The sequence below is a fragment of the Corynebacterium sp. KPL2830 genome (assembly GCF_040225635.1).
Lineage (GTDB): Bacteria > Actinomycetota > Actinomycetes > Mycobacteriales > Mycobacteriaceae > Corynebacterium.
Genome location: NZ_JBEHFR010000002.1, coordinates 114,221 through 155,991, shown reverse-complemented (window position 1 = coordinate 155,991; position 41,771 = coordinate 114,221). Strand labels below are relative to the sequence as shown.

At 58.7% G+C, this 41,771-nt stretch carries 39 protein-coding genes (1 of these 39 cut by a window edge); 11 read left to right on the top strand and 28 right to left on the bottom strand.

Annotated features, from left to right (window positions below; translation table 11 throughout):
- Positions 1–333: 333 nt before the first annotated feature.
- Positions 334–1,620, bottom strand: coding sequence for a tyrosine--tRNA ligase (tyrS, locus tag ABRP87_RS01625; protein WP_349867314.1), 1,287 nt, complete (start codon positions 1,618–1,620; stop codon positions 334–336).
- A gap of 54 nt (positions 1,621–1,674) precedes the next feature.
- Entirely contained in the window at positions 1,675–1,842 is a 168-nt protein-coding gene (locus ABRP87_RS01620) for a Trm112 family protein (RefSeq protein ID WP_349867312.1), read from the bottom strand.
- Positions 1,843–2,086: 244 nt separating this feature from the next.
- On the opposite strand from ABRP87_RS01620, the gene thiC reads away from it, so the two are divergent.
- From thiC to ABRP87_RS01590, 6 genes are read left to right on the top strand one after another with little or no spacing between them, the layout of a single operon-like run.
- The gene (thiC, locus tag ABRP87_RS01615) at positions 2,087–4,018 is read left to right on the top strand and encodes a phosphomethylpyrimidine synthase ThiC (RefSeq protein WP_349867310.1); all 1,932 of its coding nucleotides are present in this window, start codon (positions 2,087–2,089) and stop codon (positions 4,016–4,018) included.
- On the top strand, positions 4,008–4,682 hold the full coding sequence (locus tag ABRP87_RS01610; protein ID WP_284628460.1) for a thiamine phosphate synthase: 675 nt from the start codon (positions 4,008–4,010) through the stop codon (positions 4,680–4,682). The genes thiC and ABRP87_RS01610 overlap by 11 nt, the downstream gene beginning before the upstream one ends.
- Complete coding sequence (gene thiO / locus ABRP87_RS01605) at positions 4,675–5,796, top strand: glycine oxidase ThiO (protein WP_349867308.1); 1,122 nt, start codon at positions 4,675–4,677, stop codon at positions 5,794–5,796. The genes ABRP87_RS01610 and thiO overlap by 8 nt, the downstream gene beginning before the upstream one ends.
- Before the next feature lie 24 nt (positions 5,797–5,820).
- On the top strand, positions 5,821–6,024 hold the full coding sequence (thiS, locus tag ABRP87_RS01600; RefSeq protein ID WP_302521509.1) for a sulfur carrier protein ThiS: 204 nt from the start codon (positions 5,821–5,823) through the stop codon (positions 6,022–6,024).
- Between the two features lie 9 nt (positions 6,025–6,033).
- Complete coding sequence (locus tag ABRP87_RS01595; RefSeq protein WP_349867306.1) at positions 6,034–6,816, top strand: thiazole synthase; 783 nt, start codon at positions 6,034–6,036, stop codon at positions 6,814–6,816.
- Entirely contained in the window at positions 6,816–7,970 is a 1,155-nt protein-coding gene (locus ABRP87_RS01590) for a ThiF family adenylyltransferase (protein ID WP_349867304.1), read from the top strand. The genes ABRP87_RS01595 and ABRP87_RS01590 overlap by 1 nt, the downstream gene beginning before the upstream one ends.
- A 110-nt stretch (positions 7,971–8,080) precedes the next feature.
- Here ABRP87_RS01590 and argH read toward each other — a convergent pair whose 3' ends face one another.
- The 17 genes from argH to uvrA form a co-directional block, all read right to left on the bottom strand.
- Positions 8,081–9,520 (bottom strand): argininosuccinate lyase, encoded by a 1,440-nt coding sequence (argH, locus tag ABRP87_RS01585; protein ID WP_349867302.1) that lies wholly within the window; start codon positions 9,518–9,520, stop codon positions 8,081–8,083.
- Between the two features lie 6 nt (positions 9,521–9,526).
- On the bottom strand, positions 9,527–10,747 hold the full coding sequence (locus ABRP87_RS01580) for an argininosuccinate synthase (RefSeq protein WP_349867300.1): 1,221 nt from the start codon (positions 10,745–10,747) through the stop codon (positions 9,527–9,529).
- Positions 10,748–10,825: 78 nt separating this feature from the next.
- Positions 10,826–11,308, bottom strand: coding sequence for an arginine repressor (locus ABRP87_RS01575; RefSeq protein WP_349867298.1), 483 nt, complete (start codon positions 11,306–11,308; stop codon positions 10,826–10,828).
- 2 nt (positions 11,309–11,310) lie between these two features.
- Positions 11,311–12,231: an ornithine carbamoyltransferase gene (argF, locus tag ABRP87_RS01570; protein WP_349867296.1), complete on the bottom strand. Its 921-nt coding sequence runs from the start codon at positions 12,229–12,231 to the stop codon at positions 11,311–11,313.
- Positions 12,228–13,406, bottom strand: a complete 1,179-nt coding sequence (locus tag ABRP87_RS01565; protein ID WP_349867294.1) for an acetylornithine transaminase — start codon at positions 13,404–13,406, stop codon at positions 12,228–12,230. Before ABRP87_RS01565 ends, argF begins: the two co-directional genes overlap by 4 nt.
- Entirely contained in the window at positions 13,403–14,338 is a 936-nt protein-coding gene (gene argB / locus ABRP87_RS01560; RefSeq protein ID WP_349867292.1) for an acetylglutamate kinase, read from the bottom strand. Before argB ends, ABRP87_RS01565 begins: the two co-directional genes overlap by 4 nt.
- Before the next feature lie 8 nt (positions 14,339–14,346).
- Positions 14,347–15,516 carry a bifunctional glutamate N-acetyltransferase/amino-acid acetyltransferase ArgJ gene (gene argJ, locus ABRP87_RS01555; RefSeq protein ID WP_349867290.1) on the bottom strand — a complete coding sequence of 390 codons (1,170 nt, stop codon included), beginning with the start codon at positions 15,514–15,516 and terminating at the stop codon, positions 14,347–14,349.
- Positions 15,517–15,544: 28 nt separating this feature from the next.
- Positions 15,545–16,588, bottom strand: a complete 1,044-nt coding sequence (gene argC, locus ABRP87_RS01550; RefSeq protein WP_349867288.1) for an N-acetyl-gamma-glutamyl-phosphate reductase — start codon at positions 16,586–16,588, stop codon at positions 15,545–15,547.
- Positions 16,589–16,790: 202 nt separating this feature from the next.
- Positions 16,791–19,307, bottom strand: a complete 2,517-nt coding sequence (gene pheT / locus ABRP87_RS01545; protein WP_349867286.1) for a phenylalanine--tRNA ligase subunit beta — start codon at positions 19,305–19,307, stop codon at positions 16,791–16,793.
- A gap of 23 nt (positions 19,308–19,330) precedes the next feature.
- Positions 19,331–20,377 (bottom strand): phenylalanine--tRNA ligase subunit alpha, encoded by a 1,047-nt coding sequence (gene pheS / locus ABRP87_RS01540; RefSeq protein ID WP_349867284.1) that lies wholly within the window; start codon positions 20,375–20,377, stop codon positions 19,331–19,333.
- A 120-nt stretch (positions 20,378–20,497) separates the two neighbouring features.
- Entirely contained in the window at positions 20,498–21,304 is an 807-nt protein-coding gene (locus ABRP87_RS01535) for a TrmH family RNA methyltransferase (RefSeq protein WP_349867282.1), read from the bottom strand.
- A 95-nt stretch (positions 21,305–21,399) separates the two neighbouring features.
- Complete coding sequence (locus ABRP87_RS01530; protein ID WP_349867280.1) at positions 21,400–21,822, bottom strand: TM2 domain-containing protein; 423 nt, start codon at positions 21,820–21,822, stop codon at positions 21,400–21,402.
- 162 nt (positions 21,823–21,984) lie between these two features.
- A complete protein-coding gene (gene rplT / locus ABRP87_RS01525) occupies positions 21,985–22,368 on the bottom strand; it encodes a 50S ribosomal protein L20 (protein ID WP_023017886.1) in 384 nt (127 codons plus the stop codon).
- A 56-nt stretch (positions 22,369–22,424) separates the two neighbouring features.
- Positions 22,425–22,619: a 50S ribosomal protein L35 gene (rpmI, locus tag ABRP87_RS01520; protein WP_005280326.1), complete on the bottom strand. Its 195-nt coding sequence runs from the start codon at positions 22,617–22,619 to the stop codon at positions 22,425–22,427.
- Positions 22,620–22,655: 36 nt separating this feature from the next.
- Complete coding sequence (gene infC / locus ABRP87_RS01515; RefSeq protein ID WP_081443661.1) at positions 22,656–23,177, bottom strand: translation initiation factor IF-3; 522 nt, start codon at positions 23,175–23,177, stop codon at positions 22,656–22,658.
- Between the two features lie 270 nt (positions 23,178–23,447).
- Entirely contained in the window at positions 23,448–24,302 is an 855-nt protein-coding gene (locus ABRP87_RS01510) for a serine hydrolase (protein ID WP_349867278.1), read from the bottom strand.
- 65 nt (positions 24,303–24,367) lie between these two features.
- On the bottom strand, positions 24,368–27,208 hold the full coding sequence (gene uvrA / locus ABRP87_RS01505; RefSeq protein WP_349867276.1) for an excinuclease ABC subunit UvrA: 2,841 nt from the start codon (positions 27,206–27,208) through the stop codon (positions 24,368–24,370).
- 64 nt (positions 27,209–27,272) lie between these two features.
- Here uvrA and ABRP87_RS01500 point away from each other — a divergent pair, with 64 nt between their 5' ends.
- The 3 genes from ABRP87_RS01500 to ABRP87_RS01490 all read left to right on the top strand — a co-directional run bounded on the left by ABRP87_RS01500 (position 27,273) and on the right by ABRP87_RS01490 (position 31,371).
- Positions 27,273–27,875, top strand: coding sequence for an MBL fold metallo-hydrolase (locus tag ABRP87_RS01500; RefSeq protein WP_349867274.1), 603 nt, complete (start codon positions 27,273–27,275; stop codon positions 27,873–27,875).
- A gap of 77 nt (positions 27,876–27,952) precedes the next feature.
- Positions 27,953–28,969 (top strand): DoxX family protein, encoded by a 1,017-nt coding sequence (locus ABRP87_RS01495; protein ID WP_239269869.1) that lies wholly within the window; start codon positions 27,953–27,955, stop codon positions 28,967–28,969.
- 143 nt (positions 28,970–29,112) lie between these two features.
- Complete coding sequence (locus tag ABRP87_RS01490; RefSeq protein ID WP_502879270.1) at positions 29,113–31,371, top strand: HelD family protein; 2,259 nt, start codon at positions 29,113–29,115, stop codon at positions 31,369–31,371.
- 89 nt (positions 31,372–31,460) lie between these two features.
- On the opposite strand, the gene ABRP87_RS01485 is transcribed toward ABRP87_RS01490, so the two are convergent.
- The 7 genes from ABRP87_RS01485 to rpsA form a co-directional block, all read right to left on the bottom strand.
- Positions 31,461–31,901 carry a universal stress protein gene (locus ABRP87_RS01485; RefSeq protein WP_005282685.1) on the bottom strand — a complete coding sequence of 147 codons (441 nt, stop codon included), beginning with the start codon at positions 31,899–31,901 and terminating at the stop codon, positions 31,461–31,463.
- An 83-nt stretch (positions 31,902–31,984) separates the two neighbouring features.
- Positions 31,985–32,437 (bottom strand): universal stress protein, encoded by a 453-nt coding sequence (locus tag ABRP87_RS01480; RefSeq protein WP_005280318.1) that lies wholly within the window; start codon positions 32,435–32,437, stop codon positions 31,985–31,987.
- 149 nt (positions 32,438–32,586) lie between these two features.
- On the bottom strand, positions 32,587–34,680 hold the full coding sequence (gene uvrB / locus ABRP87_RS01475; RefSeq protein WP_349867273.1) for an excinuclease ABC subunit UvrB: 2,094 nt from the start codon (positions 34,678–34,680) through the stop codon (positions 32,587–32,589).
- Positions 34,681–34,719: 39 nt separating this feature from the next.
- Positions 34,720–35,082 (bottom strand): DUF4259 domain-containing protein, encoded by a 363-nt coding sequence (locus tag ABRP87_RS01470; RefSeq protein WP_084539229.1) that lies wholly within the window; start codon positions 35,080–35,082, stop codon positions 34,720–34,722.
- 75 nt (positions 35,083–35,157) lie between these two features.
- Complete coding sequence (coaE, locus tag ABRP87_RS01465) at positions 35,158–35,760, bottom strand: dephospho-CoA kinase (protein WP_349867272.1); 603 nt, start codon at positions 35,758–35,760, stop codon at positions 35,158–35,160.
- Between the two features lie 74 nt (positions 35,761–35,834).
- Positions 35,835–37,883, bottom strand: a complete 2,049-nt coding sequence (locus tag ABRP87_RS01460) for a glucose PTS transporter subunit IIA (protein ID WP_349867270.1) — start codon at positions 37,881–37,883, stop codon at positions 35,835–35,837.
- A 314-nt stretch (positions 37,884–38,197) separates the two neighbouring features.
- The gene (rpsA, locus tag ABRP87_RS01455) at positions 38,198–39,661 is read right to left on the bottom strand and encodes a 30S ribosomal protein S1 (RefSeq protein ID WP_005280312.1); all 1,464 of its coding nucleotides are present in this window, start codon (positions 39,659–39,661) and stop codon (positions 38,198–38,200) included.
- 249 nt (positions 39,662–39,910) lie between these two features.
- Here rpsA and ABRP87_RS01450 point away from each other — a divergent pair, with 249 nt between their 5' ends.
- Together ABRP87_RS01450 and ABRP87_RS01445 are read left to right on the top strand one after the other, a co-directional pair.
- Positions 39,911–40,642 carry a class I SAM-dependent methyltransferase gene (locus ABRP87_RS01450; RefSeq protein ID WP_349867268.1) on the top strand — a complete coding sequence of 244 codons (732 nt, stop codon included), beginning with the start codon at positions 39,911–39,913 and terminating at the stop codon, positions 40,640–40,642.
- Positions 40,643–40,652: 10 nt separating this feature from the next.
- A complete protein-coding gene (locus ABRP87_RS01445; protein WP_237792053.1) occupies positions 40,653–41,120 on the top strand; it encodes an RDD family protein in 468 nt (155 codons plus the stop codon).
- On the opposite strand, the gene ABRP87_RS01440 is transcribed toward ABRP87_RS01445, so the two are convergent.
- Together ABRP87_RS01440 and ABRP87_RS01435 are read right to left on the bottom strand one after the other, a co-directional pair.
- Positions 41,084–41,455, bottom strand: a complete 372-nt coding sequence (locus ABRP87_RS01440; protein ID WP_005280309.1) for a hypothetical protein — start codon at positions 41,453–41,455, stop codon at positions 41,084–41,086. The genes ABRP87_RS01445 and ABRP87_RS01440 overlap by 37 nt on opposite strands.
- A 38-nt stretch (positions 41,456–41,493) precedes the next feature.
- On the bottom strand, positions 41,494–41,771 hold the 3' end of the coding sequence (locus ABRP87_RS01435) for a DNA glycosylase AlkZ-like family protein (RefSeq protein WP_349867266.1). 661 nt of this gene lie beyond the right edge of the window; 278 of the gene's 939 nt are visible here — the last part of the coding sequence; the start codon falls outside the window, past its right edge — the gene reads right to left on this strand; the stop codon is at positions 41,494–41,496.

Here is a 41,771-nt window from a genome sequence, read left to right as displayed (position 1 = left end):
GGCCAACAGACCAATCAACACACAACCATGCACACAAAAATAAAAAATAAGTACATTGGCACACTATTGAGTTCTCAAACAACATCCACACACCACAAGAAAATTAACCAAACGTTAACTTCTCGTTGGCGGCTCGTACCAACTTACCCAACAACCTGAACCAAGTCAAATCCTTGAGCCAAGTCAGTACAAAAAGTCACTCACAAGTAACCAACCGGCTACCCCTCGGCGACTTCGATAAAGTTACACCCCACTCCAGAAAACACACAAATCCCCTGGTAAACACGCAAAACGCGATTACCAAGGGATCAGTTAACAGCTAAGGTGACGCTCTTAGGAAGGATCCACGACCCGTGCCCCGGCGAAGCGCTTCTTGCCCTTACGCAGCACCAGCCACGAACCGTGCAGCAGATCGTTGGAATTCGGCGACCACTCGATGTCCTCGATGCGCTGGTTATTCACGTAGGCGCCACCCTCGCCCACGGTGCGGCGCGCAGCACCCTTTGATTTTTCCAGTCCCGCCTCAACCAACAGATCCAGAATCGTGGCCGCTGGGCCGACCTCGGCAATCTCGGTTTCCTGCAATGCAGAAGACAACGTGGCCTCGTCCAAATCCTGCAGCTCTGCCTTACCGAATAACGCCTGGGAAGCCAGCTCCACTGCGTCGGTGGCCTGCTCGCCGTGCACCAGGGTGGTCATCTCCCGCGCCAATACGCGTTGCGCCTCACGTTTGTGGGGTTCCTCCTCTACCTTGCGCGCCAGCTCTGCGATCTCCTCCTGGGTGAGGAAGGTAAACCAACGCAGGTAATCGATAACCACCGCGTCGCCAGCATTGATGAAGTACTGGTACCAGGAGTACGGGCTGGTCAGCTGAGGATCCAGCCACAGTTTGCCGCCGCCGGTGGACTTGCCAAACTTATTGCCCTCGGCATCTGTCACCAACGGCACCGTCAGGCCGTGGACCTTCGCACCATTCACGCGACGGTTCAGGTCGACGCCGGAAACGATGTTTCCCCACTGGTCGCCACCGCCAATTTGCAGCACACAGTCGTACTCTTTATGCAGGTGCACAAAGTCGTTTGCCTGCAGCAGCATGTAGGAAAACTCGGTGTAGGAAATACCGTCGGATTCCAGGCGGCGCTTGACCGTATCGCGGTCCAGCATGGTATTCAGCGAAAAGTTCTTACCGATATCGCGTAGGTACTCGATGACGTTGATCTGGCTAGTCCAGTCCGCGTTGTTCACCATCACCGCCGGGATTGCGGACTCGCCCGCCTCAGTGAAGTCCACGAAGGCCTCAAGTTGGTCCTTGATTGCCTGCATATTCTCTGCGATCTGCTCTTCCGAGAGCATGGATCGCTCTCCGACATCGCGCGGGTCACCGATCATTCCCGTCGCGCCACCGGCCAGCGCGATAGGACGGTGACCGAATTGTTGGAAGCGCTTCAGCATAATCAGCGGCACGAGGTGGCCAGCGTGCAGCGAGCTTCCCGTCGGGTCGAAACCGCAGTACAAGCTGATCGGGCTCTCTGCGGCTTCCTTCAATGCCTCCAGGTCTGTGGACTGGTTGATCAGCCCGCGCCATTGCAGTTCGTCGATGATGTTCGTGGTGTTGCTCATACGTAGGTGTTCCCTTGCTGCCTATTACGTGTTGTCTTTCCAGAGCGCGGCGCTCTACTTAATGGGCCAGTCCACGGCCTCGTCGACCAGCATGACCGGAATATCATCCTGCACCGGATAGGCCTTGTTCAGCCTTGGGTTCACCAAATAGTCGCCGTGATCCTCCAGCGGCTGCTTGTCGATGGGGCACACGAGGATCTCTAGGAGCTTCTGATCGATCATGCTGCTTAGTCTAACCCGTACCCCAGACAAGCTATTTAGTGACTCCCTGATGTTGCTTACCGATGCTCCCCTCAGGCAACCGACTGCCCCGAAGTTCACCCTCGCGTGGTGTGCGTTACAGTGGAAGACGCAACCGAACACGGGCGCTCGAGGTATCGAGCTGAGATCGCGCTGTATCCCTGCGTGAGTACCGCTAGAACCTGCCTGGTTAGAACCAGCGAAGGAAGAATGAGGAGAGTCAACTATGACGGATACGTCTACCCAGCACACCCGTACCACCATCCCGAACGACGAGTACGGTGCGGAAATCCACCCGAAGCACAGCTTCGCCCCCATCGAAAAGCAGGTGGAGTCCTTCGGCAAGACCTTCACCCTTGAGGTGCCGGAGACCGAGGTTCAGCTGGATGATTCCCCGACCGGCCCGAACGCACCGCAGAAGCTCTACCGCACACGCGGCCCGTGGGCAGAGCCGACCGAGGGGCTAGAAGCTCTGCGCAGCGAGTGGATCGAAGCTCGCGGCGATGTGGAGGCCTACGAGGGGCGACGCCGCAACTTACTGGACGACGGTAACCGCGCCCTCAAGCGTGGCGAGGCCAGCGATGAGTGGAAGGGTATAAGCCGCGAGACGCTGCGGGCCAAAGACGGCAAGCGCGTAACCCAGATGCACTACGCCCGCCAGGGCGTTATCACCCCGGAGATGGAATACGTCGCACTGCGCGAGCACTGCGATGTAGAAAAGGTGCGCGAGCAGGTTGCCTCCGGTAAGGCGATCATCCCGAATAATATCAACCACCCGGAGTCCGAGCCGATGATCATCGGCAATGCCTTCAACACGAAGATCAACGCCAATATCGGCAACTCCGCAGTGACCTCCTCTATCCGCGAAGAGGTGGACAAGCTGCGTTGGGCTACGCGCTGGGGCGCAGATACCGTGATGGATCTATCCACCGGTAATGACATTCACACCACCCGTGAGTGGATCATGCGAAACTCTCCGGTGCCGATCGGTACCGTGCCGATCTACCAGGCCCTTGAGAAGGTCGACGGCGTGGCCGAGGACCTGACCTGGGAAATCTTCCGCGATACTGTGATCGAGCAGTGCGAGCAGGGCGTGGACTACATGACGATCCACGCCGGCGTACGCCTGCCCTTCGTGCCGCTAACCACCAAGCGCGTGACCGGCATTGTCTCTCGCGGCGGTTCCATCATGGCCGGCTGGTGCCTGGCCCACCACAAGGAATCCTTCCTGTACGAGAACTTCGACGAGCTGTGCGAGATCTTCGCCAAGTACGACGTCGCGTTCTCGCTTGGCGATGGCCTGCGCCCCGGCTCCATCGCCGATGCCAACGACGCAGCCCAGTTCGCCGAGCTAAAGACCATCGGTGAGCTAACCCACCGTGCCTGGGAGTACGACGTTCAAGTCATGGTCGAAGGCCCAGGCCACGTGCCGCTCAACATGGTGCAGGTCAACAACGAAAAGGAGCAGGAATGGTGCGGCGGCGCACCGTTTTACACCCTAGGACCACTGGTCACCGACATTGCTCCCGGTTATGACCACATCACCTCCGCCATCGGTGCGGCCAATATCGCGATGGGTGGTACCGCAATGCTGTGCTACGTTACCCCGAAGGAACACCTCGGTCTACCGAATAAGGACGACGTGAAGACCGGCGTGATTACCTACAAGGTCTCGGCTCACGCGGCGGACGTCGCAAAGGGCCACCCTGGTGCCCACGAGTGGGACGATGCAATGAGCAAGGCGCGCTTCGAATTCCGTTGGCACGACCAGTTCGCCCTGTCCCTGGACCCGGATACCGCCCAGTCCTACCACGACGAAACCCTGCCCGCGGAGCCGGCGAAGACCGCCCATTTCTGCTCGATGTGCGGACCGAAGTTCTGCTCCATGCGCATCAGCCAGGATATCCGCGACGCATTCGGCGAGAAGATCGATGAGGCGCTGGACACCGACCAAGAGCAATCGCTAGTCGAGGACCTCGGCTTGCCTGGCTTCGGCCGCCAGAGCGTGGACGAAGAGGGTGTCACAAATGCCGAAGGCGAAGAAGAAATGGCCGAGGAGTTCCGTCGTGCGGGCTCCAAGCTGTACCTAAACCGGGACGAGGCCAAGGAAGTTTCCGAGGACCTGCAGAAGGAAGCAGCGGCGTACAGTGAGCGCTAACCAGCTGGACCTGCGGTGCTACCACGTGACGGGTGTACCGCAGGAGAAGGTCGTACAGGTTGCCGCGGCGGCAGCAGCCGGTGGCGCGGGCGTGATTCAAGTTCGCAGCAAACCCATTAGCGTGCGCGATCTGACCGCGCTTGCTATCGACGTGGCGGCGGCGGTAGAAGAGGCCAATCCGGCAACGCGAGTACTTATCGATGACCGAGTCGACGTGGCCGCCGCGCTGATGGGTAAGCACAATATCCACGGCGTGCACATTGGCCAGGACGACCTGGATCCGCGCCTGGCACGGCAGGTTCTTGGCGAGGATGCGATCATCGGGTTGACCACCGGCACCCTCGAGCTCGTGCAGGGTGCCAACGAGTACGCCGATGTGATCGACTACATCGGTGCCGGGCCGTTCCGCCCCACGCCCACGAAAGACTCCGGCCGCATCCCGCTGGGGTTGGAAGGCTATCCCCCGCTCGTCGCGGCTTCGGCCGTTCCGGTGGTGGCGATTGGAGACGTGCAAGCCACCGACGCCGAAGCGCTGGCCGAAACCGGTGTGGCTGGTGTCGCGATTGTGCGCGCCTTCATGGACTCCGATGATCCAGCTGCGCTGGCAACCACGGTTGTCGAAGCGTTCGACCACGCGAATGCAGCCACAGGTTCACATGCATAATGCCGAGCACGCCATAATCGGCGCGGGAATCATCGGGCTTAGCACCGCATTCGAGCTGATAGATGCGGGTGTCGACCCACAGGAAATCGTGGTGATCGATCCCCACCCCATTAGCGGTGCCACTTTCGTGGCCGGTGGCATGCTGGCGCCGGTGGCGGAGGTGCAATACCGGCAAGAGCCGTTGTACCCGCTGATGGTTGCTTCGGGCGAGATGTTCCCTGATCTTCTGGCCAGGTTGAGTGCGAAAACCACCGCACCGAACGGGCATCGCAGCGAATCCACCCTGGTGGTGGGCGCCGACCGCGCCGATGGCGTGCACATCCGCGAGCTGCTAGCGCTACAGCAGAAACACGGCATGGATGCCCACGCGCTGCCACTTCGGCAAGCACGAAAGCTAGAGCCTGGGCTCAGCCCCCAGCTGGCCGCCGCAGTGGAAATCCCGGGCGACCATCAAATCAACCCGCGCATGTTCAGCGCGTGCCTGCTGGAATACCTGCAGCATGCCGGGGTTCGCTTTCTGTCCACGGCAGCAACGCGCATCGACGGCCAAAATGTGCTGCTTGCCGATGCCCAGGTTCTCACCGCAGACATGATCTACCTCTGCAACGGGCTGGGCGCCAAGAACGTGGATGGCTGGTTCGAGGGTGCCAATCCCCTAGCGCTACGGCCGGTGTTGGGTGACATGCTGCGGCTGCGGGTACCAGAGGAGCTAGCGCCAATCACCCGAGTGGTGCGGGCATTCGTGGAGGATCGGCCGGTGTATGTTATTCCCCGCACCGATGGCACCATCGCTATCGGTGCCACCAGCCGCGAAGACAACCGCAAGGGCCCATCTGTGGACGGTGTGCACACGCTCCTTCGCGATGCCATCCGCGTGGTTCCGGGACTGGAGGACTGCGAGTTCATCGAGGCTATCGTTGGAGCCCGGCCAGGCACCCCCGATGACCTGCCCTACCTGGGCAAAGTACGCGACGGGCTAGTGATCTCCACCGGGTACTTCCGCCACGGAATCCTCCTGTCCGCCCTGGGGGCGAAGGTGAGTGCGCAGTTGGGATTGGGCACGTCCCCGGGGATGGACATCTCGGCCTGCGATCCGCTACGCCACGCCCGATAACCACACAAGAAAGGAATAAGTACCATGGACTACACACTTAATGGCGAGCCCCGCAATAGCGATGGGCCGATCACCGTGGGTGCCATCGTAGAAGCAGAGACTGGCGATGCCTCGCCAAAGGGCGTGGCCGTGGCCATTAATGGCGACGTGATCCCCGCCAGCGACTGGTCTCATGAGGTCACCGACGGCGACCAATTGGATATCCTCATCGCCGTACAGGGCGGTTAGGAATCTCCTATGCTTACTATTGCAAATAAACAATTCGATTCGCATCTAGTAATGGGAACCGGCGGGGCCAGCAGCCAGGACATGCTGGAGCAATCCCTGGTTGCCAGCGGTACGCAGCTCACCACCGTCGCCATGCGTCGGCACAGCGCTAAGAGCCCCGGTGGCGAGTCCATCTTCGAGCTCTTACAGCGGTTAAGCATTGACGTGCTACCCAACACTGCGGGGTGCCGCACCGCCCGCGATGCCGTGACCACCGCCAAGTTAGCCCGCGAGGCGCTGGGCACCAATTGGGTGAAGGTAGAGGTGATCGCGGATGATCGCACGCTTCTACCGGACGTGGTGGAGCTCGTGGATGCTTGCGAGATGCTGGTTGCTGAAGGATTCGTGGTGCTGGCATACACGAGTGACGATCCGGTCATCGCCAAGCGGCTAGAAGACGTGGGCGTGGATGCGGTGATGCCTTTGGGCTCGCCGATTGGTACGGGTCTGGGCATCCTGAACCCGCACAATATCGAGCTGCTCTGTTCGCGCACCCAGGTTCCCGTGCTGCTGGATGCCGGTGTGGGCACGGCCTCCGATGCTGCAATGGCCATGGAACTGGGCTGCGATGGCGTGCTTTTAGCCAGTGCTATCAACCGCTGCCAAGATCCCCTGGCGATGGCGACTGCAATGAAATACGCCGTGGAAGGCGGCCGGTTAGCAGGCCAAGCTGGGCGCATTCCGAAAAGGCAGCACGCCGTGGCGTCATCATCGTTTGAAGGGTTAGCGAGCTGGGAAGATAAGGTCCTGTAATGAGCCAACTGCCCCGCGAAGAGCTGCACAGAGTGGCCCGTCAAACCCTGCTGCCCGGCTTTGGCATCGCCCAGCAGGAAGCGCTGCACGGCACCCACGTATTCGTCATCGGCGCTGGCGGATTGGGATGCCCCCTGATGCAGCAACTGGCTGCCGCCGGTGTGGGCGAGATTTCTGTGATCGACGACGACACGGTGGATCTCACCAATATCCACCGCCAGATCCTATTCGGCGCCCAGGATGTGGGTAAATCCAAGGTGGACGTCGCCGCCGAAAAGCTTGAGCAGCTGCAGCCCGGCATCGTGGTGCATGCGATTCGCGACCGCCTTACCGCCGACAACGCCGTGGAGTATCTCCGTGGAGTGGACATCCTGGTGGATGGTTCCGATACGTTTGCCACCAAGTTCTTGGCCGCTGATGCTGCGGAGCTCACGGGTACCCCGCTGGTATGGGGCTCGGTGCTGCGATTTCGCGGCGACTGCGCAGTGTGGTGGTCTGGACCCGGTGCCGAATCGGGCGTAGGCATGCGGGACCTCTATCCCCTGCAACCCGATCCCGATTCCGTGCCGGATTGCGCCACCGCCGGCGTGCTGGGCGTGACCACAAGCGTGGTCGCGGGCCTGATGTCGACCGAGCTAATCCAGTTCGCCACCGGCATGAACCGCGACCGGGTAGGTCTGTTGAGCATCTACGATGCCTTGGCTTCCTCCATCACTCACTTCCGCGTGCCCCACGACCCAGCACGTGAGCTAACCACACAGCTGCAGGACAACTACGGTGGCGCTGCCTGTGCCGTGCTGGGGACCGAAGATGCCGCGGCGATGTTCGACGAACTGCGCGCCGGCGCCGTGGCCATCGATGTACGCGAAGCCGGGGAAGCTGCCATCGATGATTTCTTTTTTGACGCCACCGCGAAGCATTACCACTTACCGACCACCGTGTGGCAGGAAGATCCAGGCATAGCGCGCTCCCTGCTCGATTCCCTGCAGGGCGCGGGGCTTAGCGACGCCTGGGTGTACTGCGCCTCCGGCAAGCGATCGGCCAGCTTCATCTCGGCCTTCGCTGAGGAAGCCGAACAGCGTAACATTACGTTGCACAACGTTGCAGGTGGCATAAAGAGCCAGCCCGCCACATTCCACGGCATACCGGGATAATAGGTACTGTCCAGCATTAAGTAGGCCACTTCACAGCGCGGCCTACCGGCATGATTGGAATGCCGTCCTCATCTTCCAGATGAGCCAGAGGACCCCTGTCGGTCGCCCCTCTAGTTCTGCGTGCGCACCGGGTCGGTAGCCCACTTGCGCGCCGCGGCGGCATGTTCGCGGACGGTTTCGCGCTGTTCAGCAACGCGGACGCCGGCGGTTCCGCCTTTTGTTTTGCGGGAGGCAACCGCACCGTCGATGGTGAGGACCTCGCGCACCTCTGGGGTCAGCCGCTTGTCGACGCCCATGAGTTCCTCATCAGTAAGATCCACCAGGTCCACTCCCCGCTCTTCGGCGATGCGTACGCAGGCGCCGGAAGCTTCGTGTGCTTCGCGGAAGGGCACGCCTTGGCGAACCATCCACTCTGCTAGGTCGGTGGCCAAGGTGAATCCGCGTGGCGCCAACTCGCGCATCCTGTCCTCATTAAAGGACAAGGTGGACAGGAGCCCGGTCATCGATGGCAACAATAGGTTGAGCTGCGCCACCGAGTCCACGATGGGTTCTTTGTCCTCTTGCAGGTCGCGGTTATAAGCCAGCGGCTGTGCCTTGAGCGTCGATAGCAGCCCAGTGAGGTTGCCAATCAGGCGACCAGTCTTGCCGCGGGTAAGTTCCGGGATATCCGGGTTCTTCTTTTGCGGCATGATGGATGAGCCCGTGGACCATGCGTCGTCCAAGGTGACGTAGCCGTATTCCGGGGTACACCAGTAGATGATCTCTTCTGCCAACCGGGACATGTCCACGGCGATCTGTGCTAAGACAAAGGCCGTCTCCGAAGCGAAATCGCGTGAAGCGGTGCCATCCAGGGAGTTTTCCGCTGCGGAATCGAATCCGAGCTCTGCGGCGATGGCTTCTGGGTCAAGCTGCAAGGAGGAACCTGCGAGTGCGCCCGAGCCGTAGGGAGATACGGCTAGCCGCTTATCCAAGTCCTGCAGGCGCTGAATATCGCGCAGCAGCGGTTGGGCGTGACCCAATAATTCGTGCGCTAGCAGGATGGGCTGCGCGGCCTGGGAGTGAGTTTTACCCGGCATGATGGCCTCAGGGTGCGCTGCGGCTTGATCCGCTAGGGCATCGACAAGCTCAGAGACCTGCAGGGCCGTATCGCGGATGGCATCGCGCACCCACATGCGAAAGAGCGTGGCGACCTGGTCGTTGCGGGAACGTCCCGCGCGCAGGCGACCGCCTACTTCGGGCCCGACGATGTCGATGAGGCCACGCTCCATAGCGCCGTGCACGTCTTCATCGGTGGGTGCTGGGACAAATTCGCCCGAGGCTACCCTCTCCCCGAGCTCAGTGAGGCCGGAAAGCATGGTGTCGAGGTCGGCATCGGAAAGCAGCCCTGCCTTGTGCAGCACCTTGGCATGCGCCTTCGAGGCAAGCACGTCGTAAGGGGCAAGCACCCAGTCAAAATGGGTGGAAACCGAGAGGGCGAACATCGCCTCGGAAGGGCCGCCGGAGAATCGGCCGCCCCAAAGCGCGCCTTCGTTAGTCTTGTGTGGTTCCATCGGTGCCTATTTCTCTGCGCTGGTGGGGAAACCACCCTCGCGGTCACGCTGGTTGGAAATCTGGGTGGACAAGCCGTGCAACTGGACAAAGCCCTTTGCAGCGGTCTGGTCGAAGGTATCGCCAGTGTCGTAGGTAGCCAAATCGAAGGAGTACAGCGACTGCCCGGAGCGGCGACCGGTGACGGTCGCGGTACCTGCGTGCAGGCTCAGGCGGATATCGCCAGTGACGTTCTCCTGGGACTCCTCGATGAAGGCATCCAGGGAACGCTTCAGCGGCGAGTGCCACAGGCCGTCGTAAACCTCCTCGGACCACCGTGCATCCGTCAGGCGCTTGTAGCGTGCCAGCTCGCGCTCCACGGTGACATCCTCCAGCGCCTCGTGGGCCTGGATGAGCACCATTGCACCCGGTGCCTCGTAGACCTCGCGGGACTTAATGCCCACCAACCGGTCCTCTACCATGTCCAGGCGGCCGATTCCCTGGGCACCAGCGCGGCGGTTGACCTCTTCGATGACCTGCAGCGGGGTCAGCTTCTTGCCGTCGACTGCAACTGGAACACCCTTCTCAAAGGAAATGATAATCTCATCCGGAGCATTGCCCAGGCCCGGGTCTTCCGTATATGCGTAGAGGTCCTTTGTCGGCGGGTTCCACAGATCCTCCAGGAAGCCGGTTTCTACCGCACGGCCCCACAGGTTCTGGTCGATGGAAAATGGCGAGGCCGCCGATTGCTCAATGGGCAGGTTAATCTCTTCTGCAAAATCGATGGCCTTATCGCGGGTCCATGCATAATCGCGCGCTGGGGCGACGATCTCTAGCGATGGATCCTGGGCGCGGAAGGACACCTCAAAGCGCACCTGGTCATTGCCCTTACCGGTACAACCGTGGGAAACGTGCGTTCCGCCGTACTCCTGGGCGGCTTTTACCAGGTGCTTGGTAATCAGCGGGCGGGAAATGGCAGATACCAGCGGGTACTGCTTCATATACATGCCATTCGCCTTAATGGTGGGCACGCAGTATTGCTCCGCAAACTCATCTTTGGCGTCGATAACAATGGACTCCACCGCACCGCAATCGAGCGCGCGCTGGCGTACGGATTCCATATCCTCGCCGCCTTGGCCCAAGTCAAGGGAGACGGCAACGACATCGCCGCCGGTCATCTTTGCCAGGTATGGAATGGCTACCGAGGTATCGAGGCCACCGGAATAGGCTAAGACTACGCGTGCAGACATGCTAAGACTCCTTCATTAATTGAAAAAAATTCGGTTAGTTAAATAATATACGAGCGGGTGCGAGAATGCCACTATTGTTTAAATCTTCTGCGCCTTCAGCCGTTCTGCCAATTCCGCACCGGTAACCCCCTCGCGCGCCAGCACAAAGATGGTGTCATCACCGGCGATGCACCCCACCACATCGTGCAGACCCACGCGATCGATAAAGCTGGCGAGGTACTGCGCTGCGCCCGCCGGTGTGCGCAACATCGCGATATTCATCGAAGAATCGTGGGAGACCACCAATTCATCCAACATGCGCCGCAGTTTCTCGCGCGGTCCGCCTACCTGATCTTCGAATTGTTCCAGCTCACCCGCGACCATGTAGTACGAGCGTCCACCGTCTAGCTTGACCTTCTTCGCTCCCAGCTCATCAAGATCCCGCGACAGCGTGGCCTGCGTGATATCGATGCCTTCTGCCAACAAGAGCTCCGATAATTGCACCTGGCTCGTGACGCGGTTGCGATCCAAGATTTCTAAAATCTTTGCTTGCCGGGCATTTCGAGTGCTCGGGGTGCTCATCGTTAACTGTTCTCCTTATTGATATCGAGCAGCCACACCAGCAGTGCCTTTTGGGCATGCAAACGGTTTTCCGCCTCATCGAATACTCGGGACTGCGGCCCGTCGATAACCCCTGCTGTCACCTCATTGCCACGATAGGCCGGCAGGCAGTGCAAGAAAATCGCGTCCTTCTTAGCCTTCGCCATCACGTCTTCGGAGACCTGATAAGGCAAAAAGGGAGTGCGCCTATCCTGCCCATCGTTTTCCTGGCCCATAGATACCCAAGTATCCGTTATGACTACATCGGCGCCGGCTACTTCCGCCACGTCATCAGTAACCGTGACGTTGCCGCGCTGCCGTGCACGCTCGACGAATTCGGGACGAGGCAGGAACCCTTCCGGCGAAATGATGGAAATATCCATGCCAGCGGTAGAAAAGCCAATCATATAAGAATTGGCCATATTATTATTGCCATCCCCAAGATAGACCGCCTTGCGGCCAGCAAGATCGCCAAAGTTCTCCCGGCAGGTTAGAAGATCAGCCAGGATTTGGCAGGGATGCAGGTCATCGGAAAGAGCATTGACCAACGGAACCGTCGATGTCTCCGCCATCTGTTCCAGGTTGTCGTGGGCATAGGTACGCCAGACGATGGCCTCCACGTAACGGGACAGGACCGCGGCCGTATCCTGGTAGGACTCGCCCTTGCCCATCTGCGTGCCCGAAGAATCAACGGTAATGGCGCTGCCGCCCATGTGCGCGATTCCGGTTTCAAAAGAAAAGCGGGTGCGCGTAGACGTCTTATCAAAAAGGACGGCTACCGTCTTTGGGCCTTCCAACGGGCGACGCGCGAACGGATCGGCCTTGAGTTTAACCGCGAGATCGAGGACTTCTTTTTGTTCCTCTGGGCTAAGGTCATCATCGGCTAAGAAATGGCGCAAGCTCATACTAATTCCTCCACAACGGTGCGTAGCTTTTCCAAGGCAGTATCGATTTCCTGCTGGGAAATGACCAGTGGCGGGGTAAGGCGCAGGATCTTCTCGCTCGGGGCGTTGAGAATAATCCCCTGCTCGAATCCGCGCTTGACGGCCTCGCGAGCAACCGGTGCATTTAATACAACACCGAGCATTAGGCCGCGCCCGCGTACCTCGCTGACCCCGGGAATCTTCTTGACTTGCTGCGCCAAGTACTCGCCCTTGGAGGAGACCTCATCCAAGAACTCCTGATCCAGGGCGTCGAGTACAACATTGGCCGCAGCGCACGCCACGGGGTTTCCGCCAAAGGTGGTCCCATGGGAACCTGGCTGGAATAGGTCCTTTGCGCGCCCGCGGGTGATGGTGGCGCCGATGGGCAGTCCGGCCCCGAGCCCCTTGGCCATGGTGATGACATCGGGGGAAATTCCCTCAAGCTCGTGGGCAAAGAACTGCCCCGTGCGCCCCGCCCCAGCCTGCACCTCATCGACGATGAGCAAAATGCCGTGTTCATCGCATAAATCAGAAACGGCGCGCATAAAACCGGCGGGAGCTGGGATGACCCCGGTCTCGCCCTGAATTGGCTCGAAGATGATGGCGGCGGTATCCGCGGCATCTTGCTCCACCAACTGGCGCAGGTAGTCGATATCGCCGTAGGGGTAAAATTCCACGCCACTAGGCAGTGGGCGGAATGCCTTTTGCTTATCAGGCTGCCCAGTCATGGCCAAAGAGCCCATCGTGCGGCCGTGAAAACCATGGTGCGCAGCAAGGATGCGCCGCCTACCGGTCAGCCGCGCGAGCTTGAATGCCGCCTCGTTTGCCTCCGATCCGGAGTTGCAGAAAAATACGCGCGCCTCACTATCGCCCACCCGTTCAATCAGCTTTGCCCCGGCGTCTAGCACGGGTTGGGTGGCAAAAAGATTGGAGGTATGCACAAGGGTGCGGCTTTGCTTGGCAACAGCATCTGCTACCTCCGCATTGCCATAGCCCATGGAATTCACGGCGATACCGGCCAGCAGGTCAATGTAGTTCTTCCCGTTTTCATCAGTAAGGGTGGCCCCTTCCCCGGAGACTAGGCCGAGTGGCGGCTGGCCATAAGTATTGGCCAGCGTTTCTGACCACCGGCCGGTTAATGTTTCTTGCGTGCTCATGCGATATCGTCCTTCCTGAACACTGTGCCTTCGGGATAATCGTGCTTTTCGTAATCATCGGGCAGGACCATCGTTCCAATGCCACCCGGGGTTAAAAGCTCAAGGAGTACGGAATGGCCTATTCGGCCGTCGATGACGTGCGCCGCGGATACCCCGCCCTGCACGGCATTGAGGCAGGATTCCATTTTGGGAATCATGCCGGAGCTCAGGCCGGGAAGCAGCCCGGTAAGCTCATCGCTTTCGATTTTGGAGACTAGCGAATCTTTATTTGGCCAGTCGGTATAAAGGCCTTCCACGTTGGTCAGAATGACCAGGCGCTCTGCTCCCAGCGCGCTCGCTAGCGCACCCGCGGCGCTATCGGCGTTGATGTTATACACCTCGCCATCTGCTCCTGGCGCGATGGTTGAGACCACCGGGATGCGGCCGGCCTCGATGATGTCATTAACCGCTGCCGGATTGACCTCCACGATATCGCCCACCATGCCGATATCGGTTGCCTCTCCTTCTACATCCACAAACCGCTTGGCGGCGCGGAAAAGCCCAGCGTCTTCACCGCTTGTGCCCACGGCGTAGGGGCCATGCGAGTTGATGAGGTTCACCAGTCCGCGGCCGACTTGGCCAAATAGCACCATGCGCACCACGTCCATGATTTCGGGCGAGGTGACGCGGAAACCGCCCTTAAACTCGCCTTCGATGCCGAGCTTATCCAGCATGAAATTAATCTGCGGGCCACCACCGTGGACGACGACGGGCTTTGCCCCGATGGTGCGCAGAAACACCATATCCGCCGCAAAGGCTTCCTTTAGTTCCTCATCCACCATGGCGTTGCCGCCATACTTGACGACGACGATTTTATCGCGGAAGTGCTGCAGCCATGGCAGGGCTTCAGCCAGCACCGTAGCGCGTTCCTGATTATTTAATCCGGGAAACATTTCTCCTCCTAGGAGCTATACGCCGAGTTAATCTCAACGTAGGAGTAGGACAAGTCCGTGGTGCGGACGAACGCTGTACCCTCACCGCCGGTGCCGAGATCCACGCGGACATCAATATCCGCCCCGCTCAAGTCCACATCGCGGGCCCCGGGCGCGCCCGTCGAGTATTCGCATACCGGCTGGTCATTGAAGTAGACGGCAATATTGTCCGGGTCCATGTCCGCATCCGCCATGCCGACGGCGGCCAGTACCCTGCCCCAGTTGGGATCGGAGCCAAACATGGCGCACTTGAATAAATTGTCCCGACCCAGGGTGCGAGCGGCATTGAGCGCTTGCTCATCAGAACCCGTGCCTTCGACGGTGATCTTGACGCGCTTTGTCACTCCCTCGGCATCGGCTTGGAGTTGATCCGCAATATCCGCGCAGACCTCTAGGATTGCCTGGTCCAACTCTTCTGAGCTGGGCTGCACGCCGGAGGCCCCGGAAGCCATGACAATCACGGTGTCATTGGTAGAGGTCGAACCGTCCACGTCCAACGTATTAAACGTCTGTGCGCAGGCCTTCTCCAGCGAGCTTTGCAGGGCCGCCGCGTCGGCGACGGCATCGGTAGTAATGCAGACCAACATCGTGGCAAGCGACGGCGCCATCATGCCAACGCCCTTTCCCATAGCGCCCACGGACCAACCATCGCCAGCAAAACCGGATTCCTTGGGAACGGTGTCCGTGGTCATAATGGCTTTGGCTGCGTCATTGCCGTGCTGTGGAGTCGTACCCACGTGGTTTATGACGTCCGCGATGCCCGCAAGCGCATTGTCCATAGGCAGCGGCTCACCGATGAGCCCAGTAGAACAAATGGCAATATCCTTCACGGCGATATCCGTGCCATGGGATACGGCATCGACCATCGCGCGTGCATCGACATCGCCTTGCGCGCCGTTGCACGCATTGGCATTGCCGGAGTTGATGACTACGGCGCTCAGCTGGCCATCCGCTACGGCCTCACGGGAGACCTTAACGGGGGAAGCCACCACGCGGTTGCGCGTGAACACCGCCGCCGCGTCCGAGCGAGGGCCCTCGTTTACAAGCAAAGCCAAATCCGATTTTCCGGAGGGCTTGATTCCAGCCTTTACTGCGCCGGCGCTGAATCCAGCGGGGCCGGTAATTCCAGGTGTAGTCATAAAATTCTCCTCTAAATAGTGCGCAGCCCTAGGGAGCGACTGCGGCTTGGGGCAATCCCGAAGTTTCTGTCCATCCCAGTGCGAGGTTCATGCATTGCACGGCGGCACCGGCGGTACCCTTGCATAAATTGTCGAGCGCCGCGGTGATGATGAGGCGGTGGGAATTGTCATCGACGTGGGCTTGGATATGCACCATGTTTGTGCCCACCACGTTCTGGGTTTCCGGTTGCTGGCTTTCTGGCAGCACAAGGCAGAAAGGCTCATCTGCATAAAATTCTTCGAATGCGGTGCGAACCTGCTGCTTGCCGATGCCCCCTTTCAGCTCCGCCGTAATCGTCGCCAGAATCCCACGGGGCATGGGTGCAAGCACCGGGGTGAAACTCACGGATACCTCGTCGCGAGAAAATGGTTGCAGGTTCTGCACGATTTCCGGGGTATGCCGGTGGGTGCCGCCTGGTTTATATGCCTTGACGTTACCCATGGTCTCTGCGCCCAATTGCGCGACGGATGCCTTCTTTCCCGCTCCGGAGACGCCGGTAATAGCGATCACAGACAGGGCGGGATCCACGAGATCGCGGGCAATGGCAGGCAACGCCCCCAAGGTAATGGCCGTGGGGAAACAACCAGGCACGGCTACCCGGTTCGTACCTTTGAGATTCGACCTATTGTCTGGGAGTTCCGGGATACCGTAAGGCCACTGCCCCGCATAGTTCCCGCCGTAATAGGCTTTCCAATCGTTTTCCTTACGGAGCCGAAAGTCGGCGGCGCAATCGATGATGGTGACCTCATCGCCCAAGTGCTCCGCAAGCCGCGCTGAGTGTCCGTGCGGCAAGCCCAAGAAGACGACGTCGTGCCCCGCAAGTTCTTCGGGCGTGGTGTCAGTAATGACGCGATCTGCCAGTTGCGGTAGATGCGGCATAATTTCTGCGACGCGCTGGCCCACTTGGGAATTTCCCGTCAAGGAACCAATGCGCAGGTCACCGGAGTGATAGGCAGGGTGGGATAGCAGCAGGCGCAGTATCTCTCCGCCGGCGTACCCTGTGGCCCCTGCCACTGCTACTGAAATCGTCATACGAGGAACTATAGCAAGAAATACGTTCCACTGTATGTTATTCAGTGAATTGGGTTACTTTCCCCAGCTCAGAGAGTATGAAAATAATTAACATGTTGCATGAAAACACAGAACGGCGAAGACCCAAGACCCGAGTGGTTTATGTTCCACCAATGTCTGGTTCTTCGCCGTTTAATGCAAAAGGCTGGGCTTCTGGCCCGTCCTATGCTCGCATTTCTGCGCCGAAACGCTCCTTGGCCAATTCGGCGGCCGTCGTGCGGTGCTCGTTGACTTCCTCATCGGTCAAGGTACGGTCCGCAGCGCGGAATTGCAGCTGGAAGGCCAAGGACTTCTTGCCCTCACCCAATTGCTCACCGCGAAAGATATCAAACAGGTCGACCGACTCGATGAGATCTCCTGCGCCCTCTTCCACCGTGGCGCGCACCTTTTCCGCTGGAATATCTTCATCCACCACCAGCGCGATGTCCTGGTGCAAGGCTGGGAATGCCGACAATACCGGCGCTGGGAAGCGCTCGGTCAGCGGCAGCGCGGTGATATCAAGCTCCATCGCGCACGTGCGCGGTGGCAGGTTGAGGGCTTCGAGCACCTGCGGATGCAATTCACCGGCATAGCCCACGATGTCATCTATTCCTGCCACCTTGATGGCGGCGCACCGGCCTGGGTGCCATGGCAGGTGGTCCGCGGCTTCAACCTCGATATCCAGGCCAGCGGCGCGGGCCACCAGCCGTGCGGATTCAATCGCGTCCGCGTAGGTGTAATCGCGACCTTCGCCCCACGGCCCCTCGTGCTCCATCTTGCCGGTTGCAACGGTTGCCACGTGCAAGGGCTGTTCAGGAAGCGTGCGCAGGAGTTCTTCTACCACTTCATCACCAGGACGCTGTGCAACAGACGGCATGGGCGAAGATTCTGCGCGCTTGAAGGCCACCTGCTGCAAGCCATAGAGCGCCAGGTCCTTGCGGCCGCGAGCTACGTTGCGGCCCAAGGCCTCAAGCGTTGCGGGAAGCAAGGTCGTGGCCAAGATGGCTTTGTCAGACTCCAACGGGTTCTGCACTGCCACGGTATTGCGACGGGCATCGTCAGTCGCAAGGCCCCACACATCAAAGGTGTCGTTCGCGATAAACGGCGTGGGCAATACCTCTGCATAGCCGGCATAAGCCAAACCGTGGCCGATGGCGCGGCGGCGTTTTTGCTCTGGGGTCAAACCCCGACCGCCTGCCGGCGTGGGCAGAACGGTGGGGATATCTTCCAGGCCTTCCAGGCGCAGGACCTCCTCAATGAGGTCAACGTCCATAGAAATATCGGTCCGCCACGTCGCGGGCGTGACCTGCAGAACCGAATCCGATCCTTCCTCGACCGTGCAGCCCACCTCTTTAAGGCGAGAGATAACGGTCTCGCGGGAGTATTCGACGCCGGCGTATTCACTCGCCTTTTCCGCACGCAAACGGATGGCCTGTGGCTGAGTTACCTCACCGACGAGGGTGCGTCCCTTTCCCACCGTTCCGCCCGCGATGGAGTGCAACAATGCACACGCAATATCAAGGGCCACCTCAACGATGGCTGGATCGACGCCGCGCTCAAATCGGCGGGATGCCTCAGAGGAAAGCTTGTGGCGGCGAGAGGTACGGGCGACGGTAATGGGATCCCAGATAGCGGACTCGAAGTAGACATCGGTGGTCTGATCAGAAATCTCTGAGTGCGTGCCGCCCATAACACCGGCCAAAGATTGGATGCCGTTGTCATCGCAGATGACCACGTCCTCACCAGAGAGCTCGCGCGTGACGTGATCGAGGGTCTCAAACTTCTCGCCCTCTTGTGCATTGCGCACCGTGAGATCGCCCGCGATTTCATTGGCATCAAAGGCATGCATCGGGGTGCCCAATAGCAACATGACGTAGTTGGTCACGTCCGTTGCCACATTGACGCTGCGCTGGCCGCACAGCATGAGTTCGCGCTCCATCCAAAATGGGGTGCGCGCCTGCGGATCAATGCCGCTTACCTTGCGCACGCCAAATCGCTGCGCCTTGGTCTCCTCGCGCAGCTCGATGTTGATAAGCGAGCCTTCTGCCTCTGGAACCGCAGAGGTATCGATCCCGGCCACCGCTGGATCATCGGCGACGTCCTTAAACTCCAGATCAAAAGCGGCAGCGATTTCGCGGCTTAAGCCACGCGCAGATAGCGCATATCCGCGGTCCGGGGTGATGTTGACGTCAAAGTCGGTATCGGACAGGCCGATGACTGGACGGGCATCTTCGCCTACCATGTCCGCGACTTCTTCACCCAGCACGATGATGCCGTTTGCCTGCGCGCCAAGGCCCAGCTCAGCAGCGGAGCACATCATGCCATTGGAGATGTGATCATAGGTTTCGCGCGCCGCGATTTTGAACCCACCGGGCAGCTCTGCGCCGGGCAGGGAAACTACGACGTAATCGTGCAAGCGGAAGTTACGCGCACCGCAGATAATGCCCTGCAATTCACCGGTGCCATTTGCCTGGCCAACGTTGACCTGGCAGTACCGAATGGGCTTTTTGAACTGCGTGAGCTCTTCGATTTCTACGACCTGGCCAATGACCAATGGGCCAGTGGTCTCAGGGATCGGCTCATATCCTTCGGTTTCAAACCCCACGCGGACGAAACCGGAGTCCATATCGGCAGCGGACACGCTCCAATTCGGATTGGAGGCGCCAAGGATACGAGTAACCCAGTCTTGGGAAATAAGCATGATGTATCTATCCTTTCTGGGTTTTAAGCCTGTACGCCAAAGGGCAGGGTGAAGCGAACATCGCCTTCAACCATGTCGCGCATATCGGTCAGTCCATTGCGGAATTGCAGGGTGCGCTCAAGGCCCATGCCGAACGCGAAGCCCGTGTATTCTTCCGGGTCAACGCCTACCGCGCGCAGCACGTTGGGGTTGACCATTCCGCAACCGCCCCATTCAATCCAGCCGGCGCCGCCCTTTTTATTGGGAAACCAGACATCTACCTCGGCGGAAGGCTCCGTGAACGGGAAGTAATTCACGCGCATGCGGGTCGTGGTTTCGGGGCCGAAGAGCACCTTGGCTAGGTGCTCGAGCGTTCCGCGCAGGTGAGCCATGGTCAGGCCCTTATCTACGGCTAGGCCCTCCACCTGGTGGAAGACCGGAGTATGGGTGGCGTCCAGCTCGTCCGTGCGGAAAACGCGCCCTGGGCAGGCGATGTACAGCGGCACATCGCGCTCGAGCATCGTGCGCACCTGCACAGGCGAGGTGTGCGTGCGCAGCACCTGCTTGGAGCCTTCCTTGCCCACGTGGAACGTATCCTGCAGGGTGCGCGCTGGGTGATCCGGCTTGAAGTTCAGGGCATCGAAGTTAAAGTACTCGGCCTCAATCTCTGGGCCATCGGCGATTTCCCACCCCATGCCAACGAAAATATCGGCAATGCGCTCCGATAAGGAGGTAATGGGGTGCAGCGCACCCGTTTGCGCCCGGGTCGTAGGAATGGTGACGTCGACGGTTTCGGCCTTGAGCTGGGCCTCGCGGGCCTGCTGCTCCAATTCCTCCTTGACCTGTGCAAAACGCTTTTCCATCTTGCCGCGGGCCATGTTGACGGCCTTGCCGGCGGCTTTGCGTTGCTCCTTAGGTATTTGGCTGAGGGATTGACGGGCTTGCGGGATATACCCGTTATCGCCTAAGTGCTCGCGGCGGGCAGCGGCGAGATCCTCTAGCGTCTCTGCTGCTTCGAAGGCTGCGATAGCCTTATCGGCCGCGGCCCCCAGGGCCTGTTCGGTCAATTCGATCTGCGGTGTATCGGACACGTACTTCGTACCTTCTTCTCGCGCGAAAACTAACGCGTGCAATCTTACTCTGTCCCTGGGACACGGACAGCCCCAGGGACCCCTTTTTCATTCGTTACCGCGGAGCAACGCGATTGCGGTCTAGTTCTGGTCCTGCGCCTTGGCGGATTCGTACAAGCAGATGCTGGCCGCGGTGGCAAGGTTGAGTGACTCCGCGCGCCCCCGCAGTGGGATGCGTACCCGCATATCGGCCTCTTCAAGCAGCTCACCCAGCCCGTGGGCCTCATTGCCGAAGAGCCAGGCGGTGGGTTGGGAGAGGTCGGCATCGGCAAGCTCTACTTCCCCATCCGCGGCTGTGGCGACGATTTGCATGCCAGACTTGCGCAGCTGCCCCAATACGTCCTTGATATTTGGATCGCGCGCGACGGGGACGTGGAATAAGGAGCCGGCTGAAGCGCGGGCAACCTTGCTGCCTAGGGGATCCACGGTCTCGCCCGCGAAAATCACGCCATCGGCACCCATCGCATCCGAAGTCCTAATCAACGTCCCCGCGTTTCCGGGCTCAGAGGTAAGAACCGGTACCGAAATCAACTTTGGCTTCCCGTTGAGGATCTTTCCCGCAGACCACAAGACGGAGGAACTGCACAAGGCAAAAATTCCCGTCGTCGTCGCGGTATCGGCCAGGTGCTTGGCGGCCTTGTCCGTAATGGGGTGGACGTAGACATCCATATACCCACAGGCCGTAACGATTTCCGCAAAGCGCTCGGCAGCCTTCTCCGTCACGAATACGTCCGTCGCCGCACCCGTAGACACCGCAGCGTCCACCGCATTTTCGCCCTCGATAATGAACAGCTTGGCCTTCTTACGATTAGCAGCCCGGTGCAATTTCGCCGCGTTGACGATGCGCGGAGTGCGTTCAGTAAAGGCGGAGTCAAAGTCTAAATTCATAGGCCCTACCCTACCTTGGGCGCTGAATTGCTCGTTTCACGCCTTAGACATGACAAAGCCCTGCCAGAAATCCGGCAGGGCCATGGCACAAAGTATTACTTCTTTAGCCGAACTCCACGCGCGTCTTTGTCATAACTACCGCCACCCACGAGGATCATAATGAACTCAATGAATACCCATAACGCCAGGATGCCCCAGAAAAGGAACCCTATACCAAACAAGAGGGTAAAACAGCCAGCGACATTGAGTGAAAGTTGAAGCACTCCAAATATATTTCGTCCTGTGTAGAAATTATGAGCTCCAAACCATCCTAGAAAGAAGCATAGGATCACGGTTGCGACCCAGGACTTTTGATCGCTATCGACTGAGTACTGTTGCTGAGACAATGGTTGGTTATAGCCCTGCTGCGGATAGCCACCAGAGTGGAATTCCTGGGAGTAATACGGCCGATCCTGACCAGGAAATTGACTCGAATAAGGGTTGCCTTCTGGTTGCTCGCGGTTATATGGGCTCGTCATGGCGCGGAGTTCTCCTTGCAAATGCTGGGTTTATAGCCTCATTAATTTAACACACACAACGAGCAGGTGATTAGCAGGCTTGAAACAGTGAGATAGCACAAAACCCACCCCCACCGCGTCGAGCGGTGCGGAGTGGGCAAGCAGCTATGTAGCTGGAGAGGCTTACGCAGCCTTTGGAGCGTTGACGTCCTCAGGCAGGGCAGCCTTGGCGGTCTCGCACAGTGCGGAGAAAGCCTCGAAGTCGTTGACGGCGAGCTCGGCGAGGATCTTACGGTCTACCTCGATCTCGGCCAGGCGCAGGCCGTGGATGAGGCGGTTGTAGGTGATGTCGTTCATGCGGGCAGCAGCATTGATGCGCTGGATCCACAGCTTGCGGAACTCGGACTTACGCGCGCGACGGTCGCGGTAAGCGTAAGTCATAGAGTGCAGCCACTGCTCCTTAGCCTTACGGTACAGGCGGGAACGCTGACCACGGTAGCCCTTGGCGGACTTCAGGATCGCGCGACGCTTCTTCTTTGCGTTAACTGAGCGCTTTACTCGTGCCACAGTAATACTTCCTTAAATTCTGGTTGAGATGGTGGATGTGGGTTGATTGGGCGCTATTAAGCGCGACCGAGCAGGCGCTTGACGCGCTTGGTGTCTGCCTGGGAGACGGACTCGGTGCCCTTGAGGCGACGGGTACGCTTGGAAGGCTTGCCCTCCAGCAAGTGGCGGCGGTTTGCCTGCTCGCGGCGCAGCTTGCCGGAACCGGTCACCTTGATGCGCTTTGCGGTGCCCTTGTGGGTCTTCTGCTTCATGAGTATTAAGTCCTTAAATCCTACGTGGAATATGGTTTACTTTTTGCCCTTACGAACCGGACCCAAAACCATGGTCATATTGCGACCATCCTGCTTGGGGCGGGACTCAACTACGCCAACCTCGGCGACGTCATCGGCCAACCGCTCCAAAAGCCGGAAACCCAGCTCCGGTCGCGATTGCTCACGGCCGCGGAACATGATGGTCACCTTGACCTTGGATCCCTTTTCCAGGAAGCGAACTACGTTACTCTTCTTGGTCTCATAATCGTGATCGTCGATCTTCGGACGGAACTTCTGTTCCTTCACCACGGTCTGCTGCTGGTTCTTACGAGATTCGCGAGCCTTTTGGGCCTGCTCATACTTGAACTTGCCGTAGTCCATGATTTTGGCAACTGGGGGCTTAGCCTTAGGAGCTACCTCGACCAAATCCAGGTCAGCTTCATAGGCAAGCTTGCGGGCATCATCGGTGCGGACGATACCCACCTGTTCACCACCGGGGCCAACAAGACGGACCTCGGGTACTCGGATACGCTCATTAATGCGAGCTTCAGCGCTGATTGTGGTTCTCCTCGATTAGGGGTTTTGGGTAATGAGTTCACCTACCGTGGACCACAAACGAATCTAACCCGGCCTGTCATAGACAGCCGGGAGATCTCACAGAGCCAGACACGAATGCCTGGTTACCTTTACCGTTATCCAACGAACCTGAAGTTCGCGGCATCGGGTGGGAGAATCTCCGCTTGTGACCCAGGTTCCTGCAAAAGGTACCTTGGGCGGTAGTGGATATGACAGTAGCAGCCGCCACCACTTAAGGCAAACCGCGGTGAACTAGGCATCCTTACAGGAGGAATCGGGCTTTAGTCTTCCATCCGCAATGGCTTTGTCAATGACCTTGAGGACGTCATCGGCAAGGTCATCGATCGCGGCGGAGCCATTCTCGTAGTCCTCGCCCTCGACGATGACGCTTAGGGCTACCCCTACCCTTTTGCCGTCCTTTTCATGCACGCCGAATTGCCGGAAGGTGTAGTCATCGCTATTTTCATCGAGTCCCCAGCCGCTTTTTGCCCGGGTGCTTGTGTGTTTGGAGAGGCCAACGTTTTGCCATTCCACGATGTCATTTAATACTTCATGGACGTATTCAGCTTCCTTAATGCAGGGCAATTGCGCACCGAAATTTGCCTGCTCCTGCAATGGCCACGTGGCGTACCCGAAAGAACCTTCCTCGATGGAGGCCTTCGAGCTGTGCTCGCGCAAGAGCTTTTCCACCGCCTCTGAGGCCTCGCCTTCCTCCCACTGCACCTGCGACCACAATGCGTAGGCGGCGTCATTGTCGGATTCCTTTATGGCCAAATCCACCAAGGATGGATCGGCGCCGTCTTGCAGCGCCGTAATGGCGATGGGCACTTTGATGGTGGACCACGCTGGGCCCTCACCTTTGTCTCCCGCAGAGATTTTTTCTTCGCCGGCGGAGATGGCCACGCCAACCTTGGCATCGTAGTCCTTGGACACTGCCTCAACTGCGCGGTCTAGATCTTTGGCGATTGCGGCATCGGCATTATCGCTAGCGCTTGCCGATGCCCCCTCCCCCGCCGTATCCGGCGCCTGCTCAGGCGACGAGCACGCCGCCACGGCAGCAAGCGATACCGTGGCCAGTATCGCTCCTAATCTCTGCCGCAGGTTCATTCCTCACAGACTAGTCCATGTTTTAAAAAGAGGACAATTTTTCGCAGAAACTATCGCCCTTATTTTTAAGGCAGCATTTCCTTGAGGTAGCCGCCGGTATAGGAGCCTTCCACCTGTGCGACTTTTTCCGGTGTGCCCTGCGCAACCACGGTGCCGCCGCCGGCACCGCCTTCAGGGCCCATATCCACAATCCAGTCCGCTGCCTTGATGACATCGAGGTTGTGCTCAATGATGAGCACGGAGTTGCCTTTATCTACCAAGCCTTGGATAACCAGCATCAACCGGCGAATATCTTCAAAGTGCAGACCAGTCGTCGGCTCATCCAAGATATAGATGGTGCGGCCATTGGTGCGCTTTTGCAGCTCCGAGGCGAGCTTCACGCGCTGGGCCTCACCGCCGGACAACGTGGTGGCGGCTTGGCCGAGGCGGACGTAGCCTAGGCCAACATCGACAAGCGTGGCCAAGTAACGGTGGATGGAGGTAATGGGCTCGAAGAAGTCCGCGGCCTCCGAAATGGGCATGTCCAGCACTTCCGCGATGTTTTTGCCCTTGTAGTGGACCTCCAAGGTCTCGCGGTTATAGCGCGCACCCTCGCAGACCTCACACGGAACATAGACATCCGGCAGAAAGTTCATCTCGATTTTGATGGTGCCATCGCCCTGGCAGGCCTCGCAGCGCCCGCCTTTGACGTTGAAGGAAAAACGGCCGGCCTTGTAGCCGCGCACCTTTGCTTCTTGGGTCTCCGCAAAAAGGTTGCGAATCTTATCAAAGACGCCGGTATAGGTAGCCGGGTTGGACCGCGGGGTGCGGCCAATCGGGCTCTGATCCACCTGCACCAATTTATCCAGGTGCTCAATGCCCTCCACGCGCTTGGCGCGCCCAGGAACCTGCCGGGCGCGGTTCAAGTTATTGGCCAAGGTCTTGGCCAGGATCTCATTGACCACGGTGGATTTGCCGGATCCGGATACACCGGTAATGCACACCAGCACGCCGAGCGGAATCTCGACGTTGATTCCCTTGAGGTTATTTTCCCGGGCGCCGACCACCTTCAGGGTGCGGTCCTTATCGATCTCGCGGCGATGATCCGGAACGGCCAGGACCTTGGAACCGGATAGGTACTGCCCCGTTAGAGACTCCTTTACCTGCTCCACGCCGGCGGGCTCGCCCTGGTAGACCACTTCACCGCCGTACTCGCCGGCGCGCGGGCCCACATCCACGAGCCAATCGGACGAGCGAATGGTGTCCTCATCGTGTTCGACCACGATGAGCGTATTGCCAATATCGCGCAGGCGCTGCAGAGTTGAGATCAGACGGTGATTATCGCGCTGGTGCAAACCGATGGACGGCTCGTCCAAGACGTACAAAACGCCTGCCAGCCCGGATCCAATCTGCGTGGCCAAGCGAATGCGCTGGGCCTCGCCGCCAGACAGGGTCGAGGCGCCGCGGTCCAGGGTAAGGTAGTTAAGGCCCACATCCAATAAGAAGCGCAGGCGGGCCTGGGTTTCCTTCAGCACCGCTCCCGCGATAATTTCCTCGCGGTGACCCAAGACCAGCGAATCCAAAAACTCTGAGGCATCCTCGATGGACAGGGCGCTGAGCCCCGCGATGGACTGTTCGCCATGTGAGGTCGACGCCAAGCGCACGGCGAGGATTTCCGGCTTCAGGCGCGTTCCCTTACACGTGCTACACGGCACCCGGCGGGTGTATTGCAGTAGACGATCCTTTTGGGACTGCGAATCCGTGGTATCCAATTTGCGGTGCAGGAAACCAACAGCACCCTCAAAGGGCGCGGTCCAATTGCGCTGGCGACCATAGCGGTTCTTATATCGCACTCGCACCTCGGTTTCGGTGCCGTAAATCAACGCATCGCGTTGCTCCTTCGTCAGCTCGCTGACGGGGGTCTGCGGATCAAAGCCCATTGCTTTGCCCAAACCTTCCACGAGTTTGACGAAGTACCGGGAGTTCGGGCTGGAATGCCACGGCTGCACGGCATCAACGGCCGGGGCATCCGGATCCGGAATGAGCAGATCCACGTCCACTTCGAGCTTCGTGCCCAAACCATCGCAGACCGGGCAGGAGCCAAAGGGCGCGTTAAAGGAAAACGCGCGCGGCTCGTACTCCTCGATGGTCAGTGCATGGCCATTGGGGCAGGCCGCCTTTTCGGAATAGGTATGCGTGAGTTCTTCTTTATCAACGAACTCGATGGTGACGAGGCCATCGGCAAGCCGCAAAGCCGTTTCCACGGAATCGGTGAGGCGCTGCTTCTGGGACGCTTTGACCTGCAACCGGTCCACCACCACTTCGATGGTGTGTTTAACCTGCTTCTTCAGCTTCGGCGGATCGCTTAATTGGTGGGTTTCACCATCCACGCGCACGCGGGAGTAGCCCTGTGCCGAAAGGTCTTGGAAAAGGTCAACAAACTCGCCCTTGCGCTTGCGCGCTACCGGGGCAAGCACCTGGAACTTTAGCTTTTCTTGCTGTTCCAGTACGGCATCAACGATCTGCTGCGGCGTCTGGCGTTCGATGACGGCATCGCACTTGGGGCAGTGCGGGGTGCCGGCGCGCGAGAAGAGCAAGCGGAGGTAATCGTAAATTTCCGTAATCGTGCCCACGGTAGAGCGCGGGTTGTGGTTCGTAGACTTCTGATCGATGGACACCGCCGGCGACAGGCCACCGATGTATTCCACATTGGGTTTGTCCATCTGGCCCAAAAACATCCGGGCATAAGAGCTCAACGATTCCACGTAGCGGCGTTGGCCCTCTGCGAAGATGGTATCGAAGGCCAGCGAGGACTTACCGGAGCCCGAAAGCCCAGTAAAAACCACCATTTTATCGCGTGGAATATCGATATCCACGCCCTTGAGATTGTGTTCCCGTGCGCCTCGCACAATCAATCGTTCTGCCACTGCGCTCCAGCCTCCACATCATAGATTTTAATCTCCCCTTGAATGTACCCGTAGGCTGGGACGTATGACTAACGAGCTACATCTTCACCAAATCTCCGTTTCGGAAATGGACAATAACTGCTACCTGCTTACCGCCGACGATCAAGGCTTGCTTGTCGATGCCGCCGATAACGCCCCCGCCATCCTCAACATGGCGCGCGAGGCAGGGGTTGGCATCACCGCCGTTCTCACCACGCACCGCCATTGGGATCACGTGCGGGCTCTCGGCGAGGTTTTGGAGGCCACCAACGCAAAGCACTACGCCTCCTTCATTGATTCGCCGGCCATTCCGGAAGACGTAGACGTCGAGCTGCGCGAGGGCGATTCCATCGAGTTTGCCGGCATGAAATTGCCCATCATCATCCTGCGCGGCCATACTCCCGGCGGCGTGGCGCTCGTGGCCACCGTTGACGGCGTCACCAACCTCTTTGTGGGAGATTCCGTATTCCCCGGTGGATTGGGTCGAACAACCTCTGAAGGCGACTTCGTGCGGCTATATAAGGACGTGACCAAGCGTGTTTTCGAGGAGTTCCCGGATAACGCCATCATCCGCCCAGGGCATGGCAAGCCCACCACCTTGGGGGAAGAACGCCCCAAGTTGGGTGATTGGTGGGAGCGCCGTTGGTGATCTAGGCGGCTATTTCAGCGTATAATGGTCAATCACACGATTGGTCGAGAACAACGAGCTAAGGAGCTTAAAGGACTATGATTCGCAAGTTTGCCCGCCCCATGCTGGCATCGGTATTTGTATGGGAAGGTGTAGACGACCTGCGCAATGCCTCGGAGCACACCAAGGAAACCGAAGGCTTCCTCAAGACCCTGCGCAAGTTCGTCCCCTCTGGTTACAAAAACCTGATTCCCAATGATCCGGAACTAGCTACCCGCGCCCTCGGCGGCGCAAAGATCGGTGCAGGTACCACCTTGGCTCTGGGCAAGGCACCCCGCACCTCCGCAGCCGTGCTGGCTGCCGCTACCCTGCCTAACTTGGTGGGCAAGAATAACTTCTGGGCCGCAGATAACAAGAAGGACAAGGAAGACCGTCGCAACGGCTTCATTACCAACACCGCCCTGCTCGGCGCGCTCTTTATCACCACCCAGGACACCGAGGGCAAGCCTTCCCTGCGCTGGCGCGCACAGAAGGCCGGTGAGCGCACCAATAAGAAGATTCAGCAGGCGCTGCCTACCAAGTCTGAGTCCCAGGAAAAGCGCGAGGAGCTTTCCGCTCGCGCCAACGAGCTGTCCAACAAGGCCGGCGACTGGTTCAATGAGACCTCCCAGAAGGCTCAGGCCTATGTGGATGACAACAAGGATGACTGGCAGTCCACCGGTCGCGGCCTCCTGGATACCGCAAAGTCCTATGTTGATGACGCCAAGGACTACGTCGATGACAACAAGGACGACTGGCAGGATTCCGGTCGCGGCTTCTTGGACAACGCGAAGTCCTTCATCGAGGACTCCGTGGATAGCGCCAAGTCCTACGTCGGCGACAACAAGCAGGACTGGCTGAAGTCCGCTGAGTCCAACGCTAAGACCGCCCGCAAGGGTGCCGTCAAGGCCGCGAACAAGGCACAAAAGCGTGCCGATGACGCCGCATCGAAGCTCGACAAGGCAGACTCCAAGCGCGCTGCTAAGAAGGCTTCTAAGCACGCAGATAAGCTGCAAAAGAAGGCTAATAAGAAGATCGAAGCCGCTATCAAGAAGATTGAAAAGCGCGCTAAGTAATTCGCTTTAACCCTCGCACACGGCCCAGCCTTTACGCTGGGCCGTTGTTCTTTGTCACGGCAAGGTCTAAACTCGAACCTCCCCTACACGGCACGCGTGTGCGTGCTTACCCCATATTTTCGTGTTTCATTCTGAGGAGTCTTGTGAACTCTGCACCGAAGAATTCTCCAGCCACTCATTCTCCTGCTGATGCATCTTCATCCCGCCGCGCGGATAACGCTGGAATTTCAGCCATCGAAGCCGAGCAGAACTATGTCGATGGCCTCTTTGACCGCCTCGATGACGAGGTAGCCGCGGCAAACGCGCGCCTGAATGAGGTCCAAGCCGAGGTCGATCCGGCGACCCCCGATGCCGATGCCTTAGTGCGCCGCGAAACGGAATACCACGGCCTCCAGGCCAAGTTGGACCGCCTCAACGTCGCACAAATGGGGCTCGTCTTTGGCCGTATCGATATCGATGCTCCCGGTGATAACCCAACTGAAGAAGGACTGGACCGCCGCTATATCGGCCGCATGGGTTTGGATGCGCGCGAAGAAAACTATCGCACCCTCCTGCTGGATTGGCGCGCGCCCATGGCCCGCCCCTTTTACCTCGCCACCACCGCACAACCTGAAGGCGTACACACGCGCCGCCAGATCCGCATGTCCGGCCGCACGGTCACTGATGTCAATGATGAGGCATTAAACGGCCCAGGCGTGCGCGAGGAAGAGGCGGGCGTGGCGAGCGAGTCCGCCCTGTATTTTGCCATGCAACGCGCCCGCACGGGACACATGACGTCCATCGTGGAAACCATCCAGCGCGAGCAGGACGAAATCATCCGGGATAATACCCGCGGCGTCATGGTCGTAGAAGGCGGTCCCGGCACCGGTAAAACTGCCGTCGCGCTACACCGCGTTGCCTACCTGCTCTACACCCACCGCGAGCAGCTATCTTCCACCGGTGTACTCATCGTTGGACCCAATACCAACTTTTTGGACTATATTTCCCGCGTGCTGCCCGAGCTCGGCGAGACCGGCGTCGTGCTCTCCACCATTGGTGGGCTATTCCCCGGCATCACTCCCACCCATACCGAGGGGCTTGTGGGCCGCGAAATTAAGGGCAGCGCGGCCATGGCGGAAATCCTGAGCGCCGCCGTCAAGGATTATCAGCAGGTGCCAAGTGAGCCCCAGGACATCACCGTAGATGGCCTGACCCTGACCATCACGCCGTCCATGGTGAAGAGGGCGCGCACCCGCGCTCGCCGCTCACGCAAGCCGCATAATCAGGCGCGCGAGGCATTCATCGAGCACTTCGTGGAGGATCTCGCCCAAGAGATGGCCACCAAGGTGGGCACGGATCCCCTGGGCGGGGAAAACCTCCTAAGCCGCGCGGATGTGGACCAATTCCACGATGATCTTGCCGTTGATGAGTCCGTGGTGGGATGCATCGATGATTTTTGGCCCGAGCTCGATCCCTCTGAGGTACTCGCCGCTTTATTGTCTTCCCGCGAACACATTGCCTCGGCTGCCCGTGGCTACGATGAGGAGACCCAAGCCGCCTTGTACCGCGCAGACGGCTACGCCTGGACCGATTCCGATGCCGCGCTTTTGGATGAGTTGGCCGTCCTCATCGGCTTGCCCAATCCTGAGGAGAAGAAGGCAGCCAAGGATGCCGAGTGGCGCGAACAGATCGCGGATGCAGAAGATGCGCTGGATATCCTATCCTCCTCCGAATCCACCGATAACGATGATGACATGTTTGAAGCGGAGATTCTTTCGGCGCACGACGTCATCGACGCGGAGACCCTAGCGCAGCGTCAAGAGGTACGGGATACGCGCACCACCGCGCAGCGCGCGCGGGAGGATCACACGTGGGCGTTTGGCCATATCATCGTGGACGAGGCGCAGGAACTTACCCCGATGGAATGGCGGATGCTCTTCCGCCGCTGCCCGTCCCGGTGGATGACGTTGGTTGGCGATACCTCGCAGACAGGCTCTCCTGCCGGCGTGGATGACTGGGGCGAGGCCTTGGAGCCGTTCATCGCCCAGCGCTTCCGCCACCACCTCCTTACCGTCAATTACCGCACGCCCGAGCCCATTACCGAGCTTGCCAATGGCCTGTTGGCCTCCATCGATCCGGAAGCCACCCCGGCCATAGCCATTCGCGACGGCGTGCCGGTGCGCCGGCTTGCCGATGCCGACTTCACCCCCGGCGTTGTCACCGAAGACGATGGCCGCCTGACCGCGGTCATTGATGCTACGAACGCCGAAGCAGTCAAGGGCCTCGAGTTCGACCACGTTATCGTGCTTAACCCGCGCGAGATTGTCGATGCCTCCCCGCAGGGGCTGCAGAACCTGTACGTCTGCATCACCCGGGCCACGCAAACGCTGACCCTAGTGGGAGATACGTCCGGCGTGCTCTAGCCCACTGGGATCACAAAACCCACCGCGCGGCTCCAGTGAAGGACTCGCTGCGGTGGGTAAGGCGAAAGCCGGTCAGGCGAAGGCCTAGATTAATTAACGGTGTGAACAATCATGACGTCACAATCGGACTGACGCGCCACATCCGCTGGCACAGAGCCGAGTAGACGACCGGTCAGGGAATTAATGCCGCGGTTACCAACGATGAGCAGGTCTGCATCATTGTCATTGACAATGGACATCAGGGCTTGCACCGGCGTGCCAGGGCGGACGGCGGTTTCTACCTTGGAAACCCCGTGCTTTTCCGCTTCTTCCTTGCCTGCCTGCAGGTTGGCTTCGGCTTTCTCATCACCAAGAATAGTGACGGAATCCTGACGCAAGGTCTTCGAAGCCTGCTCTTGATTCTCGTAGTAAGCACAACCGATGATCAGCGTGGCATCGAATGCAGCGGCAATCTTGGCTGCTCGCTCCACGGCGAGGAGGGAGGACTTGGAACCGTCAGTACCGACAACAATCGTGCTGTAGTCGCTCATGATGACCTTTCTTTGTGGGTGTGTACCCTAACTATTCTAGTGTGCCAACTTGGCGTTACTGCAAGTCTAACAATGAAAAGTGATTAACGTTTTTCACTCGTGTTGACCACCACGACATCCACCTTGGATTTATGGGTAAGTTCCGTCGGCACCGAGCCAAAAACGCGCCCGCGCACGGAATTAACGCCGCGATTGCCCACGACCAAGAGCTCAACGTCGTATTTCTCCGTGACCTCGATTAAGGCGTTGACGGGGTCACCGGGGGTGGTGACCACTTCAATGTTTTCCGCACCTTCGGACTCGGCAATCCGCTGCGCATTCGTGAGGTAGGTATCGGCCATTTCTTCGCTGACCACCGGTAGCCTGGAGCCCTCACCGCTGGGGGCGCCGAGCATGGAGCCAGAATGGTTATAGGCTGCGGAGACGATGATGAGCTTGGCATCGTATGCCCGCGCCATGGATGCAGCCGAGCGCACGGCGCGCAGGGAAGTTTCGGAGCCATCGGTACCGACGGCGATGGTGTGATACGTAAGCATGATTCTCCTTGCTGGTGAATTACTAGGTCGGCACATTGAACCGGCTTTTAGTCGCCCCCAGTATAGTCAGGACGCCGGACCAATAAGCCGATCGTTGCAGTAGTGCGCACTTTTAGGGGGAGCCTGTTACTGAGACACTGCGAGCGGCGTTAAATTCCGGCTTCCTTTAGGCCGCGCAGCTCCTTCTTCAAATCAGCAATCTCATCGCGCAGCCGGCCGGCTAGCTCGAATTTCAACTCGCGCGCGGCAGCGCCCATCTGTGCCTGCAGGTCATTGATGAGCGCCTCAACCTCATCGGTGGCCATGCTGGACACGTCGCGCTTTTCCACCACAGCCGAGGGATCCGACTCCGGCGCCTCTTCCCCATTGTTTTCATAGACCTGATCCAAGATATCGGCGATCTTCTTGCGCAGGGGCTGCGGATCCACGCCGTGTTCCTTGTTATAGGCAATCTGCTTCTCGCGGCGGCGCTCCGTTTCATCGATGGCTTCTTGCATCGAGTCGGTGATTTTATCCGCATACATGATGACCTCGCCCGATACGTTACGCGCGGCGCGGCCAATGGTCTGGATGAGCGATGTTGTCGAGCGCAAGAAGCCTTCCTTATCCGCATCAAGGATGGCCACGAGCGAGACCTCAGGCAAGTCCAAGCCCTCACGCAAGAGGTTAATGCCTACAAGCACGTCGTATTCACCTTGGCGCAATTGGCGCAGGAGTTCCACGCGCTGCAGCGTATCGATATCCGAGTGCAGGTAGCGGACCTTAATCCCCTGCTCCAAGAGGTAATCCGTCAGGTCTTCTGCCATGCGCTTGGTCAAGGTGGTGACCAATACGCGCTCCTTCACGGCGATGCGGCCGCGGACCTCATCAATGAGATCATCAATCTGGCCCTTGGTGGGCTTCACCGTCACCTTGGGATCGACCAGACCAGTCGGGCGAATGACCTGCTCGACAAACTCGCCGCCGGAGGAGGTCATTTCGAAATCGCCAGGGGTAGCCGACATATAAACGGTTTGACCAACGCGCTCTTCAAATTCGTCAAAGGTCAGTGGCCGGTTGTCCACCGCGGAGGGCAGGCGGAAGCCAAACTCCACCAGGTTTCGCTTGCGCGACATATCGCCTTCGTACATGCCACCGATCTGTGGCACGGTCACGTGGGACTCATCGATGATGGTAAGAAAATCCTCTGGGAAATAGTCCAAGAGCGTGGCTGGCGCGGACCCCGCCGGGCGGCCATCCACGTGGCGGGAGTAGTTCTCAATGCCGGAACAGAATCCCACCTGCTCGATCATCTCTAGGTCATATTCCGTGCGCATGCGCAGCCGCTGCGCTTCTAAGAGCTTGCCGCGGTTTTCTAGATCCTCGAGGCGCTCAGCCAACTCTTCCTTGATATCGGCCACGGCCTTTTCCATGCGCTCTGGGCCGGCCACGTAGTGCGTGGCGGGGAAAATGCGCACTTCATCGACTTGCTCGATAACGTCACCGGTTACCGGGTGGATATAGTACAGCGAATCAATATCATCGCCGAAGAACTCGATGCGCACCGCGCGTTCCTCATATGCCGGAATGATATCGACCGTATCACCCTTGACGCGGAAGGTACCGCGGGTAAAGCCCACATCGTTGCGCTCATATTGGATATCCACCAAGAGCCGGAGGAAACGGTCCCTGTCGAGCTCCTCGTCGACGGCGATAATCACCGAGCGATCCAAATAGGATTGCGGAGTGCCCAGGCCGTAGATACACGAGACCGAGGAGACCACCACGACATCGCGCCGCGAGAGCAATCCAGAGGTGGCCGAGTGGCGCAGGCGCTCGACATCCTCATTGATGGAGGAGTCTTTTTCAATATAGGTATCGGTCTGCGCGATATAGGCTTCCGGCTGGTAGTAGTCGTAATAGGAGACGAAGTATTCCACCGCGTTATTGGGCAATAATTGGCGCAGCTCATTGGCCAGCTGTGCGGCCAAGGTCTTATTGGGAGCCATGACGAGCGTGGGTCGCTGCTGCTTTTCAATCAGCCACGCGGCCGTCGCGGATTTACCAGTACCGGTTGCGCCCATCAGCACAACGTCGCGCTCGTCGCGGTTGAGGCGCTCATCAAGTTCCTTGATGGCCGCAGGCTGGTCACCTGCGGGTTCATATTCAGAAACGACTTGAAACTTGCCGGGGGTGCGTTCTACCTCGCCGACGACGCGGTGTTCAGAATTTGGAATAAGGGGATGTTCAGCAGCAAAAGCCATGCCCGCTATTCTACTGCTTATACGCTGCTGCTAGCCATTTCATGGGAGCGCGGCTTGGGCGGTGTGCAGCCACTGGTCCAGCTCCCCTGTCGGTTCCCATAGCGCGTAGACCGACGAGGAATCAGAGCACATCGCTTGATTGATGCGCCGGCGCAGCCACGCCTTAGATTGCGGCGTGTACAGGGACGCTAGATCCGTCGGGGCTACGCCGTCTGGCAGGCCATCGGCAGGCAGCTTCGTCAGCGCCCCTAATGCGATGACCGCTTCGGCTTCATCGGAATCGAGCACTCCAGTGCCGCACGAGCGCTGAAAGTGCCGGAGATCAAAAGAACCATCCCGCAGGCTATCGAGTACGTCTCGCGCCGCGTGATTATCGAATGGTCCAGTGCCCCAAGTTCCCACGCTCAAATAGTGTAGGGGCCAAAAGTAAACGTTAATAGGAAAAGACGTTAACGCTACTTACCAAAAAGGTTAAGGTTAAGAAGACGCCGCTTCGATCTCATCGCAGACCGCCGCGGTGCGTTCGGCCAATTGTTCTTGTGTGCCATTATTGTCTATGACATGGCTTGCTGCCGATAGACGCTTCTCATCAGAAATCTGGGCGTTAATCCTTTTACGCGCGTCTGCTTCATCAAGTCCGCGAAAATCCACGAGGCGACGCACCCGCTCTTCTGGTTCCACGTCAACAACGATGACAAAATCCATATCCGCGTCGAGCCCATTATCCACCAGCAGCGGCATATCATAAACCGTAAAATCAAAGCCCTCTTCGCGCGCAGCAGCAAATTGTCGCTGGGTCTCTTCTTGGATACGCGGGTGTGTAATCGAATTCAGGAGCTCGGTATGCTCCTTGTCCACGAAGGCCCGGCGAGCGAGTTCCTTGCGGTCGAGGCTGCCGTCTTCCTGCAGGATATCCTCGCCGAATTTCTCCGCTAGCTCGGCCAATGCCGGTTGGCCAGGCTTGACGATGTCCCTCGCTATGCGATCTGCGTCCACCACCCGCCAGCCGCGCTGGGCGCACAGCTTCGCTACCGTAGATTTCCCGCTGCCAATTCCCCCGGTTAATCCGATTAGCTTCATAAGGTACCAGGGTACGCGAAAAGGAGCCCGGCACGAATGCCTGAGCTCCTTGCTGCGGAATTTAAGAGTGCCTATTAGGACTCGAGTTCTTCTTCCGGCTTTGGATGAACCTGCAAGAGTTCATCGCTTGGGGTAACCGCACCGGTAGCGCCGCTCACGGAACCAAATTTCTTGGCGTTGGTGACAACAACCGGGGTAATCAGGTTGTAGTCCTTGGACTTGATGAAGTCTGCGTCAAAGGTGATGAGCTTATCGCCAGCAGAAACGCGCTGCTTCTTTTCCACGTGGACATCAAATCCCTCTCCGCCGAGTTCCACGGTATCCAGGCCAACGTGGATGAGCAGCTGTACGCCGTTATCCAGGTTCAGACCGATCGCGTGGCCGGATTTTTGGACGGTGAGCACGGTACCATCGGCAGGCGCGTAGACGGTATTGCCGGTTGGCTTCACGGCAGCGCCCGGCCCAAGCTTGGCGCCAGCAAAGATGGGATCCGGTACCTCAGACAGGTCCACGGCCTCGCCCTCCAGAGGAGAGTCCAGCTTGATGATTGCCTGTTCTGCTTCCTTGGTGGCGATTCCGGTAGCAGCCGCAACCCCTGCAGCCTGTGCATTCTCGGAACCGTCCGACTCATCATCGGATCCGCCGATGATGCGGGACTCGGAGCGGCTAGCAACCTCTTCCACAGTCTCGTTATTTTCGCGGGCGATGCGCTCAAGATCGGCTTGCTTTTCCTCTGCGGTGCGGTAACCAAACAGCAGCGTGAGGGAGAAGGAGGTGAAGAATGCCACGGCGATGCCGATGATGTAGCCCACCTGCGGGGTCATGGCTGGGGTGGTCAAGATGGAGGTGAAGACGAAGGCGTTAGCGCGGACATCGAAAAGCCCCATCACTGCGCCACCGATGGCACAACCCGGCAGCAGGCGGTAGTAGGTGCGGCGGAAGCGGAGCAAGATGCCGTAGAGGGACGGCTCCGAAATACCGCCGAGCATGCCGGCTGCGAAGGCACCGACGGAGACCTGGCGCATGGAGTTGTTCTTCTCCTTCATAGCAATGACCATCACGGCGCCGGTCACGCCGAAGCAGGCAAAGTTCCACGCACCCATAGGACCCTGGATGAAGTCGTAGCCATAAGTCGTGATGTTTTGAATCATGATCACGTTAAGCGGCCAGTGCAGGCCCATGGGCACCAGGAATGGGTACAGCAGCGGAATGACAATGGCCAGGATGAACGGCGAGAAGTCATTGATCTGGAACAGTACCCAGGAGATGCCGTTGCCCACGCCGATGCCGAATGGGCCAAGCAGGAAGGCCGTGGCCGGAATCATGATCAACAGCGAGAAGAATGGCACGAAGACCATATGTACCGCGCTTGGGATGATCTTTTTCAAGCCTTTTTCCACCCAGTACAGGCCAATGGCGGCCAAGATCGGTGGGAATACCTGGGAGCCATAAGAGTTAATCACCAGCGGTAGGCCGAAGACGTTCACGGTATCGCCCTGTTCACCTAGAGACATAAACTCCGGCGTCAGCAGAGCGGCCGGAATGGCGGCCGAGACCCACATATTCGCGCCGAGCTTCTGCGCAGCGGTAGCACCCACCATCACCGGCAGGAAGTAGAAGACCGATTGGAACATAGCGTGGGCCAAGCGGAAGCCCTCGGGCTGTTCTTCCATCGGTGCGCGGAAGTCTTGAATGCCAACGGTATCCGCCAGCACCAGCAGCGTGATAATCAGGGAGGCACCAAGTAGTGCCCACAGAACCGGGCGGAAGGTATCAGAGAGGAACTCGAAGCAGTAGTCGATCCAATCGTACTTTCCACGTACGCCGTCGTAGTTCTTCTTGGATGAGGAGGACTCCTCGTCAGCGGGTTGCACCCCGGGGTCTTTGATAATTTCGCCGTAGTAGTTCGCCACGCCGCCACCCATGACCACTTGGTAGCCATGCGTACCTTGCGTGACCGAACCGAGAACGGCCGTATCGCTTTCCAGCTTTTCCTGATCTACTTTTCCCACATCAGCGAGTTGAAAGCGCGGGCGCGTCGCGCAGTGCGTCAGCGACGTGATGTTATCGGCGCCGCCCAAGCTTTCAATGATGTGTGTGGAAGTGTCCTTCACAGATGCCACTTCATACTCCTTGCATAAAGACAAACCAATAGTCAGTACTCAACTGGCTATTACGTCACACTTGGATTATAAGTGAGAGGCAACACAAACAAAAGTCCAATTTAGTGGCCTTTAGTGGGGATAGTTGTCTTTTTACAGGCGCCATCGCTGCGCCGCAGGTCAAGGAACTGGCATTGGAAAACTAAGAAGCAATCGTTTGCACCTACTGTCATAAAACTCACAAAGCCGCGTCCTTCCTCCCCTAAAGGAGAAGGACGCGGCCAGTGCAGCTGTGTGAAGCTAGGGACTATCTCACCTTAGTTTCCAAAGGCGCCTTAGTTGCCGGCGAGCTTGTCACGCAGTGCGGCGAGCTGCTCGTCAGAAGCCAAGGATCCGCCGGACTCTGCCTGAGTCTCCGATGCCGGAGCCGCATCGGTGGAGTCAGAAGAGTAGTTGGAGGATGCTTCAGCGGACTCTGCAGCCTCTGCGGCGGCAGCGCGGTTGCGCTCGATCTGAGCAGTGTGCAGGTTGAAGCGGCGCTCGGACTCTGCGTAGCGTGCTTCCCAAGCCTGACGCTGCTCGTCGAAGCCTTCCTTCCACTCGTTGGTGTCTGGGTCGAAGCCTTCTGGGAACACGTAGTTGCCCTGCTCGTCGTAGGAGTCAGCCATGCCGTACTTGGACGGATCGAACTCTTCAGAGTAGTCCTCGTCAGCCTGCTTGACGGACAAGGAAATACGACGACGCTCGAGGTCGATGTCGATGACCTTGACCATAACTTCCTGGCCAACGGTGACAACCTGGTCCGGAACCTCGACGTGGCGCTGAGCCAGCTCGGAGATGTGAACCAGGCCCTCGATTCCTTCCTCGACGCGAACGAACGCACCGAACGGAACCAGCTTGGTGACCTTGCCCGGCACGATCTGGCCCACAGCGTGGGTGCGGGCGAAGACGCGCCATGGGTCTTCCTGGGTTGCCTTCAGGGACAGGGAAACGCGCTCGCGGTCCAGATCAACGTCCAGAACCTCAACGGTTACCTCGTCACCAACGGTGACAACCTCAGATGGGTGGTCGATGTGCTTCCAGGACAGCTCGGACACGTGAACCAAGCCGTCGACGCCGCCAAGATCGACGAAGGCGCCGAAGTTGACGATGGAAGAGACAACGCCCTTGCGGACCTGACCCTTCTGCAGCTGGTGCAGGAACTCGGAACGGACCTCGGACTGGGTCTGCTCCAAGTATGCACGGCGGGACAGGACAACGTTGTTGCGCTGCTTGTCCAGCTCGATGATCTTAGCTTCCAGCTCCTGGCCAATGTAGGGCTCCAGGTCGCGGACGCGACGCATCTCAACGAGGGAAGCAGGCAGGAAGCCGCGCAGGCCGATGTCCAAGATGAGGCCGCCCTTGACAACCTCGATGACGGTACCGGTAACCGGCTCTTCCTTGGCCTGCAGCTCCTCGATGGCGCCCCAAGCGCGCTCGTACTGTGCGCGCTTCTTGGACAGGATCAGGCGGCCTTCCTTGTCCTCCTTGGTCAGGACAAGCGCGTCAACCTCATCGCCGACCTCGACAACTTCATCGGGGTTGACGTCGTGCTTGATGGACAGCTCGCGGGAAGGGATAACGCCTTCGGTCTTGTATCCGATGTCCAGCAGTACCTCGTCGTGGTCAACCTTGACGACGGTACCCCCGACAATGTCACCATCGTTGAAGTACTTGATGGTGGCGTCTACAGCTGCGAGGAAGTCCTCTGCGGTTCCGATATCGTTGATCGCAACCTGAGGGGTAGTAGAAGATGGCATATTGTAAAAATGCTCCGAATAAATGTAGGAAATCGTTCGTGGACAACTGCGTGTCTCTCGAATTAAAAGCCCATCTGCGCTGCACAAATACAGGAGATAGAGGCCACATTCGATCCCGCCGCGTGATTGCCCCAAGCTTTCCTACAATAGCCTGCAACAACCCGTGGCATAGACATGCTTGTAAAAGCCTACATCTGTCCAGCTTATACGGCAAATATTGCACGCCAACCAGAAAGGTAACCCACCCCAGTGACTTCGCCTTCTCACGCCAATCAATCCCACTGGGACGGTGATGCGGCCAACTACCATGCCGAGCACCCCGAGTACCTTTCCTCTTTTTACTGGTGCCCAGAGATGCTGCACGAGGCCGATGCACAGCTGCTTGGCGATGTCTCCTCTGCCGCCGTCCTCGAAATCGGCTGCGGTTCTGCCGCCTGCACCCAGTGGCTCAGCACCCGCGCCCGCTTTGTCACCGGCTGCGATATTTCCCGGGGAATGCTCTCCCACGCAGATCCCGGGTTGGCGCTCATCCAAGCCGATGCACTGGCACTGCCCTACGCCACCGATTCCTTTGACGTGGCGTTTTCTGCGTTCGGCGCATTCCCCTTCCTTGCTGATCTCGATGCCGCGCTCGCGGAAGTTGCCCGTGTTGTGCGCCCAGGCGGGCGGTTCGTCTTCTCCGTGACCCACCCAATGCGCTGGATCTTCCCCGACGATCCCATCAGCCTTACCGCAGAAATCAGCTACTTCGACCGCGCCTACCTGGAACACGATTCCGCTGGGACGCTCACCTACGCCGAGTTTCACCGCACCATCAGCGGTTGGTTCCGCGCGCTCCAAGGTCGCGGACCATTCCTCATCGAGGACATCATCGAACCGGAATGGCCCGAAGGCTTAGATACCGCCTGGGGTCAGTGGTCTAGGCAGCGCGGGGAAATTTTCCCTGGCAGCATGATTTTCATCTGCCGCGCCTACAGCTAACGTGGACAACATGATTGCCGAAAGACTGGGAATTTTCCTGCGCCGCGCCGTGGCTTGGTGGATCGACGCCTTTCTCGTGGCCGCCATCGTCACCGTGGTGCGGTGGCTGATTAATGCGCTTGCCGGTTCCCCCTTATCCGGCCGCCCCGAAGAGATCTACGAGGCGGTCGCTCTCGCCGTGGTCTTCTATATCTACCGCGTGTGGGTGGAAACGAAAAAGTTTACGTCCCTGGGCAAATGGTCGATGCAGCTCGAAATCATCCCGGCCCGCTCGCCGTTTGTCACCGCGTGCCTGCGCAATTCGTGGCTGCTGCTCACGCCCCTGACGCTTACCGGCTGGAACATCGACGGCATTATCCTTGCGATTTTAGGCCTTTCGGTTTTAGCCATCGGCCAAACACCCTTTGACCTCTTGGCCGGTTGCCTAGTGGAAAAGCGACCTCAGGAGGATTCCACAGCGATGCGCGGCCAGAGGTAGTACACCACGGCAGCAATAGTAATGAGCGCAAATACCCACGAATACGGGAAGGCCACGGCAATGACAGTTACCGCAATCATTACACCGGCCGCCTGAATTCGGTAGCGCCACGGGTTCTCGCCTTCTCTGGCGGCGTTGCCAGCAGAAAGGAAAAACCCAAAAGTTATAACCGCATAGAAAATGAAGTAAGATTTATCGCTGCTTACTGCTTCTTTTAAGCCGCTCTCAGCAATTTGTCCCGCCGGGTATGCGACCATGACTGCCCACGTAGTCTCAAAAAAGCGCAAGACGTAGGGATGGGACTTCCAGGTAATACGTTTTCCGAGAAACTCCATGAAACTACTTTAAAATCCTCATCTGCTTCACGCACTTCTCAGCAGTCTTTCCACTGCCGTTCCACGCGGCGTGACGCGTAGGCGGGAATACCCCAGTCCTCAATCCCCTGCTTATTCCACATGCCGCGCACTTGGCCGTCAATAACGATGGCGCGGCGGAAAATGCCCTGGTTCCCGGGAACGACCGCGTGGTGCATATCCGCTGACATGGCAAAAAGTCGATCTTGGTACCCCAAAATGTATTCATCAAAGGCGCCCAATAGCAGCACCGATTTCTTCCTTCTCACCTCTGGCAGCTCCAGCACCTCTGTAGAGA

Excerpts from the sequence above, each read along its gene's own strand:
- rpmI (WP_005280326.1), bottom strand. The coding sequence starts at position 22,619 with ATGAAGCAGAAGACCCACAAGGGCACCGCAAAGCGCATCAAGGTGACC.
- ABRP87_RS01440 (WP_005280309.1), bottom strand. The coding sequence starts at position 41,455 with ATGGAGTTTCTCGGAAAACGTATTACCTGGAAGTCCCATCCCTACGTC.
- ABRP87_RS01565 (WP_349867294.1), bottom strand. The coding sequence starts at position 13,406 with ATGAGCACGCAAGAAACATTAACCGGCCGGTGGTCAGAAACGCTGGCC.
- ABRP87_RS01445 (WP_237792053.1), top strand. The coding sequence starts at position 40,653 with ATGATTGCCGAAAGACTGGGAATTTTCCTGCGCCGCGCCGTGGCTTGG.
- thiC (WP_349867310.1), top strand. The coding sequence starts at position 2,087 with ATGACGGATACGTCTACCCAGCACACCCGTACCACCATCCCGAACGAC.
- ABRP87_RS01535 (WP_349867282.1), bottom strand. The coding sequence starts at position 21,304 with ATGAATTTAGACTTTGACTCCGCCTTTACTGAACGCACTCCGCGCATC.
- ABRP87_RS01500 (WP_349867274.1), top strand. The coding sequence starts at position 27,273 with ATGACTAACGAGCTACATCTTCACCAAATCTCCGTTTCGGAAATGGAC.
- thiO (WP_349867308.1), top strand. The coding sequence starts at position 4,675 with ATGCATAATGCCGAGCACGCCATAATCGGCGCGGGAATCATCGGGCTT.
- ABRP87_RS01595 (WP_349867306.1), top strand. The coding sequence starts at position 6,034 with ATGCTTACTATTGCAAATAAACAATTCGATTCGCATCTAGTAATGGGA.
- ABRP87_RS01575 (WP_349867298.1), bottom strand. The coding sequence starts at position 11,308 with ATGAGCACCCCGAGCACTCGAAATGCCCGGCAAGCAAAGATTTTAGAA.
- tyrS (WP_349867314.1), bottom strand. The coding sequence starts at position 1,620 with ATGAGCAACACCACGAACATCATCGACGAACTGCAATGGCGCGGGCTG.
- ABRP87_RS01510 (WP_349867278.1), bottom strand. The coding sequence starts at position 24,302 with ATGAACCTGCGGCAGAGATTAGGAGCGATACTGGCCACGGTATCGCTT.
- coaE (WP_349867272.1), bottom strand. The coding sequence starts at position 35,760 with ATGAAGCTAATCGGATTAACCGGGGGAATTGGCAGCGGGAAATCTACG.
- ABRP87_RS01580 (WP_349867300.1), bottom strand. The coding sequence starts at position 10,747 with ATGTCTGCACGCGTAGTCTTAGCCTATTCCGGTGGCCTCGATACCTCG.
- argH (WP_349867302.1), bottom strand. The coding sequence starts at position 9,520 with ATGGAACCACACAAGACTAACGAAGGCGCGCTTTGGGGCGGCCGATTC.
- ABRP87_RS01530 (WP_349867280.1), bottom strand. The coding sequence starts at position 21,822 with ATGACGAGCCCATATAACCGCGAGCAACCAGAAGGCAACCCTTATTCG.
- ABRP87_RS01480 (WP_005280318.1), bottom strand. The coding sequence starts at position 32,437 with ATGCTTACGTATCACACCATCGCCGTCGGTACCGATGGCTCCGAAACT.
- uvrB (WP_349867273.1), bottom strand. The coding sequence starts at position 34,680 with ATGGCTTTTGCTGCTGAACATCCCCTTATTCCAAATTCTGAACACCGC.
- argJ (WP_349867290.1), bottom strand. The coding sequence starts at position 15,516 with ATGACTACACCTGGAATTACCGGCCCCGCTGGATTCAGCGCCGGCGCA.
- argF (WP_349867296.1), bottom strand. The coding sequence starts at position 12,231 with ATGAGCTTGCGCCATTTCTTAGCCGATGATGACCTTAGCCCAGAGGAA.
- ABRP87_RS01620 (WP_349867312.1), bottom strand. The coding sequence starts at position 1,842 with ATGATCGATCAGAAGCTCCTAGAGATCCTCGTGTGCCCCATCGACAAG.
- argC (WP_349867288.1), bottom strand. The coding sequence starts at position 16,588 with ATGACGATTTCAGTAGCAGTGGCAGGGGCCACAGGGTACGCCGGCGGA.
- thiS (WP_302521509.1), top strand. The coding sequence starts at position 5,821 with ATGGACTACACACTTAATGGCGAGCCCCGCAATAGCGATGGGCCGATC.
- argB (WP_349867292.1), bottom strand. The coding sequence starts at position 14,338 with ATGTTTCCCGGATTAAATAATCAGGAACGCGCTACGGTGCTGGCTGAA.
- rpsA (WP_005280312.1), bottom strand. The coding sequence starts at position 39,661 with ATGCCATCTTCTACTACCCCTCAGGTTGCGATCAACGATATCGGAACC.
- ABRP87_RS01485 (WP_005282685.1), bottom strand. The coding sequence starts at position 31,901 with ATGAGCGACTACAGCACGATTGTTGTCGGTACTGACGGTTCCAAGTCC.
- ABRP87_RS01590 (WP_349867304.1), top strand. The coding sequence starts at position 6,816 with ATGAGCCAACTGCCCCGCGAAGAGCTGCACAGAGTGGCCCGTCAAACC.
- pheT (WP_349867286.1), bottom strand. The coding sequence starts at position 19,307 with ATGCTTATTTCCCAAGACTGGGTTACTCGTATCCTTGGCGCCTCCAAT.
- ABRP87_RS01495 (WP_239269869.1), top strand. The coding sequence starts at position 27,953 with ATGATTCGCAAGTTTGCCCGCCCCATGCTGGCATCGGTATTTGTATGG.